The following is a 50343-nucleotide window of genomic DNA, read 5'->3' on the forward strand; positions in this document are numbered from 1 at the left end:
CCCGACGGTGATGACGTGAACGACTCAGCTCCATAGGCACCGCCGCCCACGTCATCGACCGCCGCCGCCCACGGTTCCGCCCGGGCCACCGTTCCCCGCCGGCCGGGGACCGCACCCACGACCAGGCAACGGCCCTGCCCCGCGCCACCCTCCAACCAGGCCACGGCACCGCGTACGCCCAGGTCAGACACACCTCAATCGACTACGCAAAGACCCTGCCTCAGAACCGACGGATTACCCGATCAACGTTCAAAGACACGGCACTAGCCCCGGACCCGCCGCGGATAACGAGACCTCGGACGGGCCGGCACCGCCACCAGCCGCGAGCAGGGGCGATGCACGGCGACGAGATCGCGTTCAGCGTCCCTCGAAGACCGGTTTCTGCTTGTTGACGAAGGCCATGGTGGCGGCCCGGTGGTCGACGGTGGCGCCGCAGATCGACTGGGCCTGCGCCTCGGCGGCCAGGGCGTCGGCGAGGGTGCCGGCGTCGGCGACGGAGAGCTGGCGCTTGATCGCCCCGTACGCGACGGTCGGGCCGGCGGCGAGCCGGGCGGCCAGTTCCTGCGCGGTGGGCAGCACCTGCTCGTCGTCGTCGACCAGCCGGGTCAGCAGGCCCAGCCGGTGGGCCTCCTCGGCGGGCACCGGCTCGGCGAGCATCAGCAGCTCGACGGCCTTGGCGTGGCCGACGAGCCGGGGCAGCGTCCAAGAGGCGCCGGTGTCGGCGGCGAGCCCCACGCCGGCGAAGGCCATCAGGAAGCGGGTCCTCGGCCCGCCCACGCGGAAGTCGGCCAGGAAGGCCAGCGACGCGCCGGCCCCGGCGGCCATTCCCCGGACCGCGGCGACCACCGGCTTGGGCAGGCTGGCCAGCCGGGCCGCGATCGGGTTGTAGTGGGCCCGGACGGTGGCCAGCGGGTCCGCCCCGGCCGAATCGAGCGTCTGCACGTGCTCGCGCAGGTCCTGACCCGCGCTGAACGACCCGCCCGCCCCGGCCAGCACCACCGCCCGGCAGCTACGGTCGGACTCCAGCCCGGCCAGGGCGTCCCGCAGCGCCTCCTTGAGCGCCACGTCGAGCGCGTTCATCGCCGCCGGGCGGTTCAGCGTCAGGGTGACGACGGCGTCGGTGCGGTCGACGAGCAGCGGCTCGGTCACGTTCTAACGACCCTTCTGTCGGGCGGTGCGGTTCGTGGCGTCGAGGCACTGCTCGACGTACCGGTCGGCGGCCGGCCGCAGCCGGGCGGCGTGCCGGTCGAAGAAGCTGGCCGCTGCGGTGCCGGGCCAGCGCTCGGGCAGCAGCGCCGGGGGAAGTTGCGGGTCCCGGAAGAGGAAGGTACGCCACGCGTGCACGAGCCGGAACCGCGCCGCGTACGCCTCCTCGTCGTCGCTGCGCGTGGTCACCTTGGCCAGCAACGGGCGCTGCTCGGCGACGAACTGCTCGTAGGCCCGCCCGATCTCACTGAGGTCCCACGCCCGGCGGACCACCTCCACCGCCCCCCGGGTGCCGGCGGCGTGGGACGCGGTGAACCGCTCGTACCGCACGCCCGCCTCGTCGAGCAGCAGGTCGACGTCCTCCCCCGGCCGGGTGGCCACCCACGTCTGCTCGTCGAGGGTGCCGTAGCCGAGGAAGCTCAGGTTCGCGGCGAGCCGCTGCCGTTCCCGGCGGGAGGTGGCCGTCGACAGGACGAGCAGGTCGAACCGTCCGTCCCAGCCGACCCGGCCGGTCCGGTAGATCCGGGCTGCCGCCTCGTCGAGTCGGCGGGCGGCTTTTGGTGTGATCGAATATCCCGGCCCGGAGGCCAGGCGGAGCGGGTCGAGCCAGCCCTGGCGGACCATCCGGCTCACCGCCGTCCGCACCGCCGGCGGTGCGATCCCGAGCGGCGCGAGCAGCTTGACCAGGGCGGCGACCGGTGCACGGCCACCCCGGGGTCGGAGGTGGTCGCCGTACAGGTCGAAGAGTGCCGACCGTGCCTGCATGACCGCACATTGTGACAGGCCTTCTCAGGATATGCTAGATGCTGTTACATCAATGCTGCTTCGGTTTGGGTCCGGCGGTGTTCATCAGGGAAAATCGTTGGTCGGCACCGCCGCGCAGGCCGCGGTGGGTGATGGGCAAGAGGCTGTGGGGCAACCCACCGACCCTGGTGTAGGTCTGAGGGGAGACAACATGGCGGCGATGAAGCCGCGGACGGGCGACGGTCCGCTGGAAGTCACCAAGGAGGGCCGGGGCATCGTCATGCGGGTCCCGCTGGAGGGTGGTGGCCGGCTCGTCGTCGAGATGACTCCCGACGAGGCCAACGCGCTCGGCGACGCGCTGAAGTCAGCCGCCGGCTGACCGAGGAGCGGTCCGGCCGGCAGTCGTCGAGCGGACGGTCCATACAACCCTGAGCCACCGGCCCCGCCGGTGGCTCAGGGCCTTCATCTCTGGAACGGGCGACGGGCCCGTCCTTTCGATCGTTTCTGGAGGTCGTTGCAGCGTGCTGGCCATCCGTCTGGTGAGCGGACCCGAGCGGCCCGACTCCCTGGCCCTGCCCATCCGACCCGCCGGGACGGCCGAGGGCAGGGACGCCTTGGTCACGCTGCAGGCCGGCCTGCCCGCGCCCGACGACGTGCTGGCCGAGGCGGCCGCCCTCGCATCCGCGGCCCGGGCCACCGGGCGGGCCGGCGAGGTGCACGTGCACCTGCGTCCCGGGCGCGCCCCGGGCCGGCTGCTGCTGGCCGGGGTCGGCGCCGGCGACGAGGCCGGATGGCGCGCGGCGGGCGCCGCGCTGGCCCGGGCCGCGAGAGATGAGACACATCTCACGGTCGGGCTGCCGGGCGACGCCCCGGCCGAGGCGGTGCGTGGCCTCGTCGAGGGGCTGCTGCTGGCGTCCTACCGGTTCCGGCTGACCGAGGCCGGCGAACGGCCCGCCCTGGCCGGCGTCGACGTGCTGGTGACCGACCCGTCCCGGTACGCCGACGTGCTGACCGCGGCCGAGGTCACCGCGCGGATGACCCACCTGGCCCGGGACCTGACCAACACCCCGTCCTCGGTCAAGAACCCGCAGTGGTTCGCCGAGCAGGTCGAGTCGGCGGCGGCCGACCAGCCCGACCTGCATCTGCGCGTGCGGCAGCCGGACGAGCTGGCCGCGGAGGGCTTCGGCGGCATCCTCGCCGTCGGGGGCGGCTCGGCCAGTGGACCCCGCCTCGTCGAGCTGGACTGGCGTCCGGCCGGCGCGCGTACCCACGTGGTGCTGGTCGGCAAGGGGATCACCTTCGACACCGGCGGTATCTCGATCAAGCCGGTGCCGGCGATGAAGCTGATGCGCAAGGACATGGCCGGGGCCGCCGCGGTGGTCGCCGCCACCCTGGGCGCGGCGGCGCTGCGGCTGCCGGTCCGGGTCACCACCCTGGCGCCGCTGGCCGAGAACGCGGTAAGCGGGTCGGCGTTCCGCCCCGGCGACGTCGTCTCGCACTACGGCGGGGTCACCAGCGAGACCACCAACTCCGACGCCGAGGGGCGGCTGGTGCTCGCCGACGCGCTGGCGTACGCCGCCGCCGAGCTCAGGCCCGACCTGCTGCTCGACCTGGCGACCCTGACCGGCGCGAACGCGGTGGCGCTCGGCAAGCACACGGGCGCCCTCTACTCCGACAACGACGAGTTGGCCGCCGACCTGCTGGCGGCGATCGACGCGGCCGGCGAGGCGGCCTGGCGGATGCCGCTGCCGGCCGACTACGTCGAGCACCTCGGCAGCGAGGTGGCCGACCTGTACAGCGCCCCCAACCAGGGGGCCGGCTCGGTGCTGGCCGCGCTCTACCTGCGCGAGTTCACCGGCGACCTGCGGGGACGCTGGCTGCACATCGACATGTCCGCGCCGTCCTGGGCCGACGGCGACGCCGCCGAGCTGTCCCGGGGCGCCACCGGCTGGGGCGTCCGGGGCCTGCTGCGCTGGCTCGGCACCCTCGCCTGACCGCCGCGCGCCCCGCGACCGGTCGACCCGGGGCGGGGCGGTTCAGCACTTGACGGCGGCGAGCAGGCCGTGCCCGACGGGTAGCAACGCCGGCGTCCAGTGCTCGGACTCCCGGATCGCCTTGATCGTCTCCCGGGTGGTCACCGTCTCCACGTCCCGGGCGGCCGGGTCGCCGATCCGGCCGTCGGCCAGGGTGCCGTGCAGCGCGAGCACCCCGCCGGGGCGCAGCAGCCGCAGCGCCGCGTCCACGCAGGAGCTGAAGCTGGTGGCGTCGGTGTCGACGAAGACCAGGTCGTACGCGCCGTCGGCGAGCCGGGGGAGGACGTCCAGGGCCCGGCCGGTGATGATCCGGGTGCGCCCGGCGGGGAAGCCCGCCTCGGCGAAGATCCGGCGGGCGATCCGCTGGTGCTCCACCTCCACGTCGATCGTGGTGAGGACGCCGTCCGTGCGCATGCCGCGCAGCAGCCACAGCCCGCTGACCCCGGTACCGGTGCCGATCTCCACCACCGCCCGGGCGCTGCCGGCGGCGGCGAGCAGCCGCAGCGCCGCCCCCGCGCCCGGGGTGACCGCGTCGAGGCCCACCTCGCGGGCGAGGCTGCGGGCGGTCCGCAGCACGAGGTCCTCGGTGACGTACGACTCGGCGAACTGGAGCGCCTGGGTCGTCGAACTGCCGGAACTGGCGGCCGTGGCGATGGGACACCTCCGTCAGGGGCGGGTTGGCGCTATGAGCCTAGAGGCGGGGCCGAACGGGCGCAGCCGCGAGTCCGGTCCCGGACGATCACCGTGGAACGTGCCCGGACGGGAGGTTGCTGGCGAACGATCACGGACGGCAACCGCTGACTGCACTCGCGGCATTCGTGTAATCCTGGATGCGGTATCCCCCCGTCGTCGGGACCGGCCTCCCGTGCCGGTCCGCCGAAGCGGGGAGCCGGGGACGACTGGGAGGCCTACGTGACCGACGGCTGGGACTGGCGCCAGCCCGGGGGAACTCCGACGCCGGGGGGCCCGCCGGGGAGCGGGGCGACGCCGGCCGGGTCCCCTGGGGCGTCCGACGGCCCCCCGGGTGGCCCGACGAGCTCGCCCTGGTGGTCCGACGCGCTCGCCGACCCGTGGCGGGACCCGTACGCCCCCGCGGCGGTGGTCGTGCCCGGCCCGGTCGGGCCCGCCGACGCAGAGCCGGAGCCGGTCACCGACCCGGACGCGCCCGGCCGGCCGACCCTGCGCCAGTTGCTGCTGATCCCGCTGATCACCGCGCTGCTCGCCGGCACCCTCGGCGGCGCCCTCGGGTACGCCTTCGCGGTGCGCGGCGGCGTGACCGGCGGGACCGTGCTCGGCGCCGGTGCCGCCGACCCGCCCGCGCTCGCCCAGCGCCGGCCGGAGTCGCTGGCCGGGGTCGCCGAGAAGGTCCTGCCCAGCGTGGTGACGGTCCGGGTGGCCAGCCTGGGCGGCACCAGCGAGGGGTCGGGCTTCATCGTCAGCACCGACGGGCACGTGGTCACCAACGACCACGTCGTCGCCGGTGGCACCGGCAAGGCGACGGTGGTCTTCAACGACGGCAGCACCGCCGCCGCCACCGTGGTCGGCCGGGACCCGGAGTCCGATCTCGCGGTGATCAAGGTGTCCCGCGCCGGCCTGCGGCCGGTGGAGTTCGGCGACTCCGACGCGCTCGCGGTCGGCGACCCCGTGCTGGCCGTCGGCTCGCCGCTGTCGCTGGCGAACACGGTGACCGCCGGCATCGTGAGCGCCGTGGACCGGACGATGCAGGCCGGCGAGCCCGGCGGCCCCACCCGCTACTACGCGGCCATCCAGACCGACGCCGCCGTCAACCACGGCAACTCCGGCGGCCCGCTGGTGGACGGGGCGGGGCGGGTGGTCGGGGTGAACTCGACGATCAAGTCACTGGTGGCCGACGGCCAGGAGGCCGGCAACATCGGGCTCGCCTTCGCCATCCCGATCAATCAGGCGAAACGGGTCACCCAGGACATCATCGGCACCGGCAAGGCCCGGCGTACGGTGATCGGCGCCCAGGTCGGCGGGACCGGCGGGGCCAGCGGCGGCGCGGGCGGCGTACGGCTGGCGGCGGTGGAACCGGCCGGTCCGGCGGCCGGGGCCGGGCTGCGGGCGGGGGACGTCATCCTGCGGCTCAACGGCCGCCCGATGACCGACCCCACCGATCTGATCGCCCTGGTGCGGAAGTTCGCCCCGGGGTCGGTGGTGACGGTGGAGTACCGGCGTGGGTCGAACCGGCAGAACGCCTCGGTGACCCTGGCCGCGGACGCCAAGTGAGACCCGTTCACCCCCTCCCGATCGGGCGTCCGACGTGCGTAGTCTTGGCCTGACGCCGACGAGGAGGCCCAGCAGTGTTCGAGAACCTGAACTGGTGGGAGATCGGTGCGCTGTTGCTCCTGGCGCTGCTGATCTTCGGTGACCGGCTGCCCGTCGTGATCAACGACGGGCTGCGGATGGTCCGTAACCTGCGCGCCATGGCCCGTAACGCGACCGGCGACCTGAGCCGGGAGCTGGGCACCGACATCCAGCTGGAGGACCTGCACCCGAAGGCCTTCATCCGCAAGCACCTGCTCAGCGAGGAGGACGAGCAGGCGATCCGGAAGCCGTTGCAGGGCGTGTACGACAACCTGCGGGCCGACGTCACCGGCGTGCACGACGACCTGAAGAACGTGGCCGCCGCGGCGGACCTGCGGACGAAGACCCCCGGCGGTTCGGCCGCGGCCCCCACGGGCGATGCCGCGAAGACCCCCGCCCCCCGCACGGCCAGCTACGACGACGCCACCTGACCGGCCCGCCCCGGGCTGGAAGCCGAACGGGGGCGGCGCTCCGTCCGGAGCGCCGCCCCCGTTTCCGTACGACGGGTGGCCGGGTCAGCGACCGGCGGGCTTGAGGCCGAGCGGCCTGCCGAGCAGCGACTCCCGCCGCACCGCCAGCCGGTCGGCGACCCCGTCCAGGGCCTTCGCCGCCGGCGACTCCGGCTCGGCCAGCACGATCGGGTTGCCGGCGTCACCGGCCTCCCGGACCCGGGTGTCCAGCGGCACCTGACCCAGCAGCGGCACCTGGGCGCCGATCGTCCGGGTCAGCGAGTCGGCGACCGCCGCGCCTCCGCCGGAGCCGAAGACCTCCATCCGGGTGCCGTCGGGCAGCTCCAGCCACGACATGTTCTCGATCACGCCGACCACCCGCTGGTGGGTCTGCAACGCGATCGCGCCGGCCCGCTCGGCCACCTCGGCGGCGGCGGCCTGCGGGGTGGTCACCACCAGGATCTCCGCGTTCGGCAGGAGTTGGGCCAGCGAGATGGCCACGTCGCCGGTGCCCGGGGGCAGGTCCAGCAGGAGCACGTCCAGGTCGCCCCAGTAGACGTCGGCGAGGAACTGCTGCAACGCCCGGTGCAGCATCGGGCCGCGCCACACCACGGCGGCGTTGCCGGCGGTGAACATGCCGATCGAGATGACCTTCACGCCGTGCGACTGCGGCGGCATGATCATGTCCTCGACGCGGGTGGGGCGGCCGTCGGCGCCGAGCATCCGGGGCACCGAGTGCCCGTAGATGTCCGCGTCCACCACGCCCACCGAGAGGCCCCGGGCGGCCAGCGCGGCGGCCAGGTTGACGGTGACGCTGGACTTGCCCACGCCGCCCTTGCCGCTGGCTACCGCGTACACGCGGGTGCGGGAACCGGGCTGGGCGAAAGGGATCACCGGCTCTGCGGCGCCGCCGCCGCGCAGCTTCGCCTGGAGGCCCTGGCGCTGCTCGGGGCTCATCACCCCGAACTCGATCTCCACCCCGGTCACGCCGGGCACCGCGCCCACGGCGGCGGTGATGTCGGTGCGCAGCTTGTCCTTCAGCGGGCAGCCAGCCACGGTGAGCAGCAGCTCGACCCGGACCACGCCGTCGTCGCCGACCTGGGCGGAGCGGACCATGCCGAGGTCGGTGATGGGCCGGCGGATCTCCGGGTCGTCGACGGTGGCCAGGGCGGCCTGGACGGCGTCCTCGACGGTGCTGACGGGTGCTGACATGCCCGCAATGCTACGTCGGGGGCGATCCGTGCCGGCCGCTGGCGGGCCTGGTGTGAGCGAATCGATGGCCCCGACGGTCACCGCGCCGGCCCGCCGGCCCGCGGGTGGCCGCGCCCGACCTTCGCAGGCCGGAGGGGGTCCCGGGCCGGAGGGTCACGAGCCCGGTGGTCAGCGTTCCCGGGCCGGGCCCTCCGGGCGGCCGTCCCGGGCGAAGTCGCCGTCCAGTTCGTCGACCGGCTCGTCGAGTGGCCTCCCGGCCCCGCGAGGCTCGCCAACCGGGCCCGGCTCGCCGGTACCGCGCCGCTCGCCGGTAGCGCGGGGAGCCGGCCGGTCCTGCTGTCGGCGCTCCAGCCGCTGCCGGCGCTGCGCGGCCTCGTCCAGCTCCTCGGCCAGCCGGGCCAGCTCCGAACGCAGGAAGTCCCGGGTGGCCACCTCGCCCATCGCGATCCGTAGCGCGGCGATCTCCCGGGCCAGGTACTCCGTGTCCGCCTTCTGCATGGTCGCCCGGCGGCGGTCCTCCTCCAGCGCCACCCGGTCCCGGTCCGCCTGCCGGTTCTGCGCGAGCAGGATCAGCGGCGCCGCGTACGAGGCCTGGAGGGAGAGCACCAGGGTCAGGAACGTGAAGGTGTACGGGTCGAACTGCAGGTCGTCCGGGGCCAGGGTGTTCCAGGCGAACCACGCGGCGATCACCAGGGTCATGTAGACGATGAACAGCGCCGTGCCCATGCTCCGGGCGATCCCCTCGGACCACCGGCCGAACGCCTCCTGGTCGAACCGGGGCAGCTTCACGCCCCGGGGCTCGCGCGGCTGGTCCAGCCGCTCGGCCCGCCGCTGCTCACTCATCGGCGCCGTCCAGCGCCCCGGTCCCGACGGCCGGGAGGGTCTCGGCGTCCCGGTCCCGCCAGTCGCGCGGCAGCGAGTGGTCCAGCACGTCGTCGACCGTGACCGCGCCGACCAGCCGGTTGCTCCGGTCCACCACCGGCATGGCGACCAGGTCGTACGTCGCCATCCGGCGGGTGATCTCCGGCAGTGGGGTGGCGGGGCGCAGCGGGTCGATGTCGTTGACCACCACCCCGCCGAGCAGGTCTGCCGGCGGCTCGCGGAGCAGCCGCTGGAAGTGCACCATGCCCAGGTAACGACCGGTCGGGGTGGTCATCGGCGCGCGGGTCACGAAGACCTGCGCGGCCACCGCCGGGGAGAGCTGCTCCTCCCGGATCCGGGCGAGGGCCTCGGCGACCGTGGCGTCCGGGGGGAGGATCACCGGCTCCGAGGTCATCACGCTGCCGGCCGTGCCGGAGGTGTACTTCAGGAGCTGGCGTACCGGGTCGGCCTCGTTCGGCTCCATCAGGTCCAGCAGCACGTCCTGCTCGGGCGGGGGCAGCTCGTTGAGCAGGTCGGCGGCGTCGTCCGGGTCCATCTCCTCCAGCACGTCCGCGGCCCGTTCCCGGTCCAGCGCGGCGAGGATCTCCACCTGGTCGTGCTCGGGCAGCTCGCTGAGCACGTCGGCCAGCCGCTCGTCGTCCAGCGCCGCCGCCACCTCGTTCCGCCGGGTGTCGGGCAGGTCCTGGAGGGCGTTGGCCAGGTCGGCCGGGCGCATGTCCTCCAGCACGGCGAGCAGGTTCGCCGTGCCCCGGTTCTCGACGATGCCGCTCAGGCCACGCACCCGGTCCCACTCGACCTGCTGGAGGTGGCCCCGGCGGGTGAGCCGGCCGGTGTGCTCGCGGACGGCCACCCGGGTCAGCGACCACTCGCCGCCCCGGCTGCACTCCATCGCCACGTCGACCACCCCGCCCGGCTGGCCGCCCGGGTCGATCTGCACCCGCCGGTCCAGCAGCTCCTGGAGCACCAGCAGCTCGTTGGGGCGCTTCTCGAACCGGCGCAGGTTGAGGGTGCCGCTGCCGAGCACCACCGCGTCGGCGTCGATGGAGGTGATCCGGTTGATGGACAGGAAGATCCGCCGACGCATCGGCATCTCCGCCACCAGACCCACCACCTCGGGCGGGCGCTGGGTCGGCCGGAGCCGGGCGACCGCGTCCCGCACCCGTCCCACCTGGTCGCCGTTCGGGTCGAAGACGGCGACTCCGGCGAGACGGGCGATGTAGACCCGGTTCGGCGTGCTCACAGGCACCAGCCTAAGCGCCTACTGTTTATCAACATGTCGACCTTGGCCTACGAGATCGTGGACGTCTTCACCGACCGCCCCTTCGCCGGCAATCCGCTGGCCGTGGTGTTCGGCGCCGAAGGACTGGCCACCGAGCAGATGCAGGCGCTCGCGCTGGAGTTCAACCTGTCCGAGACAGTGTTCGTGCTGCCGCCCACGCAGGTCGGGGCCACCTACCGGGCGCGGATCTTCACCCCCACCGACGAGCTGCCGTTCGCCGGGCACCCGAGCGTCGGCGCGGCGGTGACCGCGAGCCGGCGCGGGATGTTCGGCGTGGGGCAGGTCACCCAGGAGTGCGGGGCGGGGGTGCTGCCGATCGAGGTGACCGCGACCGGCGCGACGCTGACCGGCGGCACTCCCACCCTCGGCCCCGAGCTGGACCTGGAGCCGCTGCTGGAGATGACCGGTCTCACCGCCGACGACCACGCCGGCCCGGCCCCCCGGGTGGCGGGCTGCGGGCTGGAGTTCCCGTTCCTGCCGGTGCGTCCGGACGCGGTGGCCCGCGCCCGGGTCAACGCGGCGACGGCGGAGCGGTACGGGATCGAGCACGTCAGCGTCTTCTCCTGGGAAGCCGACTCGCAAACCGCACACGCCCGGGTATTCGTGCCCGGGCACGGCGTCCCGGAGGACCCGGCGACCGGATCGGCCGCCCTCGGGCTCGGCGTCTGGCTGGTCGCCAGCGGCCTGCTCCCCGGCGACGGCCGATCCTCCTACGCCGTCCGGCAGGGCATCGAGATCAACCGAGCGTCCTACCTGGGCTGCACGGTCACGGCCGCCCACGGAGCCGCGGTCGGCGCCACGGTGACCGGAGACGTGATGGCGGTGGCCCGGGGCGAGATCGCCGTCCCGCCCTTCGTCGGTTGAGCGGTGCGCAGGGGGCCGCGTCGACGCCTGCGGCAGCGCGCGGGCCGGCGTGGCGGCGACCCGTGGTGGCGGTGCGGTCGCGCGGCCCCACGGACATGCGGGAGGATGCCGGGGTGACGGACGAGGTGGACGAGCGGGTCACGACGCCCCTGGTCGACGAGGCGGTGAAGAAGGCCGCCGTCGCCTGGGTGGGCGTCCCGGGCGAGCCGGCGCGGGCGCTGTGGTGCGTACCGTTCGAGGGGTCGCTCCTGGTGGTGAGCGGCCCCGGTGAGCAGTCGGCGCCCGGCCTGGCGGAGGCCGCCGAGGCGCAGGTCACCCTGCGCGGCGACCACGGCGGGCGGATCGTCGCCTGGCCGGCCCGGGTGACCCGGGTGGCGCCCGGCACCGAGGCGTGGACGGCCCTGGCCCCGACGGTGGCCGCCAAGCGGTTGAACGCCCCCGGCCCCACGGCCGAGCTGGTGCGGCGGTGGGCCGCCGAGGACTGCGCCCTGGTCCGGCTGGCCCCGGCCGGCGAGCCCGCGACCGGCGACCGGCTCCCGGACTCCTCGCTCGCCGAGCCGCCCCGGCCGGCCCCCGTGGTCCGGGCCACCCGCAGGCCGTTCCGCCTGCACCGGGTCCGCCGCCGCTGAGCTTCCGGCCCATCTCGGAGCTGCCGGAGCCCGGCCGGCCCGGAGCCCGGCCGGCCCGGAGCCCGGTCAGGCCGGCACGGCGGCCGGGTCCACCAGGTCGAGGACCTCGGTCAGCGAGCGCAGCACCGGCCCGGTCCAGTCCGGCTCGGCGTCGAACACCATGTGCTCGGCCAGGTCCGGGGCGGCCAGCCGCACCGCCGTCAGGCCCACCCGCGTCGCGCCGGTGAGCTCCCGGCTGCCCCCGTCGCCGACGTACAGGCAGTTGGCCGGGGCCAACCCCAGCCGTTGGCACGCGGCCAGGTAGAGCGCCGGGTCGGGCTTGCAGCGCCCGACCTCCACGGAGAAGACCCGCACGTCGAGCAGCGGGTCGACGGCCAACTGGGGCAGGAACGCCGGCAGCTCGTGGGTGCAGTCGCTGACCAGCCCGGTGCCCAGGCCGCGGCGGCGCAGCGCCGTCAGTACGGGCACCGCCTCGTCGCGCAGCCGGGTGTCGGCCCGTACCGCCCGGTGCCGGGACAGGACCGCCGCGCGCAGCGCGCTCTCCGGCGGGCTCACCCCGGCCTGGTCGCACACCCAGCGCAGAGTCGACTCGGCGTCGCCGAACAGCCCGCTGGCGCGCTGGTAGTAGCTGCGGTCGAGCACGGCGGCGAGCGCCTCGACGGGGCAACCGAGCAGCTCGGCGGTGGACCGGTGGGCCGCACCGCGCTGCACGGAACGGGTGAGCGTGCCGAAGAAGTCGAACAGCACCGCATGGAACTCGGGCATGGGGAGGTGCCTCCGGGCGTCGAGGGGGAGGGTCGCCAACGGATTTCCATGATCGTAACGGAGTGCTGACGTTCTGTGGTGGCCGGTGCCGTGTGAGGATTGCTTCCCGTGTCCGTACCCCCGCAGCGCCGACCGACGGTCGACGCGCCGACCGTCGGTGTCGTCGTCTTGGCCGTCGTCGCGGTCTCCTCCTCCGCGCCGCTGGTCGCCTTCGCCGCCGCACCGGCCCTGGCGATCGCCTTCTGGCGGAACCTGCTCGCGGTCGGCGTGCTCGGCCCGTTCGTGCTGGCCCGGCGGCGGACCGAGTTCCGGGCGCTCACCGTCCGCGGGGGCCGGCGTGCGGGCTGGTACTGCGTGCTCTCCGGGATCGCGCTGGCCGCCCACTTCGCCACCTGGATGCCGAGCGTCCAGCTCACCTCGGTCGCTGCCGCCACCGCACTGGTCGCCACGCAGCCGGTCTGGCAGGGGCTGATCGCCCGGGGGCAGGGGCGGCGGCTGCCGCCGGCGGTCTGGGCCGGCATCGGGGTGGCGGTCGGCGGAGCGGTGCTCGCCTCGGGGGCCGACCTCGGCGTCTCCGGCCCGGCGTTCGCCGGTGACCTGCTCGCGCTGGCCGGGGGCATGTGCGGCGCGGTCTACACCGCCCTCGGGGAGGGGGCCCGCCGCACCGTCAGCACCACCACGTACACCACCATCTGTTACGGGGTGTGCGCGCTGGTCCTGCTGGCGGTCTGCCTGGTCGGCGGGGTGCGGCTGGGTGGCTGGGACGCCGACACCTGGCTGGCGATCCTCGCCCTGGTCGGCGGCGCCCAGCTCCTCGGCCACTCGATGTTCAACTACGCGCTGCGCCGGATCTCGGCGACCACGGTCAGCGTGCTGATCCTGCTGGAGGCGCCCGGGGCCGCCCTGATCGCCTGGGTCTGGCTCGGCCAACTCCCCCGGGCCGCCGCGCTGCCCGGGCTCGCGCTGCTGCTGGTCGGCGTGGTCGTGGTGGTGCTCGGTGGGGCGCGCGCCGGCCGCCGGGCCGTCCCCACTGCGCTGCCCGCCGACGCCAGCCCGCTCGCCGAGCGCCCGCCGGCCTGACTGCGGGTACTTTCCGCGGCGAGTGTCGCGGTTCCGCCCGCCCCGGCGCACCTCTTCGGCGACAGTGCGAGGGGAGAGGGGCGGTGGGATGGGCGAGGGCGGTGGGGAGGGGACGGTTGTCACCCCGGAGGCGGAGTTCCCGGCCCTGGGGCCGGAGGAGCTGGGGTCGCTGCGGCGGATCGGGGACCGCTGGCGGGTGGCCCGGCGGGAGCAGCCGGAGCCGGCGGGCGAACTGCCGGTGGACCCGACCCTCGGGCGGTACCGCCGGCGGCCCGCCCCGAGCCGGTTCGGCCGGCTGGCGCCGATCGAGCTGTTCCGGGTCGAGGAGCCGGACGAACTGGTCGCCACCGAGCAGGCGAACCTGCCCGGCTCCCGCCTGGGCCGCGGCCTCGTCCGGCTCCGTCGGGGGGCGCTCGGCCCGCCCCTGAACAGCGCGGCCGTGCTGTACGAGCGGATGCGCAAGCTGGTCGCCCTGCCGGTGCTCTCCTCCGACCTGCTCAGCTCGGTGGCGTACGGGCCGGAGGCGATGCTGGCCGTGCTGGTGCTGGCCGGCGGTGCCGCCCTGGGGTTGTCGTTGCCGCTGGGCGCGTTGCTGGTGCTGCTGATGGTCGCGGTCGGGGTCTCCTACCGGCAGACCATTCCGGCCTACCCGCACGGCGCCGGCTCGTACCTCGTGGCCGGCGACAACCTGGGCGCCGGGGCCGGGCTCACCGCGGCGGCCGGCCTGATGATCGACTACGTGCTGACGGTGTCGGTGTCGGTGGCCGCCGGCATCCACGCCATCACCTCGGCCCTGCCGGGGCTCACCGGTCTGACCGTCCCGCTCGGCGTGCTGGTGATCGCGGTGCTGCTCGCCGGCAACCTCCGCGGCGTCCGTACCGCCGGGAACATCTTCGTGCTCCCCACGTACGCCTTCATCGCCGCGCTGCTGGCGGTGCTCGGCGCCGGCTTCCTCCAGGCGGCCGGCCGGGGGTTCACGGCGCTGCCGGCGCCGGACGTGCCGGCGGCCGAGGGGCTGGGCCTGCTGCTGGTGCTGCGGGCGTTCTCCTCCGGGGCGGTGTCGATGACCGGCATCGAGGCGGTGTCCAACGCGATCCCGGCGTTCCGTCCGCCGGAGTGGCGCAACGCGCGCACCACCCTGAGCTGGATGGTCGCCATGCTGGTGGTCCTGTTCGCCAGCATCGTCGTGCTGATCCACCTGGACGGCCTGGTGCCCCGGTCGGGGGAGACGCTGCTGTCCCAGCTTGCCCGGACCAGCTTCCCCACCGGCCCCTGGTACGCCCTGGTGCAGGCGGCCACCGCGCTGATCCTGCTGCTGGCCGCGAACACCGCCTTCAACGACTTCCCCCGGCTGCTGTTCTTCATGGCCCGGGCCGGGCACGCCCCGCGCCGGTTCCTGCACATGGGGGACCGGCTGGCGTTCAGCAACGGCCTCGTCGCCCTCTCCGGCACGGCGGCGCTCGTCTTCGTCACCTTCGGGGGGCACACCGAGGCGCTGATCCCGCTCTACGCGGTCGGGGTGTTCCTGGCGTTCACCCTCTCCCAGGCCGGGATGGTGGTGCACTGGCGCCGCCGGCGCGGGGCGCGCTGGCGGCGTCGGCTGGCGGTCAACGCGGTCGGCACGACGCTGTCCGGGTTGGTCCTGCTGACCGCCGCGGTCGCCAAGTTCGCCGAGGGCGCCTGGGTGGTGGTCGTCGCCGTGCCGCTGCTGGTGCTGCTCTTCCACCGGGTGCAGCGGCACTACCGGCAACAGCACCGGGCGCTGGCGCTGCGCCCGCCCGGGACTGCCCAGACGTCCCCCGGGGCGCCCCGGGGAACCGCGGCGGGCGACGCGGACGGTGCGCCCCTGCCGGCCGAGGGGCAGGAGGTGCCACAGCAGATCCGGCATCTGGTGGTGGTGCCGGTGGCCCGGCTCAACCGGGCCTCGCTGCGCGCCCTCGCGTACGCGGCGTCGCTCGGGCAGCCGACCCTGGCCGTGCACCTCGCCCCGAACGAGGTGGAGGCCGACCGGTTCCGTGGGCAGTGGGAGGCGTGGGGGGACCACCTGCGGCTGGAGACGATCGTGTCGCCGTACCGGGCGGTGATCGGGCCGCTGGCCCACTACCTGGAGGCGCTGCACGCCTCCAGGGCCGACCTGGTGCTCACCGTGATCGTGCCCGAGGTGGTGCTGCGCCACCGCTGGCACCGGCCGCTGCACAGCCAGGTGGAGCGGCGGCTGCGCCGGGCGTTGCGGGAGCTGCCCGGGGTGGTGGTGACCAGCGTCCCGGTGCACCTGCCCGGGTGAGGGCGACCGGCCCGGCGGGACCGCGCACCGGTCAGCCGGCAGCCAGTCCTCGCCGGCCGGAGGACGGGGGGCTACCCGGCGGCGACGCCGACCGCCTTCGCGCTGGCCGTCCAGAGCCGGGCGGCGAGCTGCGGGTCGGCGGCCCTGCGCAGCGGGCGGCGGGGCCGCCGGTCGGCGTAGTAGCCGCCGGTCGTCAGCCTGGCCGGCTCCTGGTCGGCGAGCCAGACCAGCGTCTCGGCGCCCTTCTCGGGGCTGCGGAACGGCAGGATCCGCATGCCCAGGGCCACCAGCCGGCTGTCCGCGCCGAACCGGGTCCGCACCACGCCGGGGTGGAAGCAGTACGCGGGGATCTCCGGCCAGCGCCGGGCCGCCTCCGCGGTGAACAGGATGTTCGCCTGCTTGCTGGTGCCGTACGCGCGCATCGGCCGGTAGCCGCGCAGCGTGGCGTTGAGGTCGTCCGGGTCCAGCACGCCGCTGCGGTGCGCGGCGGAGGCGGTGACCACGAGCCGGCCGACCCGGTCCCGCAGCAGGGTGCTGAGCAGGAACGGGGCCAGGTGGTTGGCCTGCATGGACAGCTCGAACCCGTCGACCGTGGTGGCCGGGCGCAGCACGATCGCCCCGGCGTTGTTGGCCAGCACGTCGATCCGGTCGTACGCGGCGCGCAGCCGCTCCGCCAGCCCCCGCACGTCGTCGAGGACCGCGAAGTCGGCCCGGAACAACTCGGGCCGCTCACCGCTGGCGTCCCGCACCCGGTCGCCGGCCGCCTGGAGGCGGGCCGGGTCCCGGCCGACCAGTACCACCTGGTCACCGCGGCGCGCCAGGTCCACGGCGGCGGCCAGTCCGATGCCGGAGCTGGCCCCGGTCACCACCACGATCCGACGCCCAGTGAGATCTTCCACAGGTCCATTCACCCCGGTCACGGCACGAGGTTACCGTGGCGTCACAAACACCTTTGCGATCGTTAAGTCCGCCGGTGCGGCGGGCACCCGTCAGCCCGTCGGCCGGTCCGCCGACGCGGGAAGGAGCGCATCCATGGCCGCTGTCGGTCGCCCCCGCCGGTCCTGCCTCGCCGTGCCCGGTTCCAGCGTCAAGATGCTCGGCAAGGCCCAGGGCCTCCCCGCCGACCAGGTCTTCCTGGACCTGGAGGACGCGGTGGCCCCACTGGCCAAGCCGGACGCGCGCAAGAACATCGTGGCGGCGCTCAACGAGGGCGACTGGGCCGGCAAGACCCGGGTGGTCCGGGTCAACGACCTCACCACCCCGTGGACGTACCGGGACGTGATCGAGGTCGTCGAGGGGGCCGGCGCCAACCTGGACTGCGTCATGCTGCCGAAGGTGCAGGACGCCGCCCAGGTGCAGTGGCTGGACCTGACGCTCACCCAGCTCGAGAAGACCCTCGGCCTCCCGGTCGGCCGGATCGGCATCGAGGCGCAGATCGAGAACGCCGCCGGCCTGGTGAACGTCGACGCCATCGCCGCCGCGTCGCCCCGGGTGGAGACCATCATCTTCGGGCCGGCCGACTTCATGGCCTCGATCAACATGAAGTCGCTGGTGGTCGGCGCGCTCATCCCCGACTACCCGGGCGACCCGTACCACTACATCCTGATGCGGATCCTGATGGCCGCCCGGATGCACGACAAGCAGGCCATCGACGGCCCGTTCCTGCAGATCCGGGACGTCGACGCGTTCCGGGAGGTGGCCGGGCGGTCGGCCGCGCTGGGCTTCGACGGGAAGTGGGTGCTGCATCCCGGGCAGATCGACGCCGCGAACGAGGTCTACTCGCCGGCCCAGGCCGACTACGACCACGCCGAGCTGATCCTCGACGCGTACGAGCACTACACCTCGGAGGCGGGCGGCCGGCTCGGCGCGGTGATGCTCGGCGACGAGATGATCGACGAGGCGTCCCGCAAGATGGCCCTGGTGATCGCGGCCAAGGGCCGCGCGGCCGGGATGACCCGGACCTCCGGTTTCACGCCTGCCGCGGAGTGAGCCGGTGCCGCCCCGGGCCCCGGGGCGGCACTCTCCCGTCGTTCCGGCCCGCGAGTCAGTAGCTGCTGCTCGTGCTGCTCGCGCTGATCGCGATGACGATCATCACGATGTAGAAGATGATCGCCAGCACTATCAGGCCGGTGAGGATCCAGCCGACGATGATGGCGGCCGTCGCCATCCCCTCGCCGCCCTCGCCGGTCTGCCGGATCTGCTTCTGGGCGACGTGGCCGAGGATCGCGCCGATCGGCGCGGTGACGCAGGACGCGAAGCCGACCAGGGCGAGCACCAGCGCCGCGATGGCCAATCCGTTGGTCTTCTGCGCCGGCGGGTACCCGTACCCGGGGTAGCCGGCCTGCGGGTAGCCGGCGGGTGCGTAGCCGGGCACGGCGTACGGGTCGGCGGTGGCCGGCGCGGGCTGCTCCGACTTCATCCCCGCGTACGGGTCGACCGGCGCGTACGGGTCGACCGGCACGTACGGGTCCGTGCCCGTCGGCTGGCCGGGGATCGGCTGCCCGCTCACCGGAAGGGTGGGGTCGACCGGCGGGGTGGGCGGTTGGGACCAGGGGTCGTTGCCGGGCGGCGGCGGATATGTCATCGGTTCTCTCCGTCTGTCGAGGGTGCGCGGTCAGGGTAGCCAGGCCCGCCCAGAATGGGCGCCCCCGTTACCGGGTGCCGCGTTGCCCGGCGGGGGCGCAGCGGGCAGGATCTCGGCATGGCAGCAGACGCGCGGTCCGCGGACCGTTCCGGGAGCCGACCGAGGCGGGACGTGAGCCGACCGGGCCTGGCCCGGCGCGGCCGGGTCACCGCCGCGACGGCCCCGGCCGACCAGGACGCCCCGGCGCCGCTGGCCGACCCGGTCACCATGCGGCTCGACGGCAGGGTCGCCCTGGTCACCGGGGCCGGCAGCCCCGACGGCATCGGGTACGCCACGGCCCGCCGGCTGGCCGACCTGGGGGCGCGGGTGGCCATCGTCTCCACCACCCGGCGCATCCACGAACGGGCCGGCGAGCTGGGGGTGACGGGGTTCGTCGCCGACCTCACCGACGAGTCGGAGGTCGGGGCGCTCGCCGACGCGGTCGCCGAGCAGCTCGGCGACGTGGAGGTGCTGGTCAACAACGCCGGTCTGGCCAGCCGGGCCAGTCCCGAGGTGCTGCGCCCGGTGGCCCAGCTCAGCTACGAGGAGTGGCACGGCGAGATCGACCGGAACCTGACCACCGCGTTCCTGTGCAGCCGCGCGTTCATCGGCGGGATGGCCGAGCGTGGCTGGGGGCGGATCGTCAACCTGGCGGCCACCGCCGGCCCGGTCAACGCCCTGCCCACCGAGGCGGCGTACGCCGCCGCGAAGGCGGGCGTGGTCGGCCTGACCCGGGCGCTGGCGATGGAGATGATCGCCGACGGCGTGACGGTGAACTCGGTGGCCCCGGGGACCATCCACACGGCGGCCTCCACGGTGGCGGAGATCCGGCAGGGGCTCGGCACCCCGGTGGGCCGTCCCGGCACCCCGGACGAGGTGGCCGCCGCGATCGTGTTCCTCTGCTCGCCCGCCGCGTCGTACATCACCGGGCAGATGCTGGTGGTGGACGGCGGCAACAGCGTGCGGGAGGCGCAGTTCCGCTGACCTGGCCCCGGGCGGCTCCGGGGGTCAGTTGTAGGAGCTGCCGCCGCCGGAGCTGCCCCAGATCGCCAGCGCGATCCAGCCGCAGCAGGCCAGCAGGCCGATCGCGGTGAAGAGGTAGCCGAGGATCAGGCCCCAGGTGGCGAGCTGGTCGCCCTCCTCGCCGGTGCGCCGGAGCTGCTGCTTGGCCACGTGCCCGAACACGATGCCGGCGGGCGGGAAGACGAACGCGAAGACCAGCGACAGCACGGCGAGGATGTTCGTCCCCCGGCCGGGCGGCGGCTGGCCGGGGTACTGCCCTGGCTGGCCGTACGGTCCGGGCTGGCCGTACTGCCCGTAACCCGGGGGCGGGCCGTACTGGCCCGGTTGCCCGTGCTGTTCGTATCCCGGCTGCGGTCCGGGCTCGCCGGGCGGCGGCTCGTACGGCGACGGCGGTTGGTCCGGCTCCTGCGGTGGATAACTCATCCGGTACCTCCCGCGCACCCCTGGTGACCTGGCCCTATTGCGGGACGCTACCCGCAGCGGTGAACCTTTTCACAGCGGTTGTGTCGACTGGTCACCTTGGCCTCGCCGGCCGGGAGGCCGATACTGACCGAGCGTTCAGTTACCTATGAGTAATGCGCCGATCCCCGGAGGCTGAGATGGCCCGACTCGCCCAGACGCCCGGCCTGACCGACGTGCAGCGGTCGATCCTGGAAACCGTCCGGGAGTTCGCCGACAAGGAGATCATCCCGCACGCGCAGCGGCTGGAACGCGCCGACGAGTACCCCGCCGACATCCTCGACGGGATGCGCGAGATGGGGCTGTTCGGCCTCACCATCGCCGAGGAGCACGGCGGGCTCGGCGAGTCCCTGCTGACCTACGCCCTGGTGGTCGAGGAGCTGTCCCGGGGCTGGATGTCGATCTCCGGCATCGTCAACACGCACTTCATCGTGGCGTACCTGATCTCGCAGCACGGTTCGGCGGAGCAACGGGCCCGGCTGCTGCCGAGGATGGCGACCGGCGAGGTGCGCGGCGCGTTCTCCATGTCCGAGCCGGAGTGCGGCTCCGACGTCTCGGCGATCAGGTCCAGGGCGGTCCGCGACGGCGACAACTACGTCCTGAACGGCCAGAAGATGTGGCTGACCAACGGGGCGTACTCCTCGGTGGTCGCCACCCTGGTCAGGACCGACACCGGCGCCGACTCCGTGTACGGCAACATGAGCACCTTCCTGCTGGAGAAGGAGCCCGGCTTCGGCGAGACCGCGCCCGGCCTGACCATCCCCGGCAAGATCGACAAGATGGGCTACAAGGGCGTCGAGACCACCGAGATGGTCCTCGACGGCGTCACCGTCCCCGCCTCCGCTGTGCTGGGCGGACAGGACAAGGTCGGCCGCGGCTTCTACCAGATGATGGACGGCATCGAGGTCGGCCGGGTCAACGTCGCCGCCCGGGCCTGCGGCATCTCCATCCGCGCCTTCGAACTGGCCGTCGCGTACGCCCAGCAGCGGAAGACCTTCGGCCAGCCCCTCGCGAAGCACCAGGCGATCGCCTTCAAGCTCGCCGAGATGGGCACGAAGATCGAGGCCGCGCACGCCCTGATGGTCAACGCGGCCCGGCTCAAGGACGCCGGCCAGCGCAACGACGTCGAGGCCGGGATGGCCAAGCTGCTCGCCTCCGAGTACTGCGCCGAGGTGGTCCAGGAGGCGTTCCGCATCCACGGCGGCTACGGCTACTCCAAGGAGTACGAGATCGAGCGGCTGATGCGGGAGGCCCCGTTCCTGCTCATCGGCGAGGGCACCTCGGAGATCCAGAAGACGATCATCTCCCGCGGCCTGCTCAAGGAGTACAAGCTCTGACCGGGCCCGGTCGGGGCGACGCCCGTCAGGCCAGTCGGGTCAGGCCAGTCGGGTCAGGCCGGCGGCGGCGCGCTCGACGATGAGGCAGCGGTCCTCGACGTAGTCGATCCCCGCCTCCTCGGCGATCCGCCGCGCCTGCGGCGAGACGATCCCGAGCTGCAACCAGACCGCGGGCGCGCCGATCGCCACCGCCTCGCGGACCACCCCGACCGCGTCCCGGGCCGGGCGGAACACGTCCACCAGGTTGACCGGGTGCGGGATGTCGGCCAGCGACGCGTACGCCCGCTCGCCGAACAGCTCGTCGACCGTCGGGTTGACCGGGACGATCCGCCAGCCGTACCGCTGCATCTGCGCCGGCACCCGGTGCGCGGCCTTGCCGGGGTCGCGGGACGCGCCCACGACGGCGATCACGGCGGAGTCGGCGAGGAGCTGCTGGGCGGTGCGCACCCCGCGACTGTAACCGGCCGGCCGGGACGGCACAGGGCGAGCTGGTCGGCGCGGCGGAGCGGGCGGCTCGGGCAGCCGCCGGTCGTCGCCCGGCTCGGGGCGGACCTGTCGCGCCGGGCAGCGCCAGCGGCAGGGGTGGAGCCGCTGGCGCTGCCCGCTCGGGACCACCCTCGTCCGGGGGAGCGGAGAGGGTGCCCCAGCGCATGACCATCATTCGAACACGTGTGCGAACGAAGCGCAAGTGACCTGCCGGACACCCGGGCCCGGCGGCCACCCGGCCGGGGGAGGATGGAGCCATGGAGACGTCGACCTTCGTCTACGACGGCGACTGCGCGTTCTGCACCACGTGCGCCCAGTTCATCGAGCGCCGCATCCCCACCGGGGCGCGGGTGCTGCCCTGGCAGTTCGCCGATCTCGACGCGCTGGGCCTGACGCAGGCCGAGTGCGAGGAGGCCGTGCAGTGGGTCGGCGCGGACGGCCGCCGGGCCGCCGGCCCGGACGCGATCGCCAGGCTGCTCGGCGACAGCGGTCCGCGCTGGCGGGTGGCCGGCGCGGGCCTGCGGTTCCCGCCGGTCCGCGCGGTGGCCTGGCCGGCGTACCGCTGGGTGGCCCGCAACCGGCACCGGCTGCCCGGCGGCACCGCCGCGTGCTCGCTGCCGCAGGAGGCGCGGGAGCGGCTCTACGGTCCGGCCGGCCGGCCCACCACGGACGCCTGATCGGGCGCGGCTGCGGCCAGGGCGGGCGGGGTCGCCGGCGCCGGCTCCGCGCCGCCGGTCCCGTTCGCGCCGGATCGGCGGCGGCCGGCGAGCCGGCGGGCCCAGAGCACCGGGCGCACCCGCTCCAGCGGCAGGAAGCTGGCCATCGCCACCAGGTGCGGCGCGAACGAGATGGTGATCGTCGCCATGGTGACCAGGTGGAACGCGTAGAAGAAGCCGACCATGGCCAGCCGCCAGCGCTCGGGCAGCACGAAGACCACCGGGCTGAGCAACTCGAAGGCGAGGATGCCGAACTGCGCCACGAGCAGCAGGTACGGCACCCCGGCGATCAGGTCGGCCAGGTCGGTGCCGCGCCGGATGATCGCCTTGGCGAGCACGGACCCGGTGGCCCAGTCGAGCCCGCCGAACCGGAACTTGGCGAACGCGGCCAGGAAGTACGTGCAGATCACCGCGATCTGGGTGACCCGCAGCGCCCAGCCGCCCGCCTCGCTGCGGGTCGGGTCGCCGTGCCGGGCCCGCCCGGCGGTGGGGAGCACGGCGAGCGCGACGAGCAGCCCGAACCGGTCGTGGTCGACCTTGCCGTAGCTCATCGCGATGATCATCCATTGCAGGTACAGCGCGAAGACCGACCAGCCGAGCAGCCGGTGGGCGCGGCCGGTCGCGGCGAGCGCCGCGAGAACCAACAGGGCCCAGAAGATCGCGGCGACCAGGGCCGGGGTGGGGGTGGGCAGCGGGAGCGTCCGGCCGACGAGCAGCGGTTGGTACAGCTCGCCGGGCACGCTGGCCCGGGTGCGCACCCAGGGGGTGAAGAACACCAGGTCGGCGGCCACGAAGAGGTAGACCAGGGTGCGGAAGGCGGCCACCCGGCCGCGCGGCACCGCCTCGGTCAGCCAGCCGGTCACCGGTCCGCCCGCCAGCTGACCACCGTCTCGTCGGCCCAGCGGCCGGTCGGCCGGCCGCCCTCGATGCCGTACCAGCGGATCACGATGCGTACCTCGACCAGCCCGGCGGCGTCGGGGTGGCGTTCGGCGTACGCGTCGGCGACCCGGCGCAGCCGGTCCGGCTCGGCGACGTACCGGCTCTGCTGGCCCTCGATCTCGGCGCGGCGGATGCCGGTGGCGTCCTGGCCCAGGTCGACCACCGCGCCGGTGCGGTCCACGCCCTCGACGCGGGTGTCCGGGGCGGGGGCGTCGGGCGGATCGGAGGTGGAGTACATCCGGAACGGGCCGAACGGGAAGTCGTCGTCGCTGCCCCAGGCCGTGCCGGCGAGCAGCACGGCGAGGCCGAGCGCGGTCGCGCCCAGCCGGATCACCCGGCCACGGCGGGTCAACGTCTCCATCGGGTCAGGACGATACGGGATGGAAGCGCTGGCAGGGGGTCCCTCCGTCGGCCGGTGGGAGCCGGCCGTACCGGTGACGTCGGGCCACGGCGGCGTCCGGCCACGGCGGCGTCCGGGCCCGGGACACGACGACAGGCCGGGCCCCAGGTCGGGGCCCGGCCGTCGGACGGCTCGGCTCAGTGGTTGTGCTCGGCCAGCTTCTTGCGGACGTCGTCCATGTCGAGGCCCTGAACCTGCTCGATCAGGTTCTCCAGGGCTGACTCGGGCAGGGCGCCGGGCTGGGCGAAGACGATCACGCCGTCCCGGATCGCCATGATCGTCGGGATGGAGCGGATGTCGAACTTGGCGCCCAGTTCCTGCTGCGCCTCGGTGTCGACCTTGCCGAAGACGATGTCGGGGTGCTTGTCCGAGGAGCGCTCGTAGACCGGGGCGAACCGCTTGCACGGGCCGCACCACTCAGCCCAGAAGTCGACCAGGACGATGCCGTCGCTGCCCGCGACCTCGTCGAAGTTCCCCGTGGTCAGCTCAACGGTTGCCATTTGCACTCTCCGATCACCGGAATCACCTACGCCTCCTGAAACCAGGGTGGGTCCCGCCGAATTCCCGGGCGGCCGGTGCCGAAACCCCCTCGGCCGGCGGGGCGGGAGCCCAGAGTATCGATCCGCATCTGTCGTTCCCCGTGTGCGGCGCGCACATGCATGAAGCATTTGCGTGACCAGCCGTGATGGGAGCGCTTCCAAGCCTGTCGGGACATGCGGCGACCTCGCATCGACGATCTGATGTCTGACTAGCGCCGATCCGACCTGCGGAGATCGCTCCGGACCTGGTCGGCAGTCACGCAGAGTGTTGTTACGAAAAGATAAATGTGACGCCGGTCTCTGTTCGTCGGGCACCGGCGTACGGCAGAATCTCTCGCATCAGAGCGTGGGCGGCGGGTGCCGGGGAGGGCCCCGCCGCTCATTGCGTCTCCCCTCGGGTTGCTGCCGGTGTGACATTTCCGCGGCCGGCCCGCCCCGGCCCTCGCCTTAACACTCGATAAGGCATGCTGGCCCGAACTCCGTCGCCGCCGTGAAGGGGACATCGATGCAGTTCGGCCGCTACTACGAGGAGTTCGAGGTCGGCGCGGTCTACCGGCACTGGCCGGGCAAGACCGTCACCGAGTACGACGACCACCTCTTCTGCCTGCTCACCATGAACCACCACCCCCTGCACCTGGACGCCCACTACGCCGAGTCGGCGAGCCAGTTCCAGCGCAACGTGGTGGTCGGCAACTACATCTACTCCCTGCTGCTCGGCATGTCCGTCCCCGACGTCAGCGGCAAGGCCATCGCGAACCTCGAGGTCGAGTCGCTGCGGCACGTGGCCCCGACCTTCCACGGCGACACCATCTACGGCGAGACCACCGTGCTGGACATGCGCGAGTCCGGCTCGAAGCCGGACCGGGGGGTCGTCTCCGTGGAGACCCGGGGTTACAAGCAGGACGGCACCATGGTCTGCGTCTTCCGCCGCCGGGTGATGGTCCCCAAGCGGGAGTACGCGGCCGCCACCGTCGGAGCGGGCGTCGACCCGGAGCGGCCGAGCTTCCCCGAGCCGCGCTGACCCTCCCGTCCGGCACCGGCCCCTCCCCGCCGGCTTCCGTGGGGTTGGGGCCCTTTTCCTGGTCGGAGGCTTATGCTGGCGCCGGAGGTCCCCATGAGCCACTCCGTCGCCGGAGAGCCGCCCTCTGCCGGCCGCCGCGCCGCACCGCTGACCACCGCCGTCTACTCCGCCGCCGAGTGGGACCTGCTGACCGGGCTGCCCGGTCGCGTGCTCGTGGCCGCCGCCACGCCCGCCCCCGGACGCCCGCCGCGCGGCGTCGCCGCCGGGCTCGCTGGCCTGGACGCCGTGGCGGCGGGCCGCGCCTTCGACAGCGACCTGGTACGCGCCGTGGTGGCCGCCATCTACGCCCGGCACGACGGGGTGCCCGCCCCGGCCGACCAGCTCGCCGACCTGGTCAGTCTGCTGGCCGCCTGCCGGGCCGCGGCGCGGGTGCTGCGTCGCCGGGCCGACCCCGCCGACTCGGCCGCGTACCGGCAGTGGGTGCAGTCGGTGGCGGCCCGGGTCTGCCGGGCCGCCACCGACGGTGACCGGGCCCCGGCGGACCTCCCCACCGCGCCGGCCGACCGGCGCTTCCTGGACCGGCTCGGCGGGGCACTCGACCTGGGCTGAGCAGGCCCTCCGCCCGCCGGCCCGGGACCGACCCCGGGGCACCCCACGCCCGGCGGGGCGGCGGGCGGACCGTACCCTCTTCAGACCGTGACCGGTGACCAGCTCGACGTCGGCGTGGGGCCGTGGCCCGGCGACCTCCCGGACGACCCGTGGTACGACCCGGAGCTGCTCGCCGGGGGCGACCGGCGCAACGTGGTGGACCGGTACCGGTACTGGCGGCGGGAGGCCGTGGTGGCCGACCTGGACCGGCGCCGGCACGACTTCCACGTGGCCGTCGAGAACTGGCAGCACGACTTCAACATCGGCACGGTGGTCCGCAACGCCAACGCGTTCCTCGCCGCCGAGGTGCACATCGTCGGGCGGCGGCGGTGGAACCGGCGGGGTGCCATGGTGACCGACCGCTACCAGCACGTCCGGCACCACGAGACGATCCACGAGTTCGTCGCCTGGGCGGCGGGACGGGACCTGCCGGTGGTCGGCATCGACAACCTGCCCGGCTCCCGACCGCTGGAGACGACCACCCTGCCGCGCCGCTGCGTGCTGCTCTTCGGCCAGGAGGGCCCGGGGCTGTCCGACCCGGCCCGGACGGCCTGCGACCAGCTCTTCTCGATCGCCCAGTACGGCTCGACCCGGTCGGTCAACGCGGGGGTGGCCAGCGGCATCGCGATGCACGCGTGGATCCGGGCGCACGCCGGCCCACCACCCGGCTGAGCCGACGTCCCCACCGGTGCGCGTCCGGGTTCCGGCGCGGCCGTCGGTCCGGTGGCCGTCCGGTGACCCCGTGCCAGCGGCCGGGCACGGCCGGTGGAATCCCGCCGCGACGCGCCGGGGGAAACGGCCGCTCGACTTGACGGCCCCGCGATCCGGGGTGACGGTGGAAACGTGAGCGTCGCGGTGAGTTGTCCGAGGTGTGGTGGATCCGTGCGCGAGCCGGACCTGATGCACACCGAGTGGCGGTGCCCGCGCTGCGGGCCGGTGCCGCCGCTGCACGTGCCCGAGCACATCGGAGCGGAGATCGTGGCCAGCGTGGTGGACCGGGTCGCCACCGCCGCGCCCGGGGCGGAGCCGGCCACGCCGGTCTGGTGTCCCTGGCCGTTGCCGCCCGGCTGGACCCTCACCGGCGTGGCGTACGCCGGCGACGAGCGGACCGGGGTGCGGGCCACCGTGATCGCCTGCGCCGGGCCCGAGCCGCTCGGCGGCGGCCCCGCCGACCTGGTCTTCGTGGCCGAGGAGCCGGGCGTGGGCCTGGGCACCCGGTTCGCCGGGATGGCCGGGCCCGATCCGGGGCCGGAACTCGCCGAGGCGTTGAACGAACCCGGCCCCGGGCATCCGGAGCACATCGGACAGGCCAGGATCCGGGTGGCCGGCCACCCGACTCCACTGTGGCTCGTAAATTCTCCAACCGATCGAAGCGCGTACGCCGGCGAGGCTCGGGGATTGTGGCTCCATGCGATAGCCTGGCCGGCGAGTGCGGGGCATCTGCTCGCCGAGGACGTGGAGTTGCACGACCTCACGGAGTGGACGCCGTCCGAACTCGTGTATGGCGCACCGTCTCCGTACCTGCACGGGAAAGCCTGAGAAGGATCCCGTTCTGTCGGAGAACGGACGCAGAGATTCACTATACGACACCTAACTGATACTCTGGGTGCCGCTGCGGTAAATGGACCCGGCGCCGCGCGAGAGGATGGCCCGCCATGGTCAAGAAGGTCCTCACCTGGGCCGGTATCGCATTCTTGATCTTCTTTGTCGCCTACCGGCCGAACTCCGCCGCAGACGTCTTCAAGTCGATCGGTGGCGGCATCATGGACATCGCCCAGGGGTTCGGCGACTTCTTCACCAGCCTCATCGCCTAGCCGCCGATGGGAAGCCCCTCCGGTCCCCCCTTCGATCCCGACGACCCCGACCGGGGACGCCGGGAGCGAGACACGGAGCCGATTCCCCGGGTCCGGCCCGACGACGTGTCGGGTCCCCGCCCGGGTCCCTCCGACGGCCCCCCGTTCTCCGACGACGTCGGCTACGGCGACGGTCCGTTCGCGGGCGAGGGGCGCTCCGGGCGCGCCTGGGTCCGCGACCCCGAGGCCGGCTACCAGGCTCCGCAGATCTCCGAGGAGGAACTGGCCGGGCTGCGGGTCGACGCCTCCGGCATGCCGCTGGGGCCCCGGCGGGTCCTCCCGCTGGAGGACGAGCCCAGCTCACTCGTCGCCCGCTACCTCTTCCCCACCGAGCGGTACCGGGGCGAGTGGAAGCGGCACTGGATCCACCTCACCACGCCGATCCTGGTGGGCATCGCCGCGACCTTCGTCCTCGGCTACCTCTCCGGCTTCCTCGCCGGGCGGGACGTGGGCGCGCTGACCACCGTCGCGGTGCTGCTCTGGTTCGCCGTGATGGGCTGGGTCGCCTGGCGGGTCGCCGACTGGTGGTACGACCGCTTCATCCTGACCAACAAGCGGGTGATGGTCGTCAACGGCATCATCACCCGCAAGGTCGCGATGATGCCGCTGGCCCGGGTCACCGACATGAAGTACGAGCAGAGCCCGACCGGCCGCGCGCTCAACTACGGCACCTTCGTGCTGGAGTCCGCCGGCCAGGACCAGGCGCTCCGCGAGATCAAGAACCTGCCCAACCCCAACGAGCTCTACCTGCGCGTCGTCGAGGAGATGTACGAGCCGCAGGCCGTCGAGGCTCGGTTGGGCAAGGAGGCGGACGAGGCCAAGGCCGACGACGGCGCCTGAGATTTCCGTCCGAACATCGGAGGAACACGGCACCAACCGCCGTCGACCGGGGCGCCCCGGCGTGACAGCCTGCCAGCAGGGCACGGGGGTGCGGGAGGTGAGCGTGGCCGGCAGGGACCCGCTGGAGGAGGAGTTCCGTGAGTTCGTCGCGGCCCGCTCCGGGGCGCTGCTGCGCACCGCGTACCTGCTCGCCGGGGACTGGGCCACGGCCGAGGACCTGCTCCAGACGGCCCTGACCAAGACGTACCTGGCCTGCCGGCGGCTCGGCGGGATCGATGCGATCGAGCCGTACGCCCGCCGGGTCATGGTCAACACCTCGACGAGCTGGTGGCGGCGGCGCTGGCACGGGGAACGGCCGACCGAGGTGCTGCCCGAGCGGGCCGGGATCGACGAGATCGAGCAGCAGCTCGACCGGGACGTGCTCTGGCGGCACCTCAGGGCGCTGCCCAGCCGGCAACGGGCGGTGCTGGTGCTGCGCTTCTACGAGGACATGTCGGAGGCGCAGACCGCCGCGCTGCTGGAGATCTCCCCGGGAACGGTGAAGAGCCAGACGTCCCGGGCGTTGGCCACCCTGCGCCGCCGGCTGGGCGAGCAGGCGGCCATCGACCTGCCCGACCTGCCCGGGTCGACGCGGTCCGTCGGCCGCGAGGCGACGACGCGTCGTCCGTCGCGGGCGGCGGCGTCCGACGCCCCCGTCCCGGGCCGCGCCGCGCCGCGCCCCGGCGCGTCCCGGACGCCGCCACGCCGGCCCGCGCCGGACGCCGAGCCGGCCCGCGTTCCGGCGCCCGCCTCGCCCCGCGTTCCGGCCGAGGCCCAACGCGCTGCCGGCGCCCCGCGCCGCGGCGGCCACCCGAGGGACGCGGGACGGCTGCCCGCCCCGACCCCGCCGGCCGCCGACGCCGTCGCGGCCGACGCCCGCCCCGCCGACGCCGTCGGTGCGTCGGCCCGGGCCGTCGGCGCCGAACGGCGGTGAGCGACGTGCCGATCCCCGCTGACAACCGGACGAGGGCCCCCGGGCGTCCAATGGATGTGCCGAGAGACGAGCTGGAGCGAGCGGTCCGGGCGACCCTGTCCCGGCAGGCCGCCACGCTCCGACCTCTCGCCGTGGACCCGGCCGGCCTGGCCATCCGGCGCGCCAACCGCACCCGCCGCCGCCGCACCCTGGCCGGCGTCGCCCTCGCCGGGGCGGCCACCGTGCTGGTCAGCGCCGGCATGGCGCAGTTCGGCACGCAGGCGGGCCACCCGACCACCCCGACCGTGGTGCTCGGCGACCCGCGCGGGGCCACCGCCGCACCGGCACCCGACCCGATGGTGAGCCCGTCGGCCGGGACCGCTCGCCCGCTCCCCGGCCCGGGCGGCCCCGCCGTGGACCTGATCGTCGGCACGACCCTGCGCACCACCCAGGACGAGAGCATCCCTCTCGGGCTGGGCGCGGTCGACCGGGCCCAACGCGTCCCCGACCAGGGCGGCTGGCTGGTGGTGGGCGGGCCGACCGCGGCGGGCCGAACCCTGGTCTCAATGCGGCCGGACGGCAGCCGCCAGGCGCTCCTCGCGGGCGCGGAGGCCATCGCCGTCGCCGCCACCGGCCGGCAGGTCGCCTGGCGCGACGGGGACCGGCTCACCGTCGCCGGGATCGTCGGCGACCGTCTGGTCGCGGTCACCAGCACGGCGGCCCCCGGGTCGGCAGTCCCGGTCGGCTTCGTCGGCGACGCCGTCGTGGTGCGACTCGACCCCACCCGGCCCGGGTACGCGGTGTGGCGGCCGGCCGCGGGCGGGCTCTCCGCCGGGACCGGGGGCGACGTCCTCGCCGTGTACGGGACGCGGCCGGACGGCCGGGCGGTCGGCGTGGTCGCCACCGGTTCACCCCGCCGGCCCTGCCTGGCGCTGCTCGACCCCGCCCGGAACCTCGCCGCGACCCGTACCGCCTGCGGGCCAGTCCTCGGCGTCGACGGGTTCGGCGGGGTCTCCGCCGACGGCCGCTGGCTGCTGGTCAACGGCCGCACCGGTGCGTCGAAGGCCACCGAGGCGCTCCTGGTCGACCTGGCCACCCTCGACGGGACGCCGGTGGCCCGGCGCGCCGGGCCGGCGCTGACCGGCGCGGTGGCCTGGACCCCGGCCGGGACCGCCTGGTACGTCGACGGGCGCGGCTGGCTCGTGCAGGTGCGCAGCGACCGGGTGACCGCCGGCAAGCCGGCCGACGTCGCCCCCGTGTCCGGCGTCGATCCGGGCGGCCGGCCGGTGGTCGTCACCGACGTGGCCTCCTGACCTCCCGCCGGGGCCGTGCCGGCGGCGGGTAGCGTCGGGCGATGACCCCGCACCCCGGACCGGCCGTCCGCATCGACCTGCACACCCACTCGACGGCCAGCGACGGCACCCTCACCCCGGCCGAGCTGGTCCGGGCCGCGGCCGACGCCGGACTGGACGTGCTGGCGATCACCGACCACGACACCACCTCCGGCTGGGCGCCCGCCGTGGCGGCGCTGCCCCCGGCGCTGACCCTGATCCGGGGCGCGGAGATCTCCTGCCGCTGGCACGGGGCCGAGCCGGCGGTGGCGCTGCACCTGCTGGCGTACCTCTTCGACCCGGACCACCCGGAGCTGGTCGCGGAGCTGGCCCGGGTGCGGGCCGCCCGCGAGGTACGCGGGCAGCGGATCGTCGAGCTGCTGCGCGCCGACGGCGTCGAGGTGAGCTGGCCGGAGATCCTGGCCGGGGCGGCCGGCGGGACGGTGGGCCGGCCACACATCGCCCAGGCGCTGATCCGGGCCGGGCTGGTGGCCACCACCACCGAGGCGTTCGGGCCCGGCTGGCTGGGCGAGCGCTACCGGCTACCCAAGGCGGACATCGACGTGTTCCGGGCGGTCCGGCTGGTCCGGGCGGCCGGCGGCGTGCCGGTCTTCGCCCACCCGAAGGCCAGCCGGCGGGGCCGGGTCGTGCCCGACGAACTGGTCGCCGAGCTGGCGGCGGCCGGTCTCGCCGGGTTGGAGGCCGACCACGAGGACCACTCACCCGCCGAGCGGGCGCACGTGCGGTCGCTCGCCGCCGAGCTGGGTCTGTTCGTCACCGGCTCGTCCGACTTCCACGGCACCCACAAGACCGTCCGGCTCGGCGCGTTCACCACGGCCGTCGAGGCGTACGAACGGCTCCTGGCCGAGGCCGGCGGGGTGACGCCCGTCGCTTCGACCTGATCCGCCTGCACCCGCGCGGCTACCGTGTCCGGGTGGATCTGAAGCTCTTCGGCGAGGTCTTCGTGACCCTGCTGGTCATCGTCGACCCGCCGGGCATGATGCCGATCTTCCTCGCGCTCACCGGGCCGCTGGCCGCCCGGGACCGGAACCGGGCGGCCTGGCAGGCCGTCGCGCTGGCGCTCGGGGTGATCGTGGTGTTCGCCGTGGCCGGGCAGACCCTGCTCGCCTACCTGCACGTGGACCTGCCGGCGCTCCAGGCGGCCGGCGGGCTGCTGCTGGTGCTGGTCGCCCTGGAGCTGCTCACCGGCAAGGCGGACGATCCCACCCAGCAATCCACTTCGAACATCGCCCTGGTGCCGCTGGGTACCCCGCTGCTGGCCGGGCCGGGCGCGATCGTGGCGACGATGTTGTTCGTCCAGCAGGCCGACCGGGCCACCGACTACGGCGCCATCGCGGCGGCCATCGTCGCGGTGATGCTCACCGTCTGGGTCGTGCTGCGCTTCTCCGGCGGGATCGTCAAGATCCTGCGCCCCGGCGGGATCGAGGTGCTCACCCGGATCGCCGGCCTGCTGCTCGCCGCCATCGCGGTGCAGCTCATCGCGGACGCCGTCGCCGCCTTCGTCACGCAGTACGTGAACATGGCCTGACCCGGCCCGTCGCCCGACGGCCCCGCCCTGCCTCGACCCGCCGACCGGGTCGGCGCGACCGTCGTACCGGGGTGGCAGGATCGGCGGGGTGCGACGAGCCTCCTCATCCGGACGATCCACCACCGGTTCGGCCCCACGGGCCCGGTCCGGCCAGCCCGAGCAGCTCGGCTTCGACGGCATGCCGGAGCGGCTGTTCGTCTGCACGCCCAGCAAGCTCGGCGCGTACGCGGACTGCCCGCGCCGCTACCGCCACTCGTACGTCGACCGGCCGGCGCCGCCGAAGGGCCCGCCCTGGGCGCACAACTCGCTCGGCGCGAGCGTGCACACCGCCCTGAAGAACTGGTACGCGCTGCCCGCCGACCGCCGCCGCCCGGAGGCGCTGGCCGCGCTGCTCAGGGGCACCTGGGTCCGCGAGGGCTACCGCGACGACGAGCAGGAGCGGGAGGCGTACCGGCGGGCGTTGGGCTGGCTGGAGTCCTACGTGGACACCCTGGATCCGGGGGCCGACCCGGTCGGCGTCGAGCGGGTGGTGGCGGTCAAGACGGCGGTGCTGGCGTTCAACGGCCGCACCGACCGGATCGACTCCCGGCCCGGCCCGGACGGCCCGGAGCTGGTGATCGTCGACTACAAGACCGGCCGCGCCGGGACGGACGCGGACGACGCCCGTGGCTCCCAGGCGCTGGCCCTCTACGCGTACGCCGCCGAGCGGGTGTTCCGCCGGCCGTGCCGCCGGGTGGAGCTGCACCACCTGCCCACGGGCACCGTCGCGGCGCACGAGCACACCGCCGAGTCACTGGCCCGCCAGCTCACCCGCGCCGAGGAGACCGCGCGGGACATCATGGCCGCCGAGCGGGCGGTCGCCGACGGGGCCGACCCCGACGAGGCGTTCCCCACCACACCCGGGCCGCGCTGCGGCTGGTGCGACTACCGCCGCACCTGCCCCACCGGCTCGCAGACGCCGGGCAAGGAGCCCTGGGCGGCGATGGAGCGCACCGGCTGACCGGAACCGGGTTCGGGGCCGTGCCGACGTGGCCGGGGCGGGCCAGGGTCGGCGCCGGTCAGGCGGCCACGCCGGCCGCGGCGATCCGGGCCGCCCGCGCCTTCGCGGCCTGCTGCAACGGGCCCTCCCGCCAGCGGCGCGGCACCGCCGCCAGGGCGAGCCGCAGGGCGCGCACGCTCAGGTCGGCAGACAGCTCGGTGGTCGGCAGCCCCAACCCGCCGTACATCCGGCGGGCCCAGGGCGGCAGCAGCGCGAACGCGGTGCCGGCGACGCCGAGGTACGCGAACCGGGCCGGCCCGAGGTTCAGCCCGATCCGGGCCGGGAGGTTGAGCTTCCACGGGATCGGCGGCGCGGTGAGGAAGACGGCCGTCTCCGCCGCCTCCCGGGTGATCCGCAGGTCCGGCCGGATCCGCCGGTAGTACTCCGCCACCTCCGCCGCGGTGCCGGGCACGTCCGCCGGGTCCAGCCCGACCAGGGCCGCCACCCGGCGCTGCTCGGCGTAGTAGCCGTCCACCTCGGCGTCGGTCAGCCGCAGCCCGGCGCGGCGGGCGGTGCTGAGGAACGTCTCCACCTCGGCCACGTGCACCCAGCGCAGCAGCTCCGGGTCGTCGACGCGGAACTCCTCCCCGGTGGCCGGGTCGGTGGCGCGCAGCCGGGCGTGCAGCCGGCGTACCCGCGCCCCGGCGGCCTCGGCCTCGGCGGTGGTGCCGTAGATGGTGGTCGCCACGTACGTGGCGGTGCGGACGAGCCGCCCCCACGAGTCGGCGCGGTAGTCGCTGTTCTGCGCCACCCCGGCCATGGCCCGGGGATGCAGCGCCTGGAGGTAGAGCGAACGCAGGCCGGCGACGATCAGGATCGGCTCCTCGTGCACCTTCCACGTGACCGATCCCGGACCGAACAGGCCGAGGTCATCGGGGTCCACCCGACCAAGGGTGCCACGCCCCGGGCCCGACCGGCGGGCGGTGTCAGTCGTCGGCGCTGCGGCGGGCCTGGCAGGCCGGGCAGAGCCCCCAGAACGTCACTTCCGCCTCCTCCACGTCGAAGCCGTGCGCGGCGTTCGGGTCCAGGCAGGGCGCCGCGCCGACCGCGCAGTCGATGTCGGCGATCTCGCCGCACCCCCGGCAGACCACGTGATGGTGGTTGTCGCCGGCCCGAGCCTCGTAGCGGGCGGGGCTGCCGGCGGGCTCGATGCGGCGGGACAGCCCGGCCCGGGACAGCGCGCCGAGGACGTCGTAGACGGCCTGGGTGGAGACGGAGTCGAGGCGTTCCCGCACCCGGCGGGTGATCTCGTCGACCTCCAGGTGGCCGCCGGCGGCGAGGACGTCCAGCACGGCGAGCCGCGGCCGGGTGACCCGCAGGCCCCTCGACCGAAGCAGCTCCTCACCACCGGACATGAGGTCAATGACAGCACGGCCCTCACCAGGCGACAAGCGACCTCCTCGACCGGGTGGCCCGGGCCACAGCCGGCCCGTGGCCCAGGCCGCAGGTCGCCGGAGCCCGGGCCACGGGCTGAACCGGGCAATCGACGCGTACGTGTACCCGATCGTCAGCACTGCCGCGGCGTCGGATCGTCGTACGCTGGCTGCCGCGGACCACGTCCACTGCCGGAGGTGTCGGGTGTTCAGGGAGATCAACGGGCTGCCAGGCCACGTTCTGGTGATCCATGCCGCCGTGGCGTTCGTTCCGCTGCTGGCCGTGCTGGCTGCCGGGTACGGGCTGCTGCCGAGGTGGCGCCCCCGGTTCGGCTGGGCGGTGGCCGTCCTCGCGGTGGTCACCCCGATCGTCACCTGGGTGGCCACGGAGTCGGGTGAGGCGCTGGAGGAGGCGCTGCGGGAGAAGGGCTACCCGCCGCAGATCCTCGACCAGGTCCGCGAGCACGCGCAGTACGGCGAGACGCTGCTCTGGTTCACCGTCGGCCTCGCCGTGGCGGCCCTCCTCCTGCTGCTGGTGACCCGCAACGACGACCGGGTCTCCCGGCTGCCCGCCTGGGCGCCGCTGCTGCTGACCGTGGTGGTGGTCGTGCTCGGGGTGGCCTCGCTGGTCTACGTCTACCTGACCGGCGACACCGGCGCCCAGGCGGTCTGGGGCACCACCCTCTGACCTCCGGGGCGGCGAACCGGCCCGGTCAGAAGATCGCCCGGGAGCAGAGCAGGCAGACCAGGGCGACCAGCACCACCGCGGCGACCCCGCCGACGCTCCAGGTGACCCGCTGGGCGCGCTGCTCCTCCGCGTCCAACCCGGTCGTGTCCTGCGGCGGCAGGTGCCGGGGCGGGGCCACCCGCAGGCGCACCGGGGGCCGCCAACCGGGCGGCGGGGCAGTGCTGGGCGGCGGTCCACCGTACCCGGCCGCCGGGCCGGCACCGCCGGCGCCGGCCGGTCGCACCGGGCCGGGGGCCGCGCCGCCGGGGGCGGCCGGCGGACGGCGCCAGTAGTCGTCCTCGGGGCGGTCACCGCTGGGCGTCGTCACGCCGTCCGACGCTACCAACCCCGCTGCCGCGTGGCCGACCGGACGCGGGCCGGAACCGGTAGTCTTGCCGCTCGTGAGCATCGACCCGGGGGCGCAGGCACGTGGCGACGACGACCGCGCCGTCGACCTGAGCGACGACTTCGTGGTGCTGCCCGAGCAGACGGCCGACGACACCGATCGGGGTTGGGGCGAGCGGTCCGGGGGCAACGACGACTGGCTGCTCGCCGAGCGCCCGCCGCACTGGGACTGAGCCCCGCCCGCCTGCCCGTTCGCCGCCTGGCCGTCGGCCGTCGGCCGCCGCGAAGCTCGCCCGGGCGCACCGTCTCGCCGCCGGCTGTCTCGGCGCCGGCTGTTTCGTCGTACCGTCGAGCCCGGCGTCAGCCGCGGACCACGATGGCGAACCGGCTGCCCTCCGGCAGGCCCACGGCCCGCTGTGCCTGCTCGGGGCGCAGCGCCAGGTAGAGCGCCGACGAGCCGTCCGCCGCGCCGGCCCCGACCACGTCGAGCACCAGCGCGCGGGACGCCAGCAGGTCGGCCTCGCCGGCCCGGCCGTCGGCCGGCACGGCGAGCAGGTCGACCCGGGCACCGGGGCGGACCACGGCGAGCGCGGCGGGTTCGGCCAGCCGGACCGGGACGCCGACCGCCCCGTCGGGCAGCGGCAGCGCCGACGGCGGAGCCCCGGGGCCGGGCGGTGGGCCGCCGGTGGACGGCGACGAGGCCGGGCCGGGGGAGCCGGAGCCGCCCGGCGGGGAAGGGCAGCCGCTCGGGGTCTGGAGGACCGCCACGGCGAGGCCGAGGAGGGCGGCGACGAGGGCGGCGCGCAGCAGCGTCGACCGCCCCGGAAACCGGGGCCGGCGCACCGGCCGCAGTGATCCCGTGCCCGCCCCGGTGGTAGCCATCCGGTCCCTCCCGCCGTCCCCGGGCGCCGTGGTGGCACCGGGGCACCCCGCCTCGCCCGGTGCCGTGGTGGTGCCGGGAGCAGCAGGTTAGGCCGGAAAGGGCAGGCCCCGCCCGGGCCGGGGCGGGGCCTGTGGACAACCGGGCCGCCTGTGGACAACCCCCACGCGGCGCGGCGGTCTGCTAGGAAGCCAGGTCAGGAGGAGCTGGAACCGCTGGCCGCCGGGGCCTTCGACGGGCCGCCCGAGGACGACGACCCGGACGAGCCCGACGAGCCGGACGACCCGTTGGACGAACTGGTCGAACTGGCCGAGCCGCCGGACGTGCTCGACGACGAGCCGGAGTCGCCGCCGGAGGACGACTCGGACTTGGCCGGCTTGCCGGCGTCACCCTTGGCCGGGTCGGACCCGGAGCGGGAGTCGGTGCGGTAGAAACCCGAGCCCTTGAAGACGACGCCGACCGAATTGAAGACCTTGCGCAGTCGCCCCGCACACGCCGGGCACTCGGTCAACGGCTCGTCAGAGAACGACTGCACCGCCTCGAGCTGCTGGCCGCACGCGGTGCAGGCGTACTGGTACGTGGGCACTTTCTCCTCCGGATCTGGCACGGCCGATTGGCACTCGACTCATTCGAGTGCCAATGGTGCGTCATCGGACCCGGGTTCGTCCAGCGGAAGTGCCGGGACCGACACGGGGCCGCCCGTCAGCGTACGCAGCCCTGCCGCAGGGGCGACCACCGCGCCGACCGGACGGTCGTGCGGCTCGACCGGTAGGTGTTCGCGCAGCTCACCGTCGTGCAGCAGGGCCACCGTCAGGGCCCGGTCGCCGACCCGGGCCAGCGCCCGGTCGTACGAGCCGCCCCCGCGGCCCAGCCGCCGCCCGCGCCGGTCCACGGCCAGGGCCGGCACCACCACGAGCTGGGCGTCGGCGACCGCCGACCGGCCGAGCCGGGGGCCGGCCGGCTCCCGCAGCCCCCGCCCGGCCGCGACCAGGCAGCTGGGGCCGGTGTACGCCGCCCAGTCCAGGTCGAGGTCGTCGCACAGCACCGGCAGCAGCAGGTCGGCCCCCGGCGGCAGCGCCGCGCGCAGCGCCTCCGGCAGCTCCGCGCCGCCCGGCTCGGACCCGACCGGGACGTACGCGGTCATCCGGGTCGGGCGCAGCCGGCGGACCAGCTCGACCAGCGTGGCCCGGACCCGCGACGCCGCCTCGGCCCGGGCCGACGCGGGCAGCGCGCGGCGGCGGGCGAGCAGCTCCACCCGGGCGCTCCGCTTCGCCGCATGGGTCACTTCCGCGTCATCAGAAAAATCAGGCACGCAACACTCCTGACGCAACGTTTGTCACTCGGTCGCACTGTGTCAGCATCGCTAGCATCGGGCGCGGAACTTCCGGGGGGAGCGTTGACGCTACGCGGGCGGTTGACGGCAGCCTTCCTCGCGGTGGCGCTCGGCCCGGTCCTGCTCGGCGCGCTCTTCGTCGGCTCGACCATGGCCGCCGTCGACCGCACCCGCTCGACGGAACGGCTCGGGCTGGCCGCGGCGAGCGTGCGTACCTCGGTCGACGCCCTCTGCCAGCAGTTGCGCGCGGCGGCCGACTCGGTCGCCCTCGTCGCCGACCCGGCCGGCCGGGTCGGCGCGGCCGGGCAGGTGGTGAGCCGGGGCCTGGCCGCCGCCGTGCTGGTCACCGACGTGGCCGGCGGCGTCCTCTACACCACCCCCGGCGCTCCGGTCGGGCCGTGGCGGGACTGCTCCGCCGCCGACCCCGCCGGTGGTCCGGTCCACGCGCTGACCGCGCGGGTCGGGCTGCGCGACCGCGCCGGCGCCGACCTGGGGGCGGTCGCCGCGGCCCAGCCGGTCGACCCGGGCTTCGTGGCCCGGCTGGCGGCGGTCACCGGCGTCGCGGTCACCCTCCTCGACGACGCCGCCGGCGGCGTCGCGCACACCACCGAGGCCCCAGGGGTACGCGACGCGGTGCTCGCCGCCGCGCGCAAGGCCACCGGGGACCGGGTCGCCGGGACCCTGGACGGCCGGTACGTCCGCCGGGTGGGCCCGTCGCCGGGGCAGCCGCTGCCGTTGGTGCTCTCCGTGCCCAGCGAGCAGCCCCCCGGCCGGTACGCGGCACTGGTCGGCGCGGTGGTGCTGGCCGGGCTGCTGGCGGTGGCGGTGGCCTGGCGGCTGGCCCGGGTCACCACCCGGCCGCTGGTCGAGTTGGCCGGCGCGGTGGACCGGGTGGCCCACGGCGACCTGGGCGCCCGGGTGCCGGTGCGCAGCCGCGACGAGATCGGCCGGCTGGCCGCCGCGTTCAACCGGATGACCCGGGAGACCGGCTCCTACGTGCAGGCGCTCACCAGCAGCCGGGACCAACTGCGCGGGCACCTCGCGGTGCTCGGCGACACCCTGGCCAGCACCCACGACCTGCAACGCATCCTGCGGGTGATCCTGCACAGCGCGATCGCCGCGACCGGGGCCCGGGCCGGGGCGGTGCTGCTGGTCGACGGCGGGGTGCTGGTGGGGCGGTGCGCCGAGGGTCTGGACGGGCGCTGGCCCGCCGACGGGGCGCCGCCGGACGCCGCCGACCCGGCGTGCGCCGGCACCGACGCGGCGGCGCTGCGGGTGCCGGTGGGGCGCGGAGTGGTCGGCGCGGTCGCGGCCACCGGTGAGCCGTGCCGGGGCCGCGCCGACCCGGCGGCCGAACCGACCGGGGAGCCGCGCTGCGAGACGTACGTCGCGGTGCCCTTCGCCACCCCCGGCGGCCTCGCCGACCGGGCCGGCGCGGAGCCGGGCCGCCCCGGCGGGCCGGAGCCGGCCGTGGCGCTCGGCGTGCTGGTCCTCTACGACCGGCTCGGCGGGGACGAGTTCGACGACGACGACCTGGCCACCCTGCGCACCTTCGCCAGACACGCGGCCGTGGCGGTGGACAACGTCCGGGTGCACGAGGAGGCCCAGCGGCTGTCGCTGACCGACCCGCTGACCGGGCTGTGGAACTACCGCTACCTGCGCGAGTCGATCCGCCGGGAGGTGGAGCGGGCCAGCCGGTTCGGCCGGATGCTCAGCGTCCTCGCGCTGGACCTGGACCGCTTCAAGACGGTCAACGACACCTGGGGGCACGCCGCCGGGGACGCCGTGCTCGCGGAGTTCGCCCGCCGGCTACGGAACGAGATCCGCGAGGTGGACCTGGCCTTCCGCCAGGGCGGGGAGGAGTTCGTGGTGCTGCTGCCGGAGACCGACGCGCGGGGCGCGACCATCGTGGCCGAGCGGCTCGGCGCGGCCGTCCGGGACGCCCCCGTCGCGCTGGACGGGCCCGGCGGGGTGACGATCGGGATGACGGTCTCCGTCGGCATCGCCGTGTACCCGGACCACGCCACCACGGGCCAGCAGGTCCTCGACGCCGCCGACGACGCCCTGTACGCGGCGAAGGCGGCCGGCCGGGACACCTGGCGGCTGGCCGAGGCACGGCCCTGGCCCCCGGTGGAGGAGATCGCCGTGCCGGCCGCCGCGGTCAGCCCCCCCGACGGCCTGCCCCGGGCGGGTGCGGCGATCGATGGGCGGGACTCCCCGCTCCGCGTCACGGCGGTGCTCGGCCCGGTCGACGTCGAGGCCGGGTGGCCCGACGCCCCGGTGGCGCGGTCCGGGCCGGGCGGCGCGTCTTCCGGTCCTCACCCGTCGCGGCACGCCCCTGGCCGATAGTCTCGCGACATGTCGGAGCACTCAGCGAGCCCCTCACCGGCCGCCGCAACCGGTCGTTCCCGCGCCGTCAAGGCCGTCATTCCCGCTGCGGGCCTGGCCACCCGGTTCCTGCCGGCCACCAAGGCGGTGCCCAAGGAGCTGCTGCCGGTCGTCGACCGGCCGGTGCTCCAGTACATCGTCGAGGAGGCCACCCAGGCCGGCATCGGCGACGTGCTGCTGATCACCGGGCGGGGCAAGACATCGATGGTGGACCACTTCGACCGTCGGCCGGACCTGGAGGCCCGGCTGGAGGCCAAGGGCGACGCCGAGCGGCTGGCCGCCGTGCGCGGCCCCAGCGAGCTGGCCGAGATCTACACCTGCCGCCAGCCCGAGCAGCTCGGTCTCGGTCACGCCGTCGGGTACGCCGAGTCGCACGTCGGGGACCAGCCCTTCGCGGTGCTGCTGGGCGACGAGTTCGTCAAGCCGTCCGAGCCGCTGCTGCCGGCGATGCTGGAGCTGCAGGCCCGCACCGGCGGCGTGGTGCTGGCCTTCTTCGAGGTCGACCCGGCCGAGACGAAGCGGTACGGCATCGCCTCGGTCGAGCCGGCCGAGCCGGAGCTGACCGACGTCGGCGAGGTCGTGAAGGTCACCGGCATGGTCGAGAAGCCGAAGCCGGAGGACGCCCCGAGCAACCTCGCCGTCCTCGGCCGGTACGTGCTGCCGGGGCGGATCTTCGACGCGATCCGGCGGACGAAGCCGGGCAGCGGTGGGGAGATCCAGCTCACCGACGCGATGGAGCTGCTGCGCACCGAGGGCGTACCGGTGCACGCGATCGTCTACCGGGGCACCCGATACGACACCGGCATGCCGCTGGGGTACCTCCAGACCGTGGTGCAGATCGCCGCAGAGCGCGAGGACCTCGGCGCCGAGTTCCGCACGTGGCTCGCCGAGTTCGTCAACAACGGCGACGAGACCGTCACCGCGGCGATCCTGAACGGCATGCGCGACGCGTCGGGCGGTCCTAATACATGACCGCGACGGCCGACGCCGAGGCGGCCGCGAACGAGTTGACGCCGCTCGCCGACTACCTGGGCAGCGTGCTGCGCAGGTTACGCGCGCTGCCTCCGCTCGACCTCGACCTCACCCAGGCGTACGGCAACGTCCTCGCCGAGGACGTCGTCGCGCCGCACTCCTTCCCGGCCTTCGACCAGGCAGCCGTGGACGGGTACGCGGCCCGCTGGGAGGACCTTTCCGGTGCGGGCCGGGTCGGCGGGTACCAGGCCGGCCGCTCGGGTCCGCCCGGGTCCCGCACCGTGCGGCTCAACGTGGTCGGCGACCTCGGCGCGGCGAGCTGGCGGCCGGTGCGGCTCACCCCGGGGTCGTGCTTCTCGGTCGCGGCCGGGGCGCCGCTGCCGATCGCCGCCGACGTGGTGGTGCCGGTGGAGTGGACCGACCAGGGCATGGCCGCCGTGGAGATCTTCCGCACCCCCAAGCGCGGGTACGGGGTGCGCCGCGCCGGTGAGGAGCTGCCGGCCGGGACGCTGCTCGCCCGCGCCGGCACGTACGTCTCCCCGGCCCTGGTCGCGGTGTTCGCCGCCACCGGCATCGGGCACGTGGTGGTCCGGCCCAGCCCCCGGGTGGTCGTCGTGGCCACCGGCGACGAGCTGGTCGACGTGGGTCGGGGCAGCCAGCCCGGCCAGGTGGTGGACGCCAACTCGCACGCGCTGACCGCCGCCGCGGCCGAGGTCGGCGCGCTGGCGTACCGGGTGGGGATCTGCGACGACGACCCGGAGGGGCTGCGCGGGTTGCTGGAGGACCAGACCCTGCGCGCCGACCTGATCATCACCACCGGCGGCACCGGCACCGGACCGGGCGACATGGTGCGCCGGATCCTGTCCCGCCGGGAGGGCGGCCGGGCCGGGCCGGTCGCCTTCACAGAGGTGGCCCTCTATCCCGGCACCGCCCTCGGGTTCGGTACGGTCGGCGCCGAGGAGGTGCCGGTGGTCTGTCTTCCCGGTGAGCCCGGCGCGGCGCTGATCGGCTTCGAGGTGCTGGCCCGCCCCGCCATCAACCTGCTGGCCGGGGCCGAGCCGGTGTTCCGGCCCAGTGTCCGCGCGCACCTGCTGGAGACCATCACCTCGCCCGGCGGGCTGCGCGAGTTCCGGCCCGCGCACGTCGCCGAGCGGCGTGGCGGTGGCTACACCGTCCAGCCGCTGTCGGGCGGGCCGTTCACCCTGTCCGGGCTGGCCGAGGCGAACGGGCTGATGGTGCTCGGCGAGCGGGTGACCGCCGCCGCCGCCGGCTCCACCGTGGACGTCCTCCTGCTGGACCGGCGCCGGTGAGCGCGAGGAGTGAGCTTGCGAGCCCGGCAGTCGTGAACGAGAGGCAGGTTCGGTGAGCCTGTTGCGGGCCGGGCGGTCGCCGGGCTGGCCGGTGGTGCTCGCGGACGGTCCGGTGCTGCTGCGGCCGTACCGGCGCTCGGACGCGGCGGCCTGGTCGGAGGTGCGCCGCGCCAACCGGGCCTGGCTGGCCCCCTGGGAGTCAGCGCTGCCCGGGGGCTGGGACGAGCTGAACTCGCCGGCCGCGTTCCGCTGGGTGCACCGGGACCAGCGCCGTTCGGCGCGCACCGGCGAGGGGATGCCGTTCGCGGTCTGCCTGCGCGAGCAGGAGCGGGAGCGGCTGGTCGGGCACCTCAACATCGGCAGCATCGTCCGGCGGGCGTTCTGTTCCGCGTACGCCGGGTACTGGGTGGACTCGCGGGTCGCCGGGCAGGGGGTCATCCCCACCGCGCTGGCGCTCGCGGTGGACCACGCCTTCGGCCCGGGTGGGCTGCACCGGATCGAGGTGAACATCCGGCCGGAGAACAAGCCGTCCCGCCGGGTGGTGGAGAAGCTGGGCTTCCGCGAGGAGTCGTACCACGTGCGTTACATGCACATCGACGGCGCCTGGCGTGACCACATCGGGTACGCCATGACCAGCGAGGAAGTGGTCGCCGAGGGTGGCCTGCTGGCTCGCTGGCATCGGCTGCGCGCGACCGCCGGGTGAAGCGTCCCACCTGTGCCTGATCGGCGCGGCGCACAATCAAGACGGTCGGCGGCCCGTAACCTCAAGTAACTGCAAGCTGCGGCAAGCGCTGCCCGCCCGCAGGATCGACCGCCCGGGAGGCGATTTGTCGAAGATCCTGCGGCCGTACGGTGGTTGTCCCGAACTCGGTGACGGGAGGGGTGAGGGTGCCGACCTCGGTGCTCCTCGCCGTCCTCGCCGCCGCCGGTCTGCTCGCCCTCGCGCCGGCGCTGGTTCGCCGGTACGACGCCACCGAGCGGCTGGTGGCGGAGCGGGCGCAGTCGACGGCGCGGGTGCTCCAGCGCCGCCGGCGGGGCCGCACTGTCCCCGGCCGCCGGCCGGTCAACCCCTCCAGGGCACTCGTTGTCACCCTGAGCGAGGACACGAACACGGGCCGCTTGTCCGCCCCGGTCTCCGCCCCGCCCGTCGCAGGCCGGCGGCGGCGTCGGCTGCGTGCCGTCCCGCCGGCGGCGAAGTCCCGTCGACGGGCCACTCCCCGGCGTCGCCAGCACACCCCGGCGATCTACCGCCGCCGCCGGGTGCTGGCCGCCCTGCTGCTGCTCAACCTCGTCGAGCTGATCGGCGTGGCCGTGGTCGGCCCCGGGTTCTGGATCAGCTTCTCGGTCACCGCGACGCTGCTGGTGACGTACGTCGTACACCTGCGCAAGCTGGCGCTGGCCGAGCGCCGGCGGCGGCGGGCCCGGGCCCGGGAGACGGCGTGGCTGGCCGCCCGGCAGGCCGAGGTGCGCCGCGAGCAGGCCCGCCGGGCGGCGGCACGCCGGGAGGCGCAGCGCCGGCTGGCGGCCCAGCGCGAGGCGGTGCGCCGCACGGCGATGGGCCTGGACCGCCCGGCCGACCTGCCGCCCGCGGCCAGCGGCGGCTCGGTGTCGTACCGGCGTACGGGCGGCCTGCGGGGCCGCCCGTACCAGTCGGGCCGCACCTCCCACTCGGCCTGACCCCGCCTCGCGGTACGCACGGTTCGCTCGACGGCTTGATCGACTTCATGTCACCGACATCGCGCCCTCCCGCCCCCCGGAACCCGCGCCGTCAATGACACGTCAACCGGTCGAGGGTGCTCAGGGGTGATCTTGGATGATTTCGGCCCCTCCGGGGGCCGCTTCCTACCAAGATCAGGTCGGCCGGCGGGGTGGATTCGCTTGGCGCGCGGGTGTGCTGTTAGTCTTGTTGCCGGCCCGCCCGGTGAAAGCCGGGTGGGACCAATGCCGGTTTGCCGGCGGAGGGGCTGTGGCGCAGACCGGTAGCGCACCTCGTTCGCATCGAGGGGGTCAGGGGTTCAAATCCCCTCAGCTCCACCCAGTTCAAAGGCCGTTTCCGGTAGTCGGAGACGGCCTTTTTCGATCTTGTACAGCAGTGAAGTACAGCAGCGGTTCAGGTGTCGAACTGCTCGCCGAGGCGCTTGAGTGCCTTCTCTGTCGCCGCCGAGGTGGCCTCGCTGTAGATGTTCATGGTCACGGCGATCTGGCTGTGCCGGAGGATCTGCATGGTGACCCGGGGGTGGACGTCGAGGGCCACGAGCAGGGAGGCGCAGGTGCGCCGGGTGGTGTGTACGGAGATCTCCCGGACGCCGGCCTTGCGGCAGCGGGTCTTGAACTCCCGGTGGAAGTTCCTCGGCTCGACCGGCGTGCCGAGCCGGGTGGTGAAGACCAGGCCGGTGTCCTGCCAGGCCCGCTTGGCGTGATCCCGGTGCCGCTGCTGGTCTTCCCGGCGGGAGCGGAGCGCGGTCGAGCAGATGGCGGGCAGGGGCAGGGTCGCGTCCGACGACTCGGTCTTGGTCTCCCGGTGCAGGAGCTGCCGGCGGATCCGCTGAAGCTGGTAGGCAACCGCCAGTTCCCCGGTGGCCAGGTCGACGTCCTCCCAGCGCAGGCCCAGCACCTCACCCCGGCGCAGCCCGAGAACCAGGATCAGCACGTACGCGGCGTAGAGCGGGTCACCCTCGGCGCGGGCCGACTCCAGGAACTGGCGTACCTCGTCGACGGACCACGGTCGGGTCTTGCGCGGGCGGGGCTTGGCGACCCGGAGCAGGGCGGCCGGGTTGCGGGTCAGCAGCTCGTCGCGGACGGCGTTGTTGAGTGCGGCCCGCAGGGTCGTCCAGGCGTCGCGGGCGGTGCGCTCGGAGACGGCGCGTTGGCAGCAGCGGCCGACGGCGCAGCACTTCCGTTTGCCCTCGGGGCGGGCGGCGTCCTTGCCCTGTAGGCAGCACTGGCAGGCGGCTCGGAGCCTGTTCAGCCAGGTCTGCACCTCCCGCACCGTGAGCTTGTCGAGGCGGCGGGCGCCCAGTTCAGGGGCGATGTAGAGCCGGACGAACATGTCGTAGTTGGCTGCCGTGGCGGGAGCCAGGTTCGGTTCGACGACGTCGCGGAGCCAGGAGTCGAGGTAGCCGCCGAGGGTGGGTACCCGGGTGACGACCGGCCCGGCCTTGGCCTGCTGGTGCAGTTTGATCCACTTGTCGTGGACCGCGTCGCGGGTGGGGCCGTAGACGTACTTGCGGGTGCGCTTGCCGTCCGGTTTGGTGACCCAGACGTACGCGGCGAAGCCGTTGCGGTAGGCGTAGATCGAGCCTTCGCCGTTGGCTCGTGCGCGGGCGGGCATCAGGCGGCCTCCTGCCGTTCGACTTGGTCGTGGATGTAGTCGTCGACCCATTCGGGGAGGATGCGGCGGTACTTGCCGTCCTTGATGGAGCGCAGCTCGCCGGTGGCGATCTTCATCTTGACCTTGGACAGGCCGAAGCCGAGCAGGACGGCGACCTCGGCGGGCGAGTACCAGTGCGGGGTGAGATCTCTGCTCATGCGGCGGCCCCGGTCAGCCAGGCTTCGTGGGCGAGTTCTTCTCGGCCGATGCGTTGGCGTTCCCGGTGTTGGGCGGCGGCGGTGTTGGCGAGCAGGGCGTCTCCGTCGGTGAGCCAGCCGGAGCCGGTGAAGGCCAGGGTGCCGACGGTGATCGTGTCGGCGTTGGTGTCGTGCTCGGTGTGGCGGTAGGTGGCGCGGGTGTCGCGGAGCAGGCCGAAGGTGACCGAGTAGCGGCGGGCCTTGGTGAGGAAGTGGCCGCCGAAGCCGAGCATGTGCGCCCAGCGGCGCAGCCCGGCGTAGACGTTGGGTTTGGTGTCAAGGTCGCCTTGACGCTCGCCGGCCGGGGCGGCGGTGCGGCTGGTCTGGTGGTGGGTGGGGCGGCCGAGTCGCCAGCAGGCGTCGATGAGCCGGGCGAGGTGGTCGCCTTCCGGGTCGGCGTAGGAGTCAATCGTGTCGGGGGTGAGTCGGGTGGAGCAGTGGCCGGTGACCTCGGTGGCCTTGGTGGCGTACTTGGCCAGGTAGGCGGCCACCTTCCCGTCGGTCATGTCGCCGTCGCTGGTGCCGATGCGGCGGACGTCGATCTGTTCACCCCAGGCGATCGGCCAGCCCTGCGGCCGGTCGGAATGCGGCGGTGTGGTGACGGTGATCTGCCGGGCGGCGGCGAGAACGGCGGCGTCCAGGTCGTCGACGGTGATCCCGGCCGGCGGCGGCACCAGGGCGTTCCGGTCGCCGGGGTTGACGCCGTCGAGGCGCAGCAGCACGTGGAAATGCACCGCTCCCCGGCGCTGCATCTCGGCAACCTTCCCGTGTGACACCCGCACCGACGGCACCCGCCGCACCCGGCCAGAGTCGGTGACCACCTGGACGTGGCCGATGCCGCGTCGACGGCACAGGGCGGTGAGATGGCGTTCGATGGCCTGCTTGGTGCGTCGCCACAACTCGCCGGAGAAGGCGTTCCAGACGACCTGGTGATCGTGGTCGTAACAGTCCAGGCACAGCGGCCGACCGAGCTGCGGATCATCGTTGTCGTGGCGGGTGAAGCACGCCGCGGGCCGCCCGTGCTGACAGGTGCCGGCGGTGCTCCGGGCTCGGCAGGGGGCCGGGCGGCAGTCGCAGCGCCGCCGGTCGGCGCAGGTGTGCCGGGGAATATGCCGGTGGTGAACCGGGCCGAACGACGGGGCGGTGAAGGTGGCGAACACGACCGGATGCGCGGCCACCGTGGCGGGGACGCTCTTGCCGCCGGTCAGACCGCACCGGACGACCTGGAAGGCGTCACCGGCGTAGACCCAGGAGCAGTCGCGGCACTGCGCGGCACGCCGGTTGCCGCACGCCTTGTAGAGCACCCGATCGGGCAGTTCGTCGGTGTGCCGCTGCTCCAGGACGCGGCCGGTGTCGGTCTCGACGGCGGTGAAGGTGCCGGTCAGGCGGATCGGGCGGGTACAGCCTCCGGCGGCGCGGGTGTGCTCCAGCCAGCCGAAGAAGTCCGGCGTGGTGGCCCGGTGCAGGGCTTGGGCGTCACGGCCTGCGGCGACGCCGGGGCGGTTCAGGGTGAGCAGGGTGGACACGGGTCTCTCCTCAAGGGGTGGCAGGGACGGGGACGAACTGCCACCGGTCGCGGAGCTGCGTCCGTCGGTGGTGTTCGTGGTGTCTCCTGGCACCGCCGAGAGGGCGGCTGACGCCGGAGGGCGGAAGCGTGGCCATTGCCACTGACCGCCGCTTAGATACGTCCGTCCGGTTGCTGGACCTTGTGATGCCGGTACGGGTGGGATGCCTGGTCGTCGGCTCCGGCGAGTTGCCGCAGGCAATCCCCACCCGTCGAGGCACGCGAATCCGGGCCATCGTGGACGGCGCCAAAGGCCGTGCTGGGCCGCTCAGCGGATTCCGGGGGAACCGGCACGGCGGCCGGTGCGATCGAGAGCCGGCGGGACATGGCCCGCATCAGCGGCAGGAAGGCCGCTCAACATCTCAGTGGTCGAGTCCACCGATCCGGCAGGAAGACCGCGCTGGCGTGCTCGACGAGCGCCAGAGTAGCACCGGGTACCGACACGTCAACCCGCCGTAATCCGGGTGCCGAACCGATCCGGCCGGCTGCCGTCCAGCGTGGGAGGACTTTCTGTACGTCTATCAAGGCGGCCCTGAACGGGCCGCACGCGCCGCCGCCTAGGCGCGCGTCCGTCGCTTCGCTGGCGCTTCGACTCCGGCCACGCAACACGCCCGGCGGCTGGCGCGGAGAGCGGGAAGCCCGGAGGGGCCGCCGCAGACGGGATGGCGGAGAGAGTGGTGGAGTCGTCGCCGGCAGCCGGCCGCGCCCGAGCAGCGCGGCGCAGGGAGGGGTGCGTGCCGGGTCCGCGCGGCAAGCCCTAAGCATGGGGGCGTTGTCCGCGCGGCGGCATGCCGGTGGTCCAGGAGCCGGCTCGCAGCCGGCCGGGGTCAGATCAACAGCTCGCCTGGGAGGGGGAGGGGTGGCCGCCGGTGGCCAGCTCCGACCCCGGGAGCCGGTTCCGTGGCCGGCGAGGTTAGGTCAAATGCGCCACTGTGGCGGTGTCCGTCGGGGGCGCGGCCCGTGACACGAGAGCCGACACCGACTCAGGCTGTTCCGGCAGCGTCCGTACGTGCGTCAAGGCCGTCTTGACGTGGCGGGCCGGGCGGCGGCCCGCTTCCCGGAGGGCGGGTCGACGGCATCGGGATGGTGAGCAGGCGCAGGTGGGAGGCGCGTTCAGGCCAGATCCTCGGGCTTCACCCTGCCCTTTCCGAGAAGATTTCCAGCGAGGAGCAGGCGGCCGAGGGCGATCGCGTAGACGTTGCCGATCAACACCATGATTGCTGCGCCGAACTCGCGTTGACCGGCCAACATCAGGGCAGGAAGACCGGCGAACAGCAGCACGGGCAACATGTAGACCCACAGAGGGAACCTCAGGTAGTAGAGAAGCGAGGGGATAGGGGGCTTCGGCACGAGGCCATTAGAACCCATACAGACAAGGACGCCGGAAGCACGCCCGTGGACTTGAGTGACTAGCTGGGGACGACCGGGTCGGCCGACGCCGGACGTCCACGGACGATGACGGACTGTCTCAGCAGCTTAGCCAAGACACTCGCCCAGCCCATCGACGCCTGATCATTCCTTCACACCGAAAGAGTCCGCGCCGGCCGGTCGGTGGGTTCACTTCGCCGGGCGGAACGGGCAAGATCAGCCGTCGGGCCGAATCGTCGAGACGCGGAGGCATCACTATGACCCCAGACGAGGCTGAGCAGCAGGCGAGGATCAGGTTCCTTCACGCCGGGACGGGATTCTTCCGCGCTGGGCAAGTGGCCGCCTGGGCGGGGGTGGTCTACGCCCTCGTAGCGGTGATGCAGCGAGTCAGCGGCTAACGGTCCGGGGCCGCCGACAGGTGCTACAGCACTCGTGTCGTGCCCGCAACGTGCCCGCAACGGGGGTCAACAAAGGGGAGCAAGGGGCTTCACCAGGGGCTAGTCAGCCGGCGGAAGCCAAGAGTCGTGCTGCTAACCAGGCGGCCCGGGGCGGATGCTCGGCTGATCAATGCACCTTCCCAAGCTGACAGTGCGGCGAGATCTCACGACGCGGGTGGCCCTGTTGCTGTCGACAGCAACGGTGACAGCAACAGGGCCGGACGCGGAGGGCCAGGCAGGGAGGGCTGCGGATCAGCGCCCGACGTCAGAGACATGCGCGGACGCGCCCGGACGACGCGCCCAGAACTTACAAGCGAGAGGTCGGCGCACCGGAGGGCTGGCGGTTGGTGGTGACCTGGCAGCGCGCGTGCGGTGTTGGGCTGGCCGCGAAGCGTGACCCCACGTACCGTCCGTTGTGCAGGTTCTACGCCGGAAGTCGTCGACCTCGTGCAGGAGGAGTCATGGCTGACTACATTGGGCTGCGCGTCGCCAGTTGGCGGGACACCGCCGGGATGACGCAACAGCAACTGGCCGACCGGGTAGGTGTGACCGCCTCTTACATTTCGATGATT

Annotated in this window: 55 protein-coding genes, 1 tRNA gene and 1 pseudogene; 33 read left to right on the forward strand and 24 right to left on the reverse strand. The window is 74.3% G+C overall.

Annotated features, from left to right (window positions below):
- Positions 1 to 357: 357 nt before the first annotated feature.
- Together C5N14_RS15355 and C5N14_RS15360 are read right to left on the reverse strand one after the other, a co-directional pair.
- Positions 358 to 1149, reverse strand: coding sequence for an enoyl-CoA hydratase/isomerase family protein (locus C5N14_RS15355; RefSeq protein ID WP_117668776.1), 792 nt, complete (start codon positions 1147 to 1149; stop codon positions 358 to 360).
- 3 nt (positions 1150 to 1152) lie between these two features.
- Entirely contained in the window at positions 1153 to 1971 is an 819-nt protein-coding gene (locus C5N14_RS15360) for a PaaX family transcriptional regulator C-terminal domain-containing protein (protein ID WP_117668777.1), read from the reverse strand.
- Positions 1972 to 2161: 190 nt separating this feature from the next.
- Here C5N14_RS15360 and C5N14_RS15365 point away from each other — a divergent pair, with 190 nt between their 5' ends.
- Both C5N14_RS15365 and C5N14_RS15370 read left to right on the forward strand, forming a co-directional pair.
- On the forward strand, positions 2162 to 2329 hold the full coding sequence (locus C5N14_RS15365; protein WP_117668778.1) for a DUF3117 domain-containing protein: 168 nt from the start codon (positions 2162 to 2164) through the stop codon (positions 2327 to 2329).
- 142 nt (positions 2330 to 2471) lie between these two features.
- Positions 2472 to 3944: a M17 family metallopeptidase gene (locus C5N14_RS15370; protein ID WP_117668779.1), complete on the forward strand. Its 1473-nt coding sequence runs from the start codon at positions 2472 to 2474 to the stop codon at positions 3942 to 3944.
- A gap of 42 nt (positions 3945 to 3986) precedes the next feature.
- Here C5N14_RS15370 and C5N14_RS15375 read toward each other — a convergent pair whose 3' ends face one another.
- Positions 3987 to 4637 carry an O-methyltransferase gene (locus C5N14_RS15375; protein ID WP_256371522.1) on the reverse strand — a complete coding sequence of 217 codons (651 nt, stop codon included), beginning with the start codon at positions 4635 to 4637 and terminating at the stop codon, positions 3987 to 3989.
- 258 nt (positions 4638 to 4895) lie between these two features.
- Between C5N14_RS15375 and C5N14_RS15380 the strand changes: the two genes are divergently transcribed.
- Together C5N14_RS15380 and C5N14_RS15385 are read left to right on the forward strand one after the other, a co-directional pair.
- Positions 4896 to 6230, forward strand: a complete 1335-nt coding sequence (locus tag C5N14_RS15380) for a S1C family serine protease (RefSeq protein WP_117668781.1) — start codon at positions 4896 to 4898, stop codon at positions 6228 to 6230.
- Between the two features lie 74 nt (positions 6231 to 6304).
- The gene (locus tag C5N14_RS15385) at positions 6305 to 6739 is read left to right on the forward strand and encodes a preprotein translocase subunit TatB (protein WP_117668782.1); all 435 of its coding nucleotides are present in this window, start codon (positions 6305 to 6307) and stop codon (positions 6737 to 6739) included.
- Between the two features lie 84 nt (positions 6740 to 6823).
- On the opposite strand, the gene C5N14_RS15390 is transcribed toward C5N14_RS15385, so the two are convergent.
- The 3 genes from C5N14_RS15390 to C5N14_RS15400 form a co-directional block, all read right to left on the reverse strand.
- Entirely contained in the window at positions 6824 to 7969 is a 1146-nt protein-coding gene (locus C5N14_RS15390) for an Mrp/NBP35 family ATP-binding protein (RefSeq protein WP_117668783.1), read from the reverse strand.
- 168 nt (positions 7970 to 8137) lie between these two features.
- A complete protein-coding gene (locus C5N14_RS15395) occupies positions 8138 to 8812 on the reverse strand; it encodes a DUF1003 domain-containing protein (RefSeq protein WP_117668784.1) in 675 nt (224 codons plus the stop codon).
- Positions 8805 to 10091 (reverse strand): magnesium transporter MgtE N-terminal domain-containing protein, encoded by a 1287-nt coding sequence (locus C5N14_RS15400; RefSeq protein WP_117668785.1) that lies wholly within the window; start codon positions 10089 to 10091, stop codon positions 8805 to 8807. Before C5N14_RS15400 ends, C5N14_RS15395 begins: the two co-directional genes overlap by 8 nt.
- Positions 10092 to 10124: 33 nt before the next feature.
- Here C5N14_RS15400 and C5N14_RS15405 point away from each other — a divergent pair, with 33 nt between their 5' ends.
- Together C5N14_RS15405 and C5N14_RS15410 are read left to right on the forward strand one after the other, a co-directional pair.
- The gene (locus C5N14_RS15405; RefSeq protein WP_117668786.1) at positions 10125 to 10994 is read left to right on the forward strand and encodes a PhzF family phenazine biosynthesis protein; all 870 of its coding nucleotides are present in this window, start codon (positions 10125 to 10127) and stop codon (positions 10992 to 10994) included.
- A 95-nt stretch (positions 10995 to 11089) separates the two neighbouring features.
- The gene (locus tag C5N14_RS15410) at positions 11090 to 11623 is read left to right on the forward strand and encodes a hypothetical protein (RefSeq protein ID WP_117668787.1); all 534 of its coding nucleotides are present in this window, start codon (positions 11090 to 11092) and stop codon (positions 11621 to 11623) included.
- A gap of 66 nt (positions 11624 to 11689) precedes the next feature.
- On the opposite strand, the gene C5N14_RS15415 is transcribed toward C5N14_RS15410, so the two are convergent.
- Entirely contained in the window at positions 11690 to 12388 is a 699-nt protein-coding gene (locus C5N14_RS15415; protein ID WP_117668788.1) for an HAD family hydrolase, read from the reverse strand.
- A 99-nt stretch (positions 12389 to 12487) separates the two neighbouring features.
- Here C5N14_RS15415 and C5N14_RS15420 point away from each other — a divergent pair, with 99 nt between their 5' ends.
- Entirely contained in the window at positions 12488 to 13468 is a 981-nt protein-coding gene (locus C5N14_RS15420; RefSeq protein WP_117668789.1) for a DMT family transporter, read from the forward strand.
- 88 nt (positions 13469 to 13556) lie between these two features.
- The gene (locus C5N14_RS15425) at positions 13557 to 15752 is read left to right on the forward strand and encodes an APC family permease (RefSeq protein ID WP_117668790.1); all 2196 of its coding nucleotides are present in this window, start codon (positions 13557 to 13559) and stop codon (positions 15750 to 15752) included.
- 71 nt (positions 15753 to 15823) lie between these two features.
- Here C5N14_RS15425 and C5N14_RS15430 read toward each other — a convergent pair whose 3' ends face one another.
- Positions 15824 to 16651: an SDR family NAD(P)-dependent oxidoreductase gene (locus tag C5N14_RS15430; RefSeq protein ID WP_117668791.1), complete on the reverse strand. Its 828-nt coding sequence runs from the start codon at positions 16649 to 16651 to the stop codon at positions 15824 to 15826.
- Positions 16652 to 16784: 133 nt separating this feature from the next.
- Between C5N14_RS15430 and C5N14_RS15435 the strand changes: the two genes are divergently transcribed.
- Positions 16785 to 17741 (forward strand): CoA ester lyase, encoded by a 957-nt coding sequence (locus C5N14_RS15435; RefSeq protein ID WP_117668792.1) that lies wholly within the window; start codon positions 16785 to 16787, stop codon positions 17739 to 17741.
- Positions 17742 to 17796: 55 nt separating this feature from the next.
- Here the strand turns inward: C5N14_RS15435 and C5N14_RS15440 are convergent, their stop codons facing one another.
- Positions 17797 to 18336 carry a DUF4190 domain-containing protein gene (locus C5N14_RS15440; protein WP_117668793.1) on the reverse strand — a complete coding sequence of 180 codons (540 nt, stop codon included), beginning with the start codon at positions 18334 to 18336 and terminating at the stop codon, positions 17797 to 17799.
- A gap of 186 nt (positions 18337 to 18522) precedes the next feature.
- Here C5N14_RS15440 and C5N14_RS15445 point away from each other — a divergent pair, with 186 nt between their 5' ends.
- On the forward strand, positions 18523 to 19359 hold the full coding sequence (locus C5N14_RS15445; RefSeq protein ID WP_371685848.1) for an SDR family NAD(P)-dependent oxidoreductase: 837 nt from the start codon (positions 18523 to 18525) through the stop codon (positions 19357 to 19359).
- Between the two features lie 24 nt (positions 19360 to 19383).
- Here the strand turns inward: C5N14_RS15445 and C5N14_RS15450 are convergent, their stop codons facing one another.
- Positions 19384 to 19821: a DUF4190 domain-containing protein gene (locus tag C5N14_RS15450; RefSeq protein ID WP_117668795.1), complete on the reverse strand. Its 438-nt coding sequence runs from the start codon at positions 19819 to 19821 to the stop codon at positions 19384 to 19386.
- A gap of 176 nt (positions 19822 to 19997) precedes the next feature.
- Between C5N14_RS15450 and C5N14_RS15455 the strand changes: the two genes are divergently transcribed.
- On the forward strand, positions 19998 to 21194 hold the full coding sequence (locus C5N14_RS15455) for an acyl-CoA dehydrogenase family protein (RefSeq protein WP_117668796.1): 1197 nt from the start codon (positions 19998 to 20000) through the stop codon (positions 21192 to 21194).
- 39 nt (positions 21195 to 21233) lie between these two features.
- On the opposite strand, the gene C5N14_RS15460 is transcribed toward C5N14_RS15455, so the two are convergent.
- Positions 21234 to 21641: a CoA-binding protein gene (locus tag C5N14_RS15460; protein WP_117668823.1), complete on the reverse strand. Its 408-nt coding sequence runs from the start codon at positions 21639 to 21641 to the stop codon at positions 21234 to 21236.
- A gap of 296 nt (positions 21642 to 21937) precedes the next feature.
- Between C5N14_RS15460 and C5N14_RS15465 the strand changes: the two genes are divergently transcribed.
- Positions 21938 to 22357 carry a thiol-disulfide oxidoreductase DCC family protein gene (locus tag C5N14_RS15465; RefSeq protein WP_117668797.1) on the forward strand — a complete coding sequence of 140 codons (420 nt, stop codon included), beginning with the start codon at positions 21938 to 21940 and terminating at the stop codon, positions 22355 to 22357.
- On the opposite strand, the gene C5N14_RS15470 is transcribed toward C5N14_RS15465, so the two are convergent.
- The 3 genes from C5N14_RS15470 to trxA all read right to left on the reverse strand — a co-directional run bounded on the left by C5N14_RS15470 (position 22321) and on the right by trxA (position 24235).
- A complete protein-coding gene (locus C5N14_RS15470; RefSeq protein ID WP_243639637.1) occupies positions 22321 to 23259 on the reverse strand; it encodes an HTTM domain-containing protein in 939 nt (312 codons plus the stop codon). The two genes, C5N14_RS15465 and C5N14_RS15470, sit on opposite strands and share 37 nt — an antisense overlap.
- Complete coding sequence (locus tag C5N14_RS15475; protein WP_117668798.1) at positions 23256 to 23696, reverse strand: hypothetical protein; 441 nt, start codon at positions 23694 to 23696, stop codon at positions 23256 to 23258. The genes C5N14_RS15470 and C5N14_RS15475 overlap by 4 nt, the downstream gene beginning before the upstream one ends.
- 176 nt (positions 23697 to 23872) lie before the next feature.
- On the reverse strand, positions 23873 to 24235 hold the full coding sequence (gene trxA / locus C5N14_RS15480; protein ID WP_117668799.1) for a thioredoxin: 363 nt from the start codon (positions 24233 to 24235) through the stop codon (positions 23873 to 23875).
- Positions 24236 to 24779: 544 nt separating this feature from the next.
- Here trxA and C5N14_RS15485 point away from each other — a divergent pair.
- The 11 genes from C5N14_RS15485 to C5N14_RS15530 all read left to right on the forward strand — a co-directional run bounded on the left by C5N14_RS15485 (position 24780) and on the right by C5N14_RS15530 (position 33468).
- Positions 24780 to 25295 (forward strand): MaoC family dehydratase, encoded by a 516-nt coding sequence (locus tag C5N14_RS15485; RefSeq protein WP_117668800.1) that lies wholly within the window; start codon positions 24780 to 24782, stop codon positions 25293 to 25295.
- 72 nt (positions 25296 to 25367) lie between these two features.
- Positions 25368 to 25904, forward strand: a complete 537-nt coding sequence (locus C5N14_RS15490; RefSeq protein ID WP_207892753.1) for a hypothetical protein — start codon at positions 25368 to 25370, stop codon at positions 25902 to 25904.
- Between the two features lie 87 nt (positions 25905 to 25991).
- Entirely contained in the window at positions 25992 to 26615 is a 624-nt protein-coding gene (locus tag C5N14_RS15495) for an RNA methyltransferase (protein ID WP_117668801.1), read from the forward strand.
- Between the two features lie 183 nt (positions 26616 to 26798).
- Complete coding sequence (locus C5N14_RS15500; RefSeq protein ID WP_371685849.1) at positions 26799 to 27482, forward strand: DUF6758 family protein; 684 nt, start codon at positions 26799 to 26801, stop codon at positions 27480 to 27482.
- 116 nt (positions 27483 to 27598) lie between these two features.
- Positions 27599 to 27757 carry a hypothetical protein gene (locus C5N14_RS32190; RefSeq protein WP_165878125.1) on the forward strand — a complete coding sequence of 53 codons (159 nt, stop codon included), beginning with the start codon at positions 27599 to 27601 and terminating at the stop codon, positions 27755 to 27757.
- Positions 27758 to 27763: 6 nt separating this feature from the next.
- Positions 27764 to 28636, forward strand: a complete 873-nt coding sequence (locus C5N14_RS15505; RefSeq protein ID WP_117668802.1) for a PH domain-containing protein — start codon at positions 27764 to 27766, stop codon at positions 28634 to 28636.
- 103 nt (positions 28637 to 28739) lie between these two features.
- Complete coding sequence (locus C5N14_RS33150; protein ID WP_243639640.1) at positions 28740 to 29609, forward strand: SigE family RNA polymerase sigma factor; 870 nt, start codon at positions 28740 to 28742, stop codon at positions 29607 to 29609.
- 50 nt (positions 29610 to 29659) lie between these two features.
- Positions 29660 to 30901 (forward strand): hypothetical protein, encoded by a 1242-nt coding sequence (locus tag C5N14_RS15515; RefSeq protein WP_117668803.1) that lies wholly within the window; start codon positions 29660 to 29662, stop codon positions 30899 to 30901.
- 41 nt (positions 30902 to 30942) lie between these two features.
- The gene (locus tag C5N14_RS15520; protein ID WP_117668804.1) at positions 30943 to 31821 is read left to right on the forward strand and encodes a PHP domain-containing protein; all 879 of its coding nucleotides are present in this window, start codon (positions 30943 to 30945) and stop codon (positions 31819 to 31821) included.
- A gap of 32 nt (positions 31822 to 31853) precedes the next feature.
- Entirely contained in the window at positions 31854 to 32468 is a 615-nt protein-coding gene (locus C5N14_RS15525) for a MarC family protein (protein ID WP_117668805.1), read from the forward strand.
- A gap of 88 nt (positions 32469 to 32556) precedes the next feature.
- A complete protein-coding gene (locus tag C5N14_RS15530; protein WP_117668806.1) occupies positions 32557 to 33468 on the forward strand; it encodes a PD-(D/E)XK nuclease family protein in 912 nt (303 codons plus the stop codon).
- 58 nt (positions 33469 to 33526) lie between these two features.
- On the opposite strand, the gene C5N14_RS15535 is transcribed toward C5N14_RS15530, so the two are convergent.
- Both C5N14_RS15535 and C5N14_RS15540 read right to left on the reverse strand, forming a co-directional pair.
- Positions 33527 to 34390 (reverse strand): oxygenase MpaB family protein, encoded by an 864-nt coding sequence (locus tag C5N14_RS15535; protein ID WP_117668807.1) that lies wholly within the window; start codon positions 34388 to 34390, stop codon positions 33527 to 33529.
- 43 nt (positions 34391 to 34433) lie between these two features.
- Positions 34434 to 34862 carry a Fur family transcriptional regulator gene (locus C5N14_RS15540; protein WP_117668808.1) on the reverse strand — a complete coding sequence of 143 codons (429 nt, stop codon included), beginning with the start codon at positions 34860 to 34862 and terminating at the stop codon, positions 34434 to 34436.
- A 223-nt stretch (positions 34863 to 35085) separates the two neighbouring features.
- On the opposite strand from C5N14_RS15540, the gene C5N14_RS15545 reads away from it, so the two are divergent.
- Positions 35086 to 35568 (forward strand): DUF2231 domain-containing protein, encoded by a 483-nt coding sequence (locus tag C5N14_RS15545; RefSeq protein ID WP_117668809.1) that lies wholly within the window; start codon positions 35086 to 35088, stop codon positions 35566 to 35568.
- Between the two features lie 25 nt (positions 35569 to 35593).
- Here the strand turns inward: C5N14_RS15545 and C5N14_RS15550 are convergent, their stop codons facing one another.
- Positions 35594 to 35935, reverse strand: a complete 342-nt coding sequence (locus tag C5N14_RS15550; RefSeq protein ID WP_117668810.1) for a hypothetical protein — start codon at positions 35933 to 35935, stop codon at positions 35594 to 35596.
- Positions 35936 to 35999: 64 nt separating this feature from the next.
- Between C5N14_RS15550 and C5N14_RS32195 the strand changes: the two genes are divergently transcribed.
- Entirely contained in the window at positions 36000 to 36185 is a 186-nt protein-coding gene (locus C5N14_RS32195) for a hypothetical protein (RefSeq protein ID WP_371685847.1), read from the forward strand.
- Between the two features lie 127 nt (positions 36186 to 36312).
- Here C5N14_RS32195 and C5N14_RS15555 read toward each other — a convergent pair whose 3' ends face one another.
- A complete protein-coding gene (locus C5N14_RS15555; protein WP_117668811.1) occupies positions 36313 to 36834 on the reverse strand; it encodes a flagellar biosynthesis protein FlgA in 522 nt (173 codons plus the stop codon).
- A 150-nt stretch (positions 36835 to 36984) separates the two neighbouring features.
- On the opposite strand from C5N14_RS15555, the gene C5N14_RS33155 reads away from it, so the two are divergent.
- A complete protein-coding gene (locus C5N14_RS33155) occupies positions 36985 to 37263 on the forward strand; it encodes a hypothetical protein (protein ID WP_243639642.1) in 279 nt (92 codons plus the stop codon).
- 14 nt (positions 37264 to 37277) lie between these two features.
- Here C5N14_RS33155 and C5N14_RS33765 read toward each other — a convergent pair.
- A pseudogene (locus C5N14_RS33765) lies at positions 37278 to 37439 on the reverse strand (FmdB family zinc ribbon protein); the annotation flags it as partial.
- A gap of 18 nt (positions 37440 to 37457) precedes the next feature.
- Entirely contained in the window at positions 37458 to 38144 is a 687-nt protein-coding gene (locus C5N14_RS15565; protein ID WP_117668813.1) for a 5-formyltetrahydrofolate cyclo-ligase, read from the reverse strand.
- 84 nt (positions 38145 to 38228) lie between these two features.
- On the opposite strand from C5N14_RS15565, the gene C5N14_RS15570 reads away from it, so the two are divergent.
- From C5N14_RS15570 to C5N14_RS15595, 6 genes are all read left to right on the forward strand, one after another.
- On the forward strand, positions 38229 to 40514 hold the full coding sequence (locus tag C5N14_RS15570; RefSeq protein WP_207892754.1) for a diguanylate cyclase: 2286 nt from the start codon (positions 38229 to 38231) through the stop codon (positions 40512 to 40514).
- Positions 40515 to 40523: 9 nt separating this feature from the next.
- On the forward strand, positions 40524 to 41525 hold the full coding sequence (locus C5N14_RS15575) for a UTP--glucose-1-phosphate uridylyltransferase (protein WP_117668815.1): 1002 nt from the start codon (positions 40524 to 40526) through the stop codon (positions 41523 to 41525).
- Complete coding sequence (glp, locus tag C5N14_RS15580; RefSeq protein ID WP_117668816.1) at positions 41522 to 42835, forward strand: gephyrin-like molybdotransferase Glp; 1314 nt, start codon at positions 41522 to 41524, stop codon at positions 42833 to 42835. The genes C5N14_RS15575 and glp overlap by 4 nt, the downstream gene beginning before the upstream one ends.
- 52 nt (positions 42836 to 42887) lie before the next feature.
- Positions 42888 to 43538 carry a GNAT family N-acetyltransferase gene (locus C5N14_RS15585; RefSeq protein WP_117668817.1) on the forward strand — a complete coding sequence of 217 codons (651 nt, stop codon included), beginning with the start codon at positions 42888 to 42890 and terminating at the stop codon, positions 43536 to 43538.
- A 179-nt stretch (positions 43539 to 43717) separates the two neighbouring features.
- A complete protein-coding gene (locus C5N14_RS15590; protein WP_207892755.1) occupies positions 43718 to 44512 on the forward strand; it encodes a hypothetical protein in 795 nt (264 codons plus the stop codon).
- 283 nt (positions 44513 to 44795) lie between these two features.
- Positions 44796 to 44869 (forward strand) — tRNA-Ala (locus C5N14_RS15595).
- A 76-nt stretch (positions 44870 to 44945) separates the two neighbouring features.
- On the opposite strand, the gene C5N14_RS15600 is transcribed toward C5N14_RS15595, so the two are convergent.
- The 4 genes from C5N14_RS15600 to C5N14_RS32200 form a co-directional block, all read right to left on the reverse strand.
- Positions 44946 to 46166, reverse strand: coding sequence for a tyrosine-type recombinase/integrase (locus tag C5N14_RS15600; RefSeq protein WP_117668819.1), 1221 nt, complete (start codon positions 46164 to 46166; stop codon positions 44946 to 44948).
- Positions 46166 to 46363, reverse strand: a complete 198-nt coding sequence (locus tag C5N14_RS15605) for an excisionase family DNA-binding protein (protein ID WP_117668820.1) — start codon at positions 46361 to 46363, stop codon at positions 46166 to 46168. The genes C5N14_RS15600 and C5N14_RS15605 overlap by 1 nt, the downstream gene beginning before the upstream one ends.
- Positions 46360 to 47928, reverse strand: coding sequence for a replication initiator (locus tag C5N14_RS15610; protein ID WP_117668821.1), 1569 nt, complete (start codon positions 47926 to 47928; stop codon positions 46360 to 46362). The genes C5N14_RS15605 and C5N14_RS15610 overlap by 4 nt, the downstream gene beginning before the upstream one ends.
- A 1151-nt stretch (positions 47929 to 49079) precedes the next feature.
- The gene (locus tag C5N14_RS32200) at positions 49080 to 49247 is read right to left on the reverse strand and encodes a hypothetical protein (protein WP_165878127.1); all 168 of its coding nucleotides are present in this window, start codon (positions 49245 to 49247) and stop codon (positions 49080 to 49082) included.
- A 985-nt stretch (positions 49248 to 50232) separates the two neighbouring features.
- On the opposite strand from C5N14_RS32200, the gene C5N14_RS33770 reads away from it, so the two are divergent.
- Positions 50233 to 50343, forward strand: a 111-nt coding sequence (locus tag C5N14_RS33770) for a helix-turn-helix transcriptional regulator (protein ID WP_133305761.1), incomplete at its 3' end; no start/stop codon positions are given.

It is taken from the genome of Micromonospora sp. MW-13 (assembly GCF_003434305.1).
Classification (GTDB): Bacteria; Actinomycetota; Actinomycetes; order Mycobacteriales; family Micromonosporaceae; genus Micromonospora.

Coding starts and splice junctions, on each gene's coding strand:
- C5N14_RS15490 (WP_207892753.1), top strand. CDS start 25,368: ATGCTGGCGCCGGAGGTCCCCATGAGCCACTCCGTCGCCGGAGAGCCG.
- C5N14_RS15475 (WP_117668798.1), bottom strand. CDS start 23,696: ATGGAGACGTTGACCCGCCGTGGCCGGGTGATCCGGCTGGGCGCGACC.
- C5N14_RS15360 (WP_117668777.1), bottom strand. CDS start 1,971: ATGCAGGCACGGTCGGCACTCTTCGACCTGTACGGCGACCACCTCCGA.
- C5N14_RS15575 (WP_117668815.1), top strand. CDS start 40,524: ATGTCGGAGCACTCAGCGAGCCCCTCACCGGCCGCCGCAACCGGTCGT.
- glp (WP_117668816.1), top strand. CDS start 41,522: ATGACCGCGACGGCCGACGCCGAGGCGGCCGCGAACGAGTTGACGCCG.
- C5N14_RS15440 (WP_117668793.1), bottom strand. CDS start 18,336: ATGACATATCCGCCGCCGCCCGGCAACGACCCCTGGTCCCAACCGCCC.
- C5N14_RS15455 (WP_117668796.1), top strand. CDS start 19,998: ATGGCCCGACTCGCCCAGACGCCCGGCCTGACCGACGTGCAGCGGTCG.
- C5N14_RS15405 (WP_117668786.1), top strand. CDS start 10,125: ATGTCGACCTTGGCCTACGAGATCGTGGACGTCTTCACCGACCGCCCC.
- C5N14_RS15485 (WP_117668800.1), top strand. CDS start 24,780: ATGCAGTTCGGCCGCTACTACGAGGAGTTCGAGGTCGGCGCGGTCTAC.
- C5N14_RS15410 (WP_117668787.1), top strand. CDS start 11,090: ATGCGGGAGGATGCCGGGGTGACGGACGAGGTGGACGAGCGGGTCACG.
- C5N14_RS15450 (WP_117668795.1), bottom strand. CDS start 19,821: ATGAGTTATCCACCGCAGGAGCCGGACCAACCGCCGTCGCCGTACGAG.
- C5N14_RS15520 (WP_117668804.1), top strand. CDS start 30,943: ATGACCCCGCACCCCGGACCGGCCGTCCGCATCGACCTGCACACCCAC.
- C5N14_RS15555 (WP_117668811.1), bottom strand. CDS start 36,834: ATGGCTACCACCGGGGCGGGCACGGGATCACTGCGGCCGGTGCGCCGG.
- trxA (WP_117668799.1), bottom strand. CDS start 24,235: ATGGCAACCGTTGAGCTGACCACGGGGAACTTCGACGAGGTCGCGGGC.
- C5N14_RS15425 (WP_117668790.1), top strand. CDS start 13,557: ATGGGCGAGGGCGGTGGGGAGGGGACGGTTGTCACCCCGGAGGCGGAG.
- C5N14_RS15505 (WP_117668802.1), top strand. CDS start 27,764: ATGGGAAGCCCCTCCGGTCCCCCCTTCGATCCCGACGACCCCGACCGG.
- C5N14_RS15540 (WP_117668808.1), bottom strand. CDS start 34,862: ATGTCCGGTGGTGAGGAGCTGCTTCGGTCGAGGGGCCTGCGGGTCACC.
- C5N14_RS15365 (WP_117668778.1), top strand. CDS start 2,162: ATGGCGGCGATGAAGCCGCGGACGGGCGACGGTCCGCTGGAAGTCACC.
- C5N14_RS15605 (WP_117668820.1), bottom strand. CDS start 46,363: ATGAGCAGAGATCTCACCCCGCACTGGTACTCGCCCGCCGAGGTCGCC.
- C5N14_RS15600 (WP_117668819.1), bottom strand. CDS start 46,166: ATGCCCGCCCGCGCACGAGCCAACGGCGAAGGCTCGATCTACGCCTAC.
- C5N14_RS15435 (WP_117668792.1), top strand. CDS start 16,785: ATGGCCGCTGTCGGTCGCCCCCGCCGGTCCTGCCTCGCCGTGCCCGGT.
- C5N14_RS15515 (WP_117668803.1), top strand. CDS start 29,660: ATGGATGTGCCGAGAGACGAGCTGGAGCGAGCGGTCCGGGCGACCCTG.
- C5N14_RS15465 (WP_117668797.1), top strand. CDS start 21,938: ATGGAGACGTCGACCTTCGTCTACGACGGCGACTGCGCGTTCTGCACC.
- C5N14_RS32190 (WP_165878125.1), top strand. CDS start 27,599: ATGGTCAAGAAGGTCCTCACCTGGGCCGGTATCGCATTCTTGATCTTC.
- C5N14_RS15390 (WP_117668783.1), bottom strand. CDS start 7,969: ATGTCAGCACCCGTCAGCACCGTCGAGGACGCCGTCCAGGCCGCCCTG.
- C5N14_RS15415 (WP_117668788.1), bottom strand. CDS start 12,388: ATGCCCGAGTTCCATGCGGTGCTGTTCGACTTCTTCGGCACGCTCACC.
- C5N14_RS15395 (WP_117668784.1), bottom strand. CDS start 8,812: ATGAGTGAGCAGCGGCGGGCCGAGCGGCTGGACCAGCCGCGCGAGCCC.